This is a genomic window from Kineosporia rhizophila (assembly GCF_021277265.1).
GTDB classification, from domain to species: Bacteria; Actinomycetota; Actinomycetes; order Actinomycetales; family Kineosporiaceae; genus Kineosporia; species Kineosporia rhizophila.
Map to the genome: position 1 here is coordinate 228466 of NZ_JAJSOH010000008.1, position 57000 is coordinate 285465.

General features: G+C 71.7%; 51 protein-coding genes and 2 pseudogenes (2 of these 53 cut by a window edge). 24 read left to right on the top strand and 29 right to left on the bottom strand.

Annotation, left to right across the window (positions count from 1 at the left end; genetic code table 11):
- From LWF15_RS14860 to LWF15_RS14870, 3 genes are all read left to right on the top strand, one after another.
- On the top strand, positions 1-51 hold the 3' end of the coding sequence (locus LWF15_RS14860) for an ABC transporter permease (protein ID WP_232811390.1). It extends 1203 nt beyond the left edge of the window; the window shows 51 of its 1254 coding nt (coding positions 1204-1254); its start codon lies off the left edge, out of view; its stop codon occupies positions 49-51.
- 123 nt (positions 52-174) lie between these two features.
- Positions 175-546, top strand: coding sequence for a cytidine deaminase (locus LWF15_RS14865; protein WP_408623291.1), 372 nt, complete (start codon positions 175-177; stop codon positions 544-546).
- A gap of 187 nt (positions 547-733) precedes the next feature.
- Complete coding sequence (locus LWF15_RS14870) at positions 734-2023, top strand: thymidine phosphorylase (RefSeq protein WP_232811392.1); 1290 nt, start codon at positions 734-736, stop codon at positions 2021-2023.
- Positions 2024-2263: 240 nt separating this feature from the next.
- Here the strand turns inward: LWF15_RS14870 and LWF15_RS14875 are convergent, their stop codons facing one another.
- Together LWF15_RS14875 and LWF15_RS14880 are read right to left on the bottom strand one after the other, a co-directional pair.
- The gene (locus LWF15_RS14875; protein ID WP_232811393.1) at positions 2264-4630 is read right to left on the bottom strand and encodes a glycoside hydrolase family 65 protein; all 2367 of its coding nucleotides are present in this window, start codon (positions 4628-4630) and stop codon (positions 2264-2266) included.
- Positions 4627-5403: a beta-phosphoglucomutase family hydrolase gene (locus LWF15_RS14880; protein ID WP_232811394.1), complete on the bottom strand. Its 777-nt coding sequence runs from the start codon at positions 5401-5403 to the stop codon at positions 4627-4629. The genes LWF15_RS14875 and LWF15_RS14880 overlap by 4 nt, the downstream gene beginning before the upstream one ends.
- Before the next feature lie 152 nt (positions 5404-5555).
- On the opposite strand from LWF15_RS14880, the gene LWF15_RS14885 reads away from it, so the two are divergent.
- Positions 5556-6656, top strand: a complete 1101-nt coding sequence (locus LWF15_RS14885) for an ATP-dependent DNA ligase (protein ID WP_232811395.1) — start codon at positions 5556-5558, stop codon at positions 6654-6656.
- 53 nt (positions 6657-6709) lie between these two features.
- On the top strand, positions 6710-7795 hold the full coding sequence (gene ligD / locus LWF15_RS14890) for a non-homologous end-joining DNA ligase (RefSeq protein ID WP_232811396.1): 1086 nt from the start codon (positions 6710-6712) through the stop codon (positions 7793-7795).
- Position 7796: 1 nt separating this feature from the next.
- Here ligD and LWF15_RS14895 read toward each other — a convergent pair whose 3' ends face one another.
- On the bottom strand, positions 7797-8099 hold the full coding sequence (locus LWF15_RS14895; RefSeq protein ID WP_232811397.1) for a hypothetical protein: 303 nt from the start codon (positions 8097-8099) through the stop codon (positions 7797-7799).
- Positions 8100-8101: 2 nt separating this feature from the next.
- Complete coding sequence (locus tag LWF15_RS14900; protein WP_232811398.1) at positions 8102-9115, bottom strand: hypothetical protein; 1014 nt, start codon at positions 9113-9115, stop codon at positions 8102-8104.
- A gap of 134 nt (positions 9116-9249) precedes the next feature.
- Here LWF15_RS14900 and LWF15_RS14905 point away from each other — a divergent pair, with 134 nt between their 5' ends.
- Complete coding sequence (locus LWF15_RS14905; protein WP_232811399.1) at positions 9250-10356, top strand: adenosine deaminase; 1107 nt, start codon at positions 9250-9252, stop codon at positions 10354-10356.
- A gap of 51 nt (positions 10357-10407) precedes the next feature.
- Positions 10408-12471 (top strand): tetratricopeptide repeat protein, encoded by a 2064-nt coding sequence (locus LWF15_RS37525; RefSeq protein ID WP_232811400.1) that lies wholly within the window; start codon positions 10408-10410, stop codon positions 12469-12471.
- Here LWF15_RS37525 and LWF15_RS14915 read toward each other — a convergent pair.
- From LWF15_RS14915 to LWF15_RS14925, 3 genes are all read right to left on the bottom strand, one after another.
- Positions 12468-14183 (bottom strand): phospho-sugar mutase, encoded by a 1716-nt coding sequence (locus tag LWF15_RS14915; RefSeq protein WP_232811401.1) that lies wholly within the window; start codon positions 14181-14183, stop codon positions 12468-12470. The two genes, LWF15_RS37525 and LWF15_RS14915, sit on opposite strands and share 4 nt — an antisense overlap.
- A gap of 185 nt (positions 14184-14368) precedes the next feature.
- Positions 14369-15199: a purine-nucleoside phosphorylase gene (locus LWF15_RS14920; protein WP_232811402.1), complete on the bottom strand. Its 831-nt coding sequence runs from the start codon at positions 15197-15199 to the stop codon at positions 14369-14371.
- 5 nt (positions 15200-15204) lie between these two features.
- Positions 15205-15684 carry a gamma-glutamylcyclotransferase gene (locus LWF15_RS14925; protein ID WP_232811403.1) on the bottom strand — a complete coding sequence of 160 codons (480 nt, stop codon included), beginning with the start codon at positions 15682-15684 and terminating at the stop codon, positions 15205-15207.
- Positions 15685-15757: 73 nt separating this feature from the next.
- On the opposite strand from LWF15_RS14925, the gene LWF15_RS14930 reads away from it, so the two are divergent.
- Positions 15758-17116: an NAD(P)H-quinone dehydrogenase gene (locus LWF15_RS14930; RefSeq protein ID WP_285616249.1), complete on the top strand. Its 1359-nt coding sequence runs from the start codon at positions 15758-15760 to the stop codon at positions 17114-17116.
- A 51-nt stretch (positions 17117-17167) separates the two neighbouring features.
- Here the strand turns inward: LWF15_RS14930 and LWF15_RS14935 are convergent, their stop codons facing one another.
- The gene (locus tag LWF15_RS14935) at positions 17168-18952 is read right to left on the bottom strand and encodes an acetyl/propionyl/methylcrotonyl-CoA carboxylase subunit alpha (RefSeq protein ID WP_232811404.1); all 1785 of its coding nucleotides are present in this window, start codon (positions 18950-18952) and stop codon (positions 17168-17170) included.
- 154 nt (positions 18953-19106) lie between these two features.
- Between LWF15_RS14935 and trxA the strand changes: the two genes are divergently transcribed.
- Positions 19107-19481: a thioredoxin gene (gene trxA / locus LWF15_RS14940; RefSeq protein WP_408623271.1), complete on the top strand. Its 375-nt coding sequence runs from the start codon at positions 19107-19109 to the stop codon at positions 19479-19481.
- Between the two features lie 80 nt (positions 19482-19561).
- Here the strand turns inward: trxA and LWF15_RS14945 are convergent, their stop codons facing one another.
- From LWF15_RS14945 to LWF15_RS14960, 5 genes are all read right to left on the bottom strand, one after another.
- Positions 19562-21271 carry an endonuclease/exonuclease/phosphatase family protein gene (locus tag LWF15_RS14945; protein ID WP_232811406.1) on the bottom strand — a complete coding sequence of 570 codons (1710 nt, stop codon included), beginning with the start codon at positions 21269-21271 and terminating at the stop codon, positions 19562-19564.
- 61 nt (positions 21272-21332) lie between these two features.
- Positions 21333-23927, bottom strand: coding sequence for a putative bifunctional diguanylate cyclase/phosphodiesterase (locus tag LWF15_RS14950; protein ID WP_269810163.1), 2595 nt, complete (start codon positions 23925-23927; stop codon positions 21333-21335).
- Between the two features lie 107 nt (positions 23928-24034).
- Positions 24035-24703: a Maf family protein gene (locus LWF15_RS14955; protein ID WP_232811407.1), complete on the bottom strand. Its 669-nt coding sequence runs from the start codon at positions 24701-24703 to the stop codon at positions 24035-24037.
- Positions 24704-24758: 55 nt separating this feature from the next.
- Positions 24759-24989 (bottom strand): acyl-CoA carboxylase subunit epsilon, encoded by a 231-nt coding sequence (locus LWF15_RS38145; RefSeq protein WP_285616245.1) that lies wholly within the window; start codon positions 24987-24989, stop codon positions 24759-24761.
- 12 nt (positions 24990-25001) lie between these two features.
- The gene (locus LWF15_RS14960; protein ID WP_232811408.1) at positions 25002-26612 is read right to left on the bottom strand and encodes an acyl-CoA carboxylase subunit beta; all 1611 of its coding nucleotides are present in this window, start codon (positions 26610-26612) and stop codon (positions 25002-25004) included.
- Positions 26613-26718: 106 nt separating this feature from the next.
- On the opposite strand from LWF15_RS14960, the gene LWF15_RS14965 reads away from it, so the two are divergent.
- The 3 genes from LWF15_RS14965 to LWF15_RS37530 are packed head-to-tail and all read left to right on the top strand — an operon-like array spanning position 26719 to position 29154.
- Complete coding sequence (locus LWF15_RS14965) at positions 26719-27567, top strand: biotin--[acetyl-CoA-carboxylase] ligase (protein ID WP_232811409.1); 849 nt, start codon at positions 26719-26721, stop codon at positions 27565-27567.
- A 7-nt stretch (positions 27568-27574) separates the two neighbouring features.
- Complete coding sequence (locus tag LWF15_RS14970; protein ID WP_232811410.1) at positions 27575-28180, top strand: PH domain-containing protein; 606 nt, start codon at positions 27575-27577, stop codon at positions 28178-28180.
- Entirely contained in the window at positions 28177-29154 is a 978-nt protein-coding gene (locus LWF15_RS37530; RefSeq protein ID WP_232811411.1) for an adenylate/guanylate cyclase domain-containing protein, read from the top strand. Before LWF15_RS14970 ends, LWF15_RS37530 begins: the two co-directional genes overlap by 4 nt.
- Here the strand turns inward: LWF15_RS37530 and LWF15_RS14980 are convergent.
- A complete protein-coding gene (locus LWF15_RS14980; RefSeq protein ID WP_232811412.1) occupies positions 29141-29761 on the bottom strand; it encodes a GtrA family protein in 621 nt (206 codons plus the stop codon). The two genes, LWF15_RS37530 and LWF15_RS14980, sit on opposite strands and share 14 nt — an antisense overlap.
- Before the next feature lie 356 nt (positions 29762-30117).
- Between LWF15_RS14980 and LWF15_RS14985 the strand changes: the two genes are divergently transcribed.
- The 3 genes from LWF15_RS14985 to LWF15_RS36400 all read left to right on the top strand — a co-directional run bounded on the left by LWF15_RS14985 (position 30118) and on the right by LWF15_RS36400 (position 32519).
- Positions 30118-31341 (top strand): 5-(carboxyamino)imidazole ribonucleotide synthase, encoded by a 1224-nt coding sequence (locus LWF15_RS14985; RefSeq protein WP_232811413.1) that lies wholly within the window; start codon positions 30118-30120, stop codon positions 31339-31341.
- Positions 31342-31355: 14 nt separating this feature from the next.
- Positions 31356-31931 carry a 5-(carboxyamino)imidazole ribonucleotide mutase gene (purE, locus tag LWF15_RS14990; protein WP_232811414.1) on the top strand — a complete coding sequence of 192 codons (576 nt, stop codon included), beginning with the start codon at positions 31356-31358 and terminating at the stop codon, positions 31929-31931.
- A gap of 459 nt (positions 31932-32390) precedes the next feature.
- Entirely contained in the window at positions 32391-32519 is a 129-nt protein-coding gene (locus LWF15_RS36400; protein ID WP_269810165.1) for a hypothetical protein, read from the top strand.
- 372 nt (positions 32520-32891) lie between these two features.
- Here the strand turns inward: LWF15_RS36400 and LWF15_RS14995 are convergent, their stop codons facing one another.
- From LWF15_RS14995 to LWF15_RS15020, 6 genes are all read right to left on the bottom strand, one after another.
- A complete protein-coding gene (locus LWF15_RS14995) occupies positions 32892-33302 on the bottom strand; it encodes a RidA family protein (RefSeq protein ID WP_232811415.1) in 411 nt (136 codons plus the stop codon).
- Positions 33299-34708, bottom strand: a complete 1410-nt coding sequence (locus LWF15_RS15000) for an LCP family protein (protein ID WP_232811416.1) — start codon at positions 34706-34708, stop codon at positions 33299-33301. Before LWF15_RS15000 ends, LWF15_RS14995 begins: the two co-directional genes overlap by 4 nt.
- The gene (locus tag LWF15_RS15005; RefSeq protein WP_232811417.1) at positions 34705-35148 is read right to left on the bottom strand and encodes a CoA-binding protein; all 444 of its coding nucleotides are present in this window, start codon (positions 35146-35148) and stop codon (positions 34705-34707) included. Before LWF15_RS15005 ends, LWF15_RS15000 begins: the two co-directional genes overlap by 4 nt.
- A 192-nt stretch (positions 35149-35340) precedes the next feature.
- Positions 35341-36315, bottom strand: a complete 975-nt coding sequence (gene galE, locus LWF15_RS15010; protein ID WP_232811418.1) for a UDP-glucose 4-epimerase GalE — start codon at positions 36313-36315, stop codon at positions 35341-35343.
- An 85-nt stretch (positions 36316-36400) separates the two neighbouring features.
- Complete coding sequence (locus LWF15_RS15015) at positions 36401-37300, bottom strand: endonuclease/exonuclease/phosphatase family protein (RefSeq protein WP_232811419.1); 900 nt, start codon at positions 37298-37300, stop codon at positions 36401-36403.
- Positions 37297-38208, bottom strand: coding sequence for a phosphotransferase (locus LWF15_RS15020; protein WP_232811420.1), 912 nt, complete (start codon positions 38206-38208; stop codon positions 37297-37299). Before LWF15_RS15020 ends, LWF15_RS15015 begins: the two co-directional genes overlap by 4 nt.
- A 39-nt stretch (positions 38209-38247) precedes the next feature.
- Between LWF15_RS15020 and nudC the strand changes: the two genes are divergently transcribed.
- Positions 38248-39162, top strand: a complete 915-nt coding sequence (gene nudC / locus LWF15_RS15025) for an NAD(+) diphosphatase (RefSeq protein ID WP_232811421.1) — start codon at positions 38248-38250, stop codon at positions 39160-39162.
- A 68-nt stretch (positions 39163-39230) separates the two neighbouring features.
- Here the strand turns inward: nudC and LWF15_RS15030 are convergent, their stop codons facing one another.
- Positions 39231-39686: a nucleoside/nucleotide kinase family protein gene (locus LWF15_RS15030; RefSeq protein ID WP_232811422.1), complete on the bottom strand. Its 456-nt coding sequence runs from the start codon at positions 39684-39686 to the stop codon at positions 39231-39233.
- A 184-nt stretch (positions 39687-39870) separates the two neighbouring features.
- Positions 39871-40131, bottom strand: a complete 261-nt coding sequence (locus tag LWF15_RS15035; RefSeq protein ID WP_232811423.1) for a mycoredoxin — start codon at positions 40129-40131, stop codon at positions 39871-39873.
- Positions 40132-40230: 99 nt separating this feature from the next.
- On the opposite strand from LWF15_RS15035, the gene LWF15_RS15040 reads away from it, so the two are divergent.
- The 7 genes from LWF15_RS15040 (at position 40231) to LWF15_RS15070 (ending at position 48637) form a co-directional block, all read left to right on the top strand.
- Positions 40231-42366 (top strand): ATP-dependent DNA helicase UvrD2, encoded by a 2136-nt coding sequence (locus LWF15_RS15040; protein WP_232811424.1) that lies wholly within the window; start codon positions 40231-40233, stop codon positions 42364-42366.
- 82 nt (positions 42367-42448) lie between these two features.
- Positions 42449-45058, top strand: coding sequence for an FtsK/SpoIIIE domain-containing protein (locus LWF15_RS15045; RefSeq protein ID WP_232811425.1), 2610 nt, complete (start codon positions 42449-42451; stop codon positions 45056-45058).
- Positions 45058-45705: a hypothetical protein gene (locus tag LWF15_RS15050; protein WP_232811426.1), complete on the top strand. Its 648-nt coding sequence runs from the start codon at positions 45058-45060 to the stop codon at positions 45703-45705. The genes LWF15_RS15045 and LWF15_RS15050 overlap by 1 nt, the downstream gene beginning before the upstream one ends.
- A 299-nt stretch (positions 45706-46004) precedes the next feature.
- On the top strand, positions 46005-46277 hold the full coding sequence (locus LWF15_RS15055) for a hypothetical protein (protein WP_232811427.1): 273 nt from the start codon (positions 46005-46007) through the stop codon (positions 46275-46277).
- Positions 46278-46369: 92 nt separating this feature from the next.
- Positions 46370-46747, top strand: coding sequence for a WhiB family transcriptional regulator (locus LWF15_RS38150; RefSeq protein WP_408623280.1), 378 nt, complete (start codon positions 46370-46372; stop codon positions 46745-46747).
- Positions 46748-46867: 120 nt separating this feature from the next.
- Entirely contained in the window at positions 46868-47047 is a 180-nt protein-coding gene (locus tag LWF15_RS15065) for a hypothetical protein (protein ID WP_232811428.1), read from the top strand.
- 126 nt (positions 47048-47173) lie between these two features.
- Positions 47174-48637 carry an alkaline phosphatase family protein gene (locus tag LWF15_RS15070; RefSeq protein WP_232811429.1) on the top strand — a complete coding sequence of 488 codons (1464 nt, stop codon included), beginning with the start codon at positions 47174-47176 and terminating at the stop codon, positions 48635-48637.
- Between the two features lie 252 nt (positions 48638-48889).
- Here the strand turns inward: LWF15_RS15070 and LWF15_RS15075 are convergent, their stop codons facing one another.
- From LWF15_RS15075 to LWF15_RS15095, 5 genes and pseudogenes are all read right to left on the bottom strand, one after another.
- Positions 48890-49141, bottom strand: a complete 252-nt coding sequence (locus tag LWF15_RS15075) for a hypothetical protein (protein WP_232811430.1) — start codon at positions 49139-49141, stop codon at positions 48890-48892.
- A gap of 466 nt (positions 49142-49607) precedes the next feature.
- A complete protein-coding gene (locus LWF15_RS15080) occupies positions 49608-50939 on the bottom strand; it encodes an ABC1 kinase family protein (protein WP_232811431.1) in 1332 nt (443 codons plus the stop codon).
- A 770-nt stretch (positions 50940-51709) separates the two neighbouring features.
- Positions 51710-52141, bottom strand: coding sequence for a TOMM precursor leader peptide-binding protein (locus LWF15_RS15085; RefSeq protein ID WP_232811432.1), 432 nt, complete (start codon positions 52139-52141; stop codon positions 51710-51712).
- 912 nt (positions 52142-53053) lie between these two features.
- A pseudogene (locus LWF15_RS38155) lies at positions 53054-53752 on the bottom strand (ThiF family adenylyltransferase); the annotation flags it as partial.
- A gap of 107 nt (positions 53753-53859) precedes the next feature.
- Positions 53860-54015, bottom strand: coding sequence for a DUF5679 domain-containing protein (locus LWF15_RS15095; protein ID WP_214154278.1), 156 nt, complete (start codon positions 54013-54015; stop codon positions 53860-53862).
- A 559-nt stretch (positions 54016-54574) separates the two neighbouring features.
- On the opposite strand from LWF15_RS15095, the pseudogene LWF15_RS15100 reads away from it, so the two are divergent.
- Positions 54575-55132, top strand: a pseudogene (locus tag LWF15_RS15100) (M48 metallopeptidase family protein); the annotation flags it as partial.
- Positions 55133-55382: 250 nt separating this feature from the next.
- Here LWF15_RS15100 and LWF15_RS15105 read toward each other — a convergent pair.
- Positions 55383-55955 (bottom strand): NUDIX hydrolase, encoded by a 573-nt coding sequence (locus tag LWF15_RS15105; RefSeq protein ID WP_232811435.1) that lies wholly within the window; start codon positions 55953-55955, stop codon positions 55383-55385.
- Positions 55952-57000, bottom strand: partial view of a zinc-dependent metalloprotease gene (locus LWF15_RS15110; protein WP_232811436.1) — the 3' portion only. It continues 487 nt past the right edge of the window; the window shows 1049 of its 1536 coding nt (coding positions 488-1536); the start codon falls outside the window, past its right edge; its stop codon occupies positions 55952-55954. The genes LWF15_RS15105 and LWF15_RS15110 overlap by 4 nt, the downstream gene beginning before the upstream one ends.

The window sequence follows — 57000 nt, forward strand, 5'->3', positions numbered from 1 at the left end:
CTACGTCCGCCCAAGGCCTCAGGCGAGGTCTACCGGCCGGAAGGAAAGTAAGTCATGGCATCACCGGAGCAGCAGGCTGCCGCCGAGGCGGACCCGGACCTGTACCCCGGCCGGGTGGCGGGCGACGCTGGCCCCGAGCAGATCGACTGGGCAGCGCTGCGCGCGGCCGCCCGGATGGTCATGCAGAAGGCCTACGCGCCCTACTCCGGCTTCCCGGTAGGCGCAGCAGCGCTGACCGACGACGGCCGGATCGTGACCGGCTGCAACGTCGAGAACGCCTCCTACGGGGTGGGGCTGTGCGCCGAGTGCGGCCTGGTCTCGTCGCTGAACGCCAGTGGGGGAGGGCGCCTGATCGCCTTCACCTGCGTGGGGCCGGACGGCGAGAACCTGATGCCCTGCGGGCGCTGCCGTCAGCTGCTGTACGAATTCGGCGGTCCGGAGCTGCTGGTCGAGACCAGCCACGGCATCGTGCCCTTCACCCAGGTGCTGCCGGACGCCTTCGGCCCGGCCGACCTGTCGCGGGCGACGGGGCCGACCCACCGCTGAGACCCGGATGCCGCACCGGTTGTGCAGTTGAGTCAACCGGGGGCCCGGCGTGTCGTGTTTCCCGGGTGGGCGGGGGTGGCGGTGGCGGTCACTACAGCAAGAGACGCCGAACCGGATTCGCAGCCGGCAGAAGAGCCGAACGGGTCCGTAACCGCCGTCACCCGGGCACCTTCGTTAACCTCACGGCATGACCGAACCCTTCGCCGCAGTCGACGTCATCCGGGCCAAACGCGATCGTGACCGCCTGAGCGACGAGCAGATCGACTGGGTGGTCGACGCGTACACCCGGGGCGTGGTGGCCGACGAGCAGATGTCCGCGCTGCTGATGGCGATCCTGCTGAACGGCATGAGCAGCGCCGAGATCGCCCGCTGGACGGCCGCGATGATCGCCTCCGGTGAGCGCCTCGACTTCTCCGGCCTCTCCCGCCCGACCACCGACAAGCACTCCACCGGCGGGGTGGGCGACAAGATCACCCTGCCGCTGACCCCGCTCGTGGCCGCCTGCGGCGCTGCCGTGCCGCAGCTGTCCGGGCGCGGGCTCGGGCACACCGGGGGCACGCTGGACAAGCTGGAGTCGATCCCGGGCTGGCGGGCGAAGCTGAGCAACGCCGAGATGACCCGGCAGCTGGAAGAAGTCGGCGGGGTGATCTGCGCGGCCGGTGAGGGGCTGGCCCCGGCCGACCGCAAGATGTACGCGCTGCGCGACGTCACCGGCACGGTCGAGGCGGTGCCGCTGATCGCCTCCTCGATCATGAGCAAGAAGATCGCCGAGGGCACCGGGGCGCTGGTGCTCGACGTGAAGGTGGGCTCCGGGGCGTTCATGAAGACCGAGGAGCAGGCCCGGGTGCTGGCCCAGACCATGGTCCGGCTCGGGGCCGACGCCGGGGTGAACACGGTGGCCCTGCTCACCGACATGTCCACGCCGCTCGGCCTGACCGCGGGCAACGCCCTCGAGGTGCGCGAGTCGCTGGAGGTGCTGGCCGGTGGGGGCCCGCCCGACGTGGTCGAGCTGACGATCAGCCTGGCCCAGGAGATGCTGGAGACGGCCGGCGTGTCGGCCGATCCCGAGCGGGTACTGAAAGACGGCCGGGCGATGGATGCCTGGAACCAGATGATCGCGGCCCAGGGCGGCGACCCGTCCGCGGAGCTGCCCACGGCCAAGCACACGCATCAGGTGCTGGCCCCGGCCGACGGCGTGCTGGTGAGCCTGGACGCGATGGCGGTGGGCATGAGCGCCTGGCGTCTGGGAGCCGGTCGTTCGCGGAAGGAAGACCCCGTACAGGCCGGTGCGGGCGTCGAGATCCACGCCAAGCCCGGTGGTGAGGTGCGCGCCGGTGAGCCGCTTTTCACGCTGCACACCGACACGCCCGAGCGTTTCGAGCAGGCCGAGGCGGCGCTCGAGGGCGGCTACCAGATCGCCCCGCAGGGTTCCCGGCCGGACCACCGGCCGCTGATCATCGACCGCATCACGGTCTGAGAAGCCAGCCACCACAGGACGTCCGCCGAACCGCACAAGGGGCGGCGGGCGTCCGTAAACCGAACCGACAACGGACGTCTGCGGTCCCGCTCAAGGGGCGGGTGGGCGTCCTCAAACCGAACCAATAACGGACGTCTGTGGTCCCGCACGAGGGCGGGTGGACGTCCTCAAACAAACAACGGACGCCCACCAGCCCCCATGAGGGCTGGTGGACGTCCGTTGTTGGTTGCCTTCGAACGCCTATCGGCGCATCGGCTCCCGCCCGAACGGCTGGGACGGCCGCGGGTGGGTCGGCGTGGGCGGCACCGGCAGGGTCACCGGGTTGCCCAGCTTCAGGGTGTGAAGGTCACCGTGGTGCAGGATCTCGAGCTCGTCGGCGGGGTTGCGCTCGTGATCGCTGAGCAGGTAGGTGGCCTGCTTGCCGTCGGTCTCCACCCGCAGGCGCAGGCCCTTGTGGGTGATCGTGAAGGCGAGCCGGTCCAGACCGTCCGGAAGACGCGGCGCGAAGGCGAGAGTGCCCGTCGTGTCGCGCATTCCACCGAACCCGGCGACCAGTGACATCCAGGTCCCGGCCAGCGCGGCGATGTGCAGGCCGTTGGTGGTGTTGCTGTGCAGGTCGTGCAGGTCGGTGAGGGCGTTCTCGATGGTGTAGTCGTACGCCAGGCCCAGGTGCCCGACCTCGGCCGCCATCACCGACTGGGTGCACGCCGACAGCGACGAGTCGCGGACCGTGATCTTCTCGTAGTAGGCGAAGTTCGCGGCCTTCTGCTCCGGGGTGAACGCGTCGCCCCGCATCTGCATGGCCAGCACCAGGTCGGCCTGCTTGACCACCTGCATCCGGTACAGCTGGACGTAGGGCATGGTGAGCAGGAGCGGGTAGTCCTCCTCGGTGAGCGCCTCGAAGTCCATCACCGCGTGCTTGGTGAAGCCGTCGGCCTGCGGGTGCACGCCGAGCTTCTCGTCGAACGGGATGTACATCGAGTCGGCGCACTGCCGCCAGCCGCTGATCTCCTCGGAGTCGACCTCGAGCTTCTCGGCCTCGTCGGAGTACTCGGCCGCGGCGTTGGCCGCGGCCCGCAGGTTCCGCTGCGCCATCAGGTTCGTGTAGACGTTGTTGTCGGTGATCGCGCTGTACTCGTCCGGCCCGGTGACCCCGTCGATGCGGAACCAGCCGTCCCGGTCGAACTGGCCCAGAGAGCGCCACAGCCGGGCGGTCTCGACCAGCAGGGGCAGGCCGATCTCGCGGTCGAACTCGTCGTCCTCGGTGGCGCCGTGGTAGCGGATCACCGCGTCGGCGATGTCGGCGTTGATGTGGAACGCCGCGGTGCCGGCCGGCCAGTAGCCCGAGCACTCGTCCCCGTTGATCGTGCGCCACGGGAACGCCGCGCCCTTCAGGCCCAGCGTGGCGGCGCGGTCCTTGGCCTTCTGCAGCGTGCTGTGCCGCCAGCGCAGCGCGTCGGCGGCGGCCCGGGGAGCGGTGTGGATCAGCACCGGCAGGACGAAGGTCTCGGTGTCCCAGAAGCAGTGACCGTCGTAGCCGGGCCCGGTCAGGCCCTTGGCCGGGACCGGCCGCTGCTCCGCCCGGGCGCCCGCCTGGATGATGTGGAACAGCGCGAAACGCACCGCCTGCTGCAGCTCTTCGTCACCGTCGACCTCGACGTCGGCGCGCGCCCAGAACTCGTCCAGGTACTGCCGCTGCTCGGTGAGCAGGTCGTCCCAGCCGGTGTGGATGGCGCCGGTCAGACCGGCCGCCACCTGGTCCCGCAGGGCGGGCAGGGAACGCTGCGACGACCAGCCGTAGCTGACGAACTTGATCAGCCGCAGCTTCTGGCCGGGCTTCAGGGTGGCGGTGACCGTGAGCCGGCCCCAGTCGGGGCGCACGCCCCAGTTGGTGGAGACCTTGACGCCCTCGGGCACCTCGATCACGTGCTCGGCGGCCGCGGCCACCCGGCGGCCGCTGTGCCGGGTCTCGTGCACCAGGGTGATCCGGTTGCCGTTGCAGTCGTGCTCCAGCGCCTGCAGCGGGTTGTGCATGGCGGCGGCGACGCGCGGGTCGACCGAACCGCCCTCGGGCAGTTGCTCGTTGGCGACCAGTTCGGACTGCAGCACCACGCGGGCGGTCTCGTGCAGCGGCTCGACCTCGTAGGCGATCGCCATCACCGAGCGGTGGGTGAACGAGACCAGCCGGGTGGAGGTGACCCGTACCGCCTGGTCGGCGGGGGAGCGCCACTCCACCTCCCGGCGCAGCGTGCCGGCCCGCATGTCCAGCACCCGCTCGTGCTTGTCCAGGTGGCCGTAGCGCAGGTCGAAGGGCTCGTCGTCGACGAGCAGGCGGATCAGCTTGCCGTTGGTGACGTTGATGATCGTCTGACCGGACTCGGGGTAGCCGTAGCCGGCCTCTGCGTAGGGCAGCGGGCGGCGTTCGTAGACCGAGTTCAGGTACGTGCCGGGCAGGCCGTGCGGTTCGCCCTCGTCCAGGTTGCCCCGGATGCCGATGTGGCCGTTGGAGAGCGCGAAGACGGATTCGGTGGACCCCAGGTCGTCCAGGTGCAGCTCGGTCTCCCGGATGCACCACGGCTCGACGGTGAAAGCGGCTCGGCGGTTCATGCGCGGTTATCTATCAGTTGCGCCAGATCCGTCACCACAACGTCGGCCCCGTGCTCGGCCAGGGCGGCCGCGTGGCCCACCCGGTCGACCCCGACGACGATGCCGAACTGACCGGAACGCCCGGCTTCGACGCCGGCGATGGCGTCCTCGAAGACGGCGGCCTGGGCGGGCTCGAAGCCCAGCAGCCGGGCCCCGTGGATGAAGGTGTCGGGAGCCGGCTTGCCGTGCAGCCCGGCGGCGATCGCGGCCTGCGCGTCCACCCGGATCTCGACGAACTCGGCGATCCCGGTGACCTTCAGCACCTCGGCGGTGTTGGCGCTGGAGGAGACCACGGCCACGCGCAGCCCGGCGGCCCGCACGGCCTCCAGGTAGCGGAAGGTGCCGTCGAAGATCGTGACACCCTCCTTCGCGATCTTCTCGTGCACCAGGTTGTTCTTCCGGGTGCCGAGCCCGTTCACCGTCTCGGTGTCGGCGGAGTCCTCGGGGGTGCCCTCGGGCAGGACGATGTCGCGGGAGGCGAGGAAGCTTCGGGTGCCGTCCTGCCGGCGCTTGCCGTCGACGTACTTCACGTAGTCGGTGGCGATGTCGAACTCCCGGAAGGGCTCGCCCAGGCGGGCGGCGCGCTCGGCCAGGTAGGTGTCGAACATCTCCTTCCAGGCGGAGGCGTGCACCGAGGCGGTGTCGGTGAGCACTCCGTCCAGGTCGAAGAGACAGGCTTGGACGTGCTCGGGCAGGCCGACGTCAACCGGCCGCGCGATCTGCGGATCGGACATGTGCCCAAGCAGACCACAACGGACGCCCGCCCGCAGACGGGAGGAGCATCGTGTGCGGCGACGTTGCCCGATCGTTTCCCGCGCGGCGACCACCTGCGGCCCACCGGTCGCAATCGGCCCGTGGCGGCCCGGGCGGTGTCAGGATGGGCGGCATGGACCTGCCCGTGATGCCGCCGGTCAAGCCGATGCTGGCCAAGTCGGTGCCGAAGATCCCCGATGTCGGTCACGTCGAACCCAAGTGGGACGGCTTCCGGACGATCGTGTTCCGCGACGGCGACGAGGTGGAACTGGGCAGCCGCAACGAGAAGCCGATGACCCGGTACTTCCCGGAACTCGTCGAGGCGCTGCGGCAGAATCTGCCACCGCGCTGTGTGGTGGACGGGGAGATCGTCACCATCGTCGGTGACCGGCTGCAGTTCGAGGTGCTCCAGCAGCGCATCCACCCGGCGGCCAGCCGGATCCAGCTGCTGTCCGAGCAGACCCCGGCCTCGTTCATCGCCTTCGACCTGCTCGCCCTGGGCGACGAGAACCTGATGGAACAGCCGTTCTCGCAACGGCGGGCCCGTCTGGTCGAGGCCCTGTCGGCCGCGAAGGCGCCGGTCTACTGCACCCCGGCCACCTCCGACCTGGACACCGGCCAGGAGTGGTTCGGGATGTTCGAGGGGGCCGGTCTGGACGGGGTGGTGGCCAAGCCGCTGGACGGCCCCTACGAGCCGAACCAGCGCTCGATGTTCAAGATCAAGCACGCCCGCACGGCCGACTGCGTGGTGGCCGGGTTCCGCTGGCACAAGAGCGGCCCGATCGTCGGCTCGCTGCTGCTGGGGCTCTACCGGGAGGACGGGTCGCTGCAGCACGTGGGCGTGGCGGCGTCGTTCCCGATGGCCCGCCGGGCCGAGCTGGTGCAGGAGCTGGAGCCGTACCGGATGGCGGTGGAGGACCTCGGCACCCATCCGTGGGGCAAGTGGGCCGAGGCGCAGGCGCACGAGCACCAGCGGATGCCGGGCAACGTCTCGCGCTGGAACTCGACCAAGGACCTGTCGTTCGTGCCGCTGCGGCCGGACCTGGTGGTGGAGGTGGCGTACGACCAGATGGAGGGCGACCGGTTCCGGCACACCGCCCAGTTCCGGCGCTGGCGTACCGATCGCACGCCGGACAGCTGCGGTTACGAGCAGCTGGAGCGGCCGGTGAACTTCCGGCTGGAAGACGTGTTGTCGCCGGTCGGGTCGAAGGCGCCGAAGATCGTGGGCGATTAGTTCCGGGGGGCGGCACGGTCTCCAGTTCGAACCAGACCGACGAGAGGACGACGGTGGCGGCCAAGAACGCGGCGGTGCAGATCGAGGTCGGGGAACGTTCGGTGCGGTTGTCCAGTCCGGACCGGGTGCTCTGGCCGGAGGTGGGCCTGACCAAGAAGGACCTGGCCGAGTACGTGGTCGCCGTGGGCCCGGCGTTGCTGCGGGCGATCGGTGACCGGCCGGTCTCGCTGGAGCGCTTCCCCGAAGGTGTGGACGGAGAACGGTTCTACTCCAAGAACCCGCCCCGCGGGGTGCCGGACTACGCCCGCTCGGTGAAGGTGACCTACCCCAGCGGGCGCAGCCATCCGCAGCTGGTGGTGGACGAGGTGGCCACCGCGGTTTGGGCGGTGCAGATGAACACCCTCACCCTGCACCCCTGGCCGGTGCGCACAGCCAACACCGACAACCCCGACGAGCTGCGCCTCGACCTCGACCCGCAGCCCGGCCGCGACTACGCCGACGCCGTGCAGGCCGCCCTCCAGTTGCGTGACCTGCTGAAAGAACTGGGCCTGACCGGCTACGTGAAGAGCTCCGGCAACCGCGGCGTCCACGTGTTCACCCCGATCCGCCCCGAGCACGAGTTCCTCGACGTCCGGCACGCCGCCATCGGGATCGGCCGGGAGCTCGAACGCCGGGCGCCCGACCTGGTCACGATGGCCTGGTGGAAGGAGGAGCGCGGCGAGCGCATCTTCGTCGACTTCAACCAGTGCACCCGCGACCGCACGATGGCCGGCGCCTACAGCCCCCGTCCGCTGCCGCACGCCCCCGTCTCCACCCCGCTCAGCTGGGACGAACTGCCCGAGGTAGACCCGAAAACCCTTACCGTGCGCACGGTTCCTCAGTTGCTGGCTGACCGGGGCGACCCGTGGGAGGGTATGCACGAGAGCGCCGGAGACATTGCGCCGGCCCTGGAGCTGTGGCGGCAGGACGTGGAAGAGCGCGGCCTGGGCGAACTTCCCTTCCCGCCCGACTACCCCAAGATGCCTGGCGAGCCGAAACGCGCCCGCCCCAGCGTGTCTCGGGCTGACACGGAGGGCATCGCCGACCGGGACTGGTACGCTGACCCGAAGCGATGGGACGGGGACAAGCCGAAGGAGTGAGTCAGGTCAGGCTGTCGCGGGGGTCGGCGTCGCCGTAGAAGCGGCGCCACAGGACGGTCAGTTCTTGACGGAACTCCTCGTCGGTGTCGAAGTCCCAGTCGGTGTGGCGCTCGAATTCCTCGGGAGTGAGCCGGCCGGTGAGGCTTTTGGCGAAGCCTCGCCGGAAGCTTTCCCGGCGCTCAGGGATCCGGACCCGCGAGACTGCTTCGACGAACTCGGTCTCCCAGTCCCGGCCGAGCGCGTTGATGTTCATCATGGTCGCGGCGAAGTCCAGGAAAACTTCGACGTCCTCGTCGTTCGCCACGATCAGTCCTTCGGCCTCGGGTACATGGTCCTCAGACGGTAGACCCCGGCGGTGTCCTGCCAGAAGGCCGCGAACACCGTGCCGTCGGTGAAATCGACCATGGTGGGGGGAGCGCTGCCCGGCGGGTCGCCGGTGGGGTGGGCTCGCGTGCCGTTGCGTCGGACACCTCTGACGTGCTGGCGGTAGTCCGGGCCGTAGACCGACGCCAGAGGAATTTCGGCGCGGATGTGCCCCATGCCGGTGGCCTCGTCCTGTTGCCTTGCATCCCTGAACGCCTGGCTGGCCGTGATCGCGTCATAGGCCTTGACGAATGCCTCTTCCGAGGTGAACTTGGTGGCTTCTCTCCCGCACTTGTGTCGGCGGCCGCTTTCCCCGTCGGTGGTGCTCCCGGTCATCGGGTCGATCCCCCTCAATGCGCGATCGGTCAGTTGGTCTTCCGTCACCGCCGGGCCGTGGCGTTGTGGGCCGTGGCCGTCCCCTTCCAGTTGCTGGATGTCTCGGGCCGGGGCGGACGAAGCGTCGGCCGGACCGGATCGCCCCCTTGCAGCCTCGAGGTCGGCCTCCACCTCGTCCTGGATCTCCCCGCACTGCTGCCTCGTCTCCAGCAACGACGTGACCAGACCCTGTAGCCGCTCGGCCAGGTGCTCCGCGCCCACCTGTCGGGCCTGCTCCAAGGCGTCGTCGACGTCGGCGGCCGCGCCGTCCAGTGCCGTGACGGCCTCGTCGAGCCGCGCGGCGATCGTCTCCAGGTCGTCGCCCACCTCGGGGTAGGACCGGTCCTGACGTACCCGCTCGAGAACCGGTACCGCTGCGCGCAGGCCCGACACCAGCGTCTTCAGTTCGGTCTCGACCCCCTCGAGCACCTGCTGGGCCGCGCCGTAACCCCAGGCCAGGCCGTCCCAGCCGTGTTCCTGGGCGCCCTCCGCCAGGGCCTCGGCCAGCTCGCCCGCGTCGTGCGCATCCCGGCCGTACCGCACCACGTCCTTGATGACGTCGGTGAGGGCGCGGGCGGTCACCGTGCCTTTACTACTCGTAACAGTGCGAAGGTGACAAGGGGAGTGCCACCCCCGGAGGAGACGCCCAGTCACGATCCAGCGGCGGATGGCTGACGTAGCGCAGTCGTTCGGGTACTGGGCTATAAGCTCGACGGGTGACCGGTCCGACTGACTCCGAGATCCTCCAGCGCGCCCCGAAGGTCCTGCTGCACGACCATCTGGACGGTGGGCTCAGACCCTCCACGGTCGCCGGGATCGCCGCCGAGATCGGCCATGAACTGCCCGTCTCCGACCCGGCCGAGCTGGGCGAGTGGTTCCGGCGCAGTGCCGACTCCGGTTCCCTGGAGCGCTACCTCGAGACGTTCGTGCACACCGTCGCCGTGATGCAGCGCCGGCAGGACCTGGTGCGGGTGGCCCGGGAGGCCGCGCTCGACCTGGCCGCCGACGGTGTGGTCTACGCCGAGATCCGTTATGCACCCGAGCAGCACCTCGAGGGCGGGCTCGACCTCGACGAGGTGGTCACCGCCGTCGCCGAGGGTCTGGCCGAGGGCGAGAAGGAAGCCGCTGCCGCCGGTACCCCGATCCGCACCGGTCAGCTGGTCACCGCCATGCGGCACGCGGCCCGCAGCCGGGAGATCGCCGAGCTGGCCGAGCGGCACCGGGACAACGGGGTGGTCGGGTTCGACATCGCCGGGGCCGAGGCCGGCTTCCCGCCCTCGCGGCACCTGGACGCCTTCGACTACCTGCACGAGGCGAACATGCACGTCACCATCCACGCCGGGGAGGCCTTCGGGCTGCCCAGCATCTGGGAGGCGGTGCAGGTGTGCGGCGCCGACCGGCTCGGGCACGGCGTGCGGATCATGGACGACATCGAGGTGATCGGCGGCCGGGACGAGTACGGCCGCCCGGCCGCGAAGCTCGGCCGGCTGGCCGGCTGGGTGCGCGACAAGCGCATCCCGCTGGAACTCTGCCCGACCAGCAACGTGCAGACCGGCGCCGCCAGCAGCGTCGCCGAGCACCCGATCGGCCTGCTCAAGGACCTGCGGTTCCGGGTCACCGTGAACACCGACAACCGGCTGATGTCCGGCACGTCGATGACCCGTGAGATGACCGGTCTCGTGCAACAGGCGGGCTGGACGCTCGAAGACCTACGATGGGTCACGATTAATGCACTAAAGAGTGCTTTTATCCCGTTCGACGAACGGCTTGCGCTGATCGAGGGCGTCGTGAAGCCCGGGTACGCGCAGCTGGGCGCGTCCTGAGCAGTCCGAGCCCGGATGTGAGCCTGATCTGAGCCTGAGGGAGGAGTGAGGGTGGCGTACCGGCCGGCCCGCTTCCCGGGCTCCCGGCGCGTGCTCGCCGCGGACGCGGTGGCCCGCTACGACCTGCGCCGGACCATGATGGCCCGGCTGCTGGCCGCCAACCCCGCGTTGTCGCTGCTGGTGCTGGTCGGCGACGTGGAGATGGAAGAGCTCGACCTGGAGCCGCACGGCGGCGCCGATGCAGTGTCGGCCGCCTTCACCCGGCCCGAGCCCGAGGTGCACGGGCTGATCATCGTGGGCGGTCTGCGGGTCGACCGGGCGGTGCAGCACCCCCGCTCCACCACCGGCATGTCGCTGTACGTCCTGGGCGACCTGCAGGCGCGCAACGTGGCGATCAGCGGGCTGGAACTCGTGGTGCGCGGCGACGTGCAGGTCTCCGAGGTCTTCGCCGGGGCCGGCCCGTCCGGCGGGGCCCGTCTGGACGGTGACGTGGCGGCCAAGCTGCTGGTCTCCGACGCCTTCCCGATGCTGGTCGGGGGTGCGCTGAAGGCCCCGGTACTGGAGAACGGCCGCACCCGGATCGGGGTGGTCGACGGGCCCGGGGTGCGCGAGGCCCGGGGCGAGGTGCTGCCCTCGCTGGTCCTCGACTCCACGGTGCTGGAGAACGGCGACGAGTTCTCCTGGCCCCGGCTGCGGGCCGCGATCGGCGCCGGCCGGGCCAGCCTGACCGCCGACTACCTCACCGGCCGCACCAATCTGGAGTCGATGCGCGAGCTGCGCCGGCTCGAGGCCGAGATCGAGGTGGTGCTGGCCGAGCACCGCTACGCCCGCGGCGCCGAGCTGCTGCGCAAGGCCCGGGCCCTGGGCGCGCCGCGGCAGGAGACCGGGCTGAAGCTGGCCGACGCGATCTACCGGGTGCACCACGGCACCGGCAGCCGGGAGGCCCTGGCCGAGGCGCTGGAACTGCTCGACGAGGCGCTCGGCCCGCGGCCCGACCCGGCCGCGGTGATGGCCCACCCGCAGGCCCTGCTGCAGCGCGCGGCCATCCTGCTGCAACTGCGCGAGCACGACGACGAGGCGTTCGAGCAGGCCTGGCGCGACTGCTCGCTGGCCGCGGTGACGATGCCGGCGCCGGAGCGGGCCGGGATCGCCGGGCTGATGGGGCAGTGGCTGTTCACCCGGCACCGCTACGACGAGTGCGTGCCCTACCTGCGTCAGGCCCTGGCCGCCGACGGCGAGGACGGCGCCCAGCACGGCCGGCTGGCCCGGGCGCTGTGGATGCTCGACCGTGAGGCCGAGGCCCTGCCGCACGCCACCCGCTCGCTGGAACTGAATCCCGCCGACGACCGGATGTGGTTCGTCCGCGGCAAGTGCCAGCAGGTGCTGGGCGAGGTCGAGGAGGCCCGGCTGGACCTGAGCACCTACCTCGACCTGCACCCGGACGACGACCTGGCGGTCGAGGCGCTGATCGTGATCCACCTCGACGCGCAGGACACCGACGCGGCCGTGGAGAACGCCCTGCAGTTCATCGAGCAGCACCCCGAGATCGACGGCGCCCCGGCCCGTTTCGGCCGCCTGCTGCACCTGCGCGGGCACTACGACCTGGCCGTGCCGCTGCTGCGCCGGGCGATGCAGACGCATCCGGAAGACGCCACGATCGTGCGCGACCTGGCGGTGGCGCTGAACGAGAGCGGGCACGACCACACCGGTCTGGACACCGCGCTGCGCCGGGTCGAGATCGACCCGGACGGCGACCATCTGGCCTACCTGCGGGCCGAGGTGAACCTGGCGCTGTCCGACCCGAACGCGGCCGAGGACGACCTGGAGGACTACCTGCGGCGGTTCCCCGAGGCAGCCCGGGCGATGGCCTCGCTGGCCGGGATCCGCCTGCTCCAGCTGCGTCCGGCTGATGCCGAGAAGCTGCTGGAGAGTGCCCGCGAGCTGGCGCCGGACGACTACTACGTCGAGACCGTCATCGAGAAGGCCGGTTTCGCCGAGAAGATCGACCTGACCGGCCCCCCGCCCGCCGCCGTGGTGCTACCGGCAGAGGGCGAGAGGCCCGCCGTGACTCAGCTTTCGTTCCGGGACGCGGGCTACCGCCGCCACACGCCCTAGGAAACCTGGACGCCCAGGGCCTGCTGCACGTCGGCGGTGATCCGGGCCAGCCGCTCGGCCGCCGCCTCGCGGGCGGCCGCGACCGAGTCGCCCTCGGCCGGAACCACCACTTCCAGATAGCATTTCAGCTTGGGCTCGGTGCCGCTGGGGCGCACGATCACCCGGTCGCCGTCGGCGGTGCGGTAGCGCAGGCCGGGGGTGCCGGGCAGGCCGTCCACCCCTTCGGACAGGTCTTCGGCCGACTTCACCACGCTGCCGGCCAGGGTGGCGGGCGGGCGCTGGGTGATCCGCTCGAGCATCGTGGCGATCTCGGCCAGATCCTGCACCCGTACCGAGAACTGGTCGGTGGCGTGCAGGCCGTGGCGCCGGGCCAGGTCGTCCAGGGCGTCGAGCAGGCTGCGCCCCTGAGCCCGCAGCTCGGCCGCGTACTCGGCGATCAGCAGGGCGGCGCTGATGCCGTCCTTGTCGCGCACCGAGGCCGGGGCCACGCAGTAGCCCAGCGCCTCCTCGTAGGCGTAGGACAGCTCCGGCACCCGGGCCAGCCACTTGAAACCGGTCAGCGTCTCGCGGTGCTCGGCGCCGTGCGCCCGGGCGATCCGGGCCAGCAGCTGCGAGGACACGATCGAGCTGGCCACCACCGCGGACCCGGTGCCGCGGCGGCCGAGCAGGTACTTACCCAGCAGGGCGCCCACCTCGTCGCCGCGCAGCATCCGCCAGCCGGCCTGGTCCGGCACGGCCACGGCGCACCGGTCGGCGTCCGGGTCGTTGGCGATGACCAGGTGGGCCTTGCGCGCGCGGGCCGCAGCCAGCGCGAGGTCGAGGGCGCCCGGTTCCTCGGGGTTGGGGAAGCTCACGGTGGGGAAGGCGGCGTCCGGGGCAGCCTGCTCGGCAACCACGTGCAGGGCCGGGAAACCGGCCGCCGCGAAGGCCCGGACCGCGGTGTCTCCGCCGACGCCGTGCAGCGGGGTGAGAACGATGTCGATGTCCCGGGCCGCTCCCGGGGTGAGCACCGCGGCGACCGATTCCAGGTACTCGTCCACGATCTGCTCGCCGACCTGCTCCCAGCCGTCCAGGGCCATCGGCACGTCGATCGCCGGGGCCACGTGGGCGATCTGGTGGGCGATCAGGTCGTCGACCGGCGGGACGATCTGCGCGCCGCTGCCGGGGGAGGAGTCGGCCCGGCCACCCAGGTAGACCTTGTAACCGTTGTCCTGCGGCGGGTTGTGGCTGGCGGTGACCATGATGCCCGCGTCGGCGCCGAGCCGGCGCAGAGCGAAGGCCAGGACCGGGGTGGGCAACGGCCCCGGCAGCAGCTGGGCCACACAACCCGCGGCGGTGAGCACCGCGCAGGTGTCGCGGGCGAAGGTGTCGGAGTCGGTGCGGGCGTCGTACCCCACCACCACCCTCGGCGCCTCTGGCTTGACCACTTGGTGCAGGTACGCCGCGATCCCGGCCGCGGCCCGGATGACGACAGCCCGGTTCATCCGGTTCGGCCCGGCCCCCAGTGCGCCCCGCAGACCTGCGGTACCGAACTGGAGCGAGCCGGAGAAGCGCTGTGCGAGATCGTCGCGCGCTGTCCCGGAGACCGTGGAGTCGCCGGAGGTGACCAGCTCGATCAGCCGGTCCACCTCGAGCCGGGTACGGGGGTCGGGGTCCGCGTCCCGCCAGTGCGTCGCGCGGTCGACCAGACCGGCGAGCTCGGTTTCGTCCACACCGGAAACTTACCTGGTCGCCATCCCCTGGACGGGTACCGGACGGTTGTTGTGACCGGAACGGCTGATCTTTCCGGGTGAAAGGGGCGTGGCGGGCGCCACAACCGGCCGATTTCGACCCTACTGAACACGACTTGAGGACGCCGATGGCCGCCTCAGGTGGCCACCGACGTCCTCAAGGCGTCTCAGAGCCGGCGGACGACCTCGGCCAGCATCGAGCCGACCCGCTGGGCGGCGGCCCGCCCCTCGGCGAGCACCTCCTCGTGGCTCAGCGGCTGGCCGGAGATGCCCGCGGCCAGGTTGGTGACCAGCGAGATGCCGAGGATCTCCAGGCCCGCCTCGCGGGCCGCGATGGCCTCCAGGGCGGTGGACATGCCGACCAGGTCGGCGCCCAGCCGGCCGGCCATACGCACCTCGGCCGGGGTCTCGTAGTGCGGGCCCCGGAACTGCGCGTAGACGCCCTCGGGGAGGTCGGGCTGGACCTCCCGGCAGACCGCGCGCAGCCGGCTGGAGTACAGGTCGGTCAGGTCGACGAAGGTGGCGCCCTCGAGCGGGCTGGCCCCGGTCAGGTTGATGTGGTCGCTGATCAGCACCGGTGTTCCGGGAGGCCACTCGGGGTTCAGCCCGCCGCAGCCGTTGGTCAGCACCACCATCGAGCAGCCGGCCGCCGCCGCGGTGCGCACGCCGTGCGCCACCGCCCGTACGCCCTTGTTCTCGTAGTAGTGCGTGCGGCTGCCCAGGATCAGCGCGTGCTTGGGGGCCGCCGACGACCCCTCGGGCGCGGCGATCCGGACCGAGCGCAGCTGGCCGACGTGGCCGGGCACCCCGGAGACCGAGAATCCGGGGACCTCGGTGGCCGGGATCTCGGCCAGGGTCTCGCCCAGCAGGTCGGCGGCCGGGGCCCAGCCGGAGCCGAGCACCAGGGCCACGTCGTGCTTCTCGATGCCGGTGAGTTCGGCGAGCCGGGCGGCGGCGAGCTCGGCCGTCTCCTTGGGCGAGGTCTCGTGCGTGGTCATGGAGTTCACCGCTCGTTCGGGGGAAGGTGCTCAGGGGTGTCGCTGGACTGGCAGGGGCGCGCGCGCAGGTTGTGCACGTAGTCGTCGGGGGCGCCGCCGGCCTCGGCCGCGTCGGCCAGCATGCCCAGGTAGTGCGCGGCGGGCAGGCCGCCCTCGTACGCGTCGAGCACGTGCACCCAGGCGACCACGTCACCGTCGAGCGTGTGCACCCGGACATGGATCTTGCGGGACAGGCCGGTGGCCAGGCCCTCCCACTCGTCCAGGGCCTGCTCGTCGCCGGGGGTCACGTCGTAGACGCTGACGTAGACCTGGGCGGACGGATCCTCCACCAGGGTGGCCAGGGCCCCGTCGACGGCGTTCGGCACCTCGGCGAAGGTGAGGCGCCAGCCGGTGATCCATCCGAGCCCACGCAACGGCGAGTGCGGCGCCCGCAGCGCCATTCGCTCCGGGTCGAGGTTCGCGCCGTAGGCGGCGTAGAGATCCATGGAGGACAGGGTAGAGATTCCCGCCCGTCCCCATGCAAACGCCTGGCCTGCTGTCCTGGGGGACAATGACCGGGTGAGCGCGAAGAGCAGAATTGTCATCGTCGGCGGCGGGCCCGGCGGGTACGAGGCCGCGCTGGTGGCGGCGCAGCTCGGCGCCGACGTCACGGTGGTCGACCGGGACGGGCTGGGCGGGGCCGCGGTCCTGACCGACGTGGTGCCCAGCAAGACCCTGATCGCCACCGCCGACGTGCTGGCCACGGTCGGCGGCTCGCGGCAGCTCGGCATCCGCGGCCTGGGCCGGGTGCAGGCCGACCTCGCCGCGGTCAACCGCCGGGTCAAGGGCCTGGCCCGGGCCCAGTCGAAAGACATCCAGCGCCGCCTGGAGGCCGAGGGGGTGCGCATCGTCCAGGGGCAGGGGGTCCTCGACGGGCCCTCCCGGGTGAAGGTCGGCGATCTGGTGATCGAGGCCGACACGCTGCTGATCTCCACCGGTGCCAGCCCGCGCGAGCTGCCCGACGCCATGCCCGACGGCGAGCGGGTGCTCAACTGGAAGCAGCTGTACGACCTGGAGGAGCTGCCCGAGCGGCTGATCGTGGTCGGGTCCGGGGTCACCGGGGCCGAGTTCGCCAGCGCCTACCACGCCCTCGGCGCCGGGGTCGCCCTGGTCTCCAGCCGCGATCGGGTGCTGCCCGGAGAAGATGCGGACGCCGCCGAGGTGCTGGAGCACGTGTTCCGGCGCGGCGGTATGGAGGTGCTGTCCCGCTCGCGCGCGCAGAGCGTCAAGCGCACCGATGCCGGCGTGGTGGTCACGCTCTCCGACGGGCGCACGGTCGAGGGGTCGCACTGCCTGATGGCCGTCGGGGCCGTTCCGAACACCGCCGGTCTGGGGCTTGAGGAGGCCGGCGTCCGGCTGAGTCCTTCCGGGCACATCGAGGTGGACCGGGTCTCGCGCACGAGTGTCCGCGGTATCTACGCCGCCGGTGACTGCACCGGCGTGTTCCCGCTGGCCTCGGTGGCGGCGATGCAGGGCCGGAAGGCGATGCACCACGTGCTCGGTGACGCGGTCTCCCCGCTGGAGCTGCGCCTGGTCAGCTCGAACGTGTTCACCTCACCGGAGATCGCCACCGTCGGCGTCACCCAGACCCAGGTCGACGGAGGGCTGGAGGCGGTGGCGGTGAAGCTGCCGCTGGCCACCAACCCCCGGGCCAAGATGCAGGGCATCCACGACGGTTTCGTGAAGCTGTTCGCCTCGCCGTCGGGGCGGGTGCTCGGTGGCACGGTGGTCGCGCCGCGCGCGTCCGAGCTGATCCACCCCATCGCGCTGGCGGTCTCGGCCCGGCTGACGGTCGACGAGGTGGCCGCGGTGTTCACGGTCTACCCGTCGATCTCCGGCTCGGTGGCCGAGGCGGCCCGGCAACTGCACACGAGCTGAACGGCAACCGGAGGACGTCGGTGGGCACCGGCGTCCTCCGGTCGCGTTCGGTCAGTCCTTCAGTTCGCAGATGGGTGCGCCGGAGGTGACCGTCTTGCCGATCTCGGCGCTCAGACCGGTGACGGTGCCGGCCTTGTGCGCGGTCAGCGGCTGCTCCATCTTCATCGCCTCGAGCACCACGACCAGGTCGCCGGCCTCGACCCGCTGACCCTCCTCGACCGCGATCTTGACGATGGTGCCCTGCATCGGCGACGTCAGCGCGTCACCGCTGACCGCCGCGGCGGCCTTGCCCTTCGAGCGGCGCGGGGCCGCCTTCTTGGCCTTCGGCGCGGCCCCCACCGAACCCAGCCCGGCCGGGAGCACCACCTCCAGCCGCTTGCCGCCGACCTCGACCACGATCCGCTCGCGGGGTTCTTCCTCGCCGCTCTCGGCCGCGGTGCCGGACCAGGGCTCGATCGTGTTGTCGAACTCGGTCTCGATCCAGCGGGTGTGCACGGTGAACGGGTCGCTGGTGAAGGCCGGGTCGCTGACCACCGCCCGGTGGAAGGGCAGCACGGTGGGCATGCCCTCGACGACGAACTCGGCCAGCGCCCGGCGGGAGCGCTCCAGCGCCTGCTGCCGGGTGGCGCCGGTGACCACCAGCTTGGCCAGCATCGAGTCGAAGCCGCCGCCGATCACCGACCCGGACACCACACCGGAGTCGAGCCGCACGCCCGGGCCGGACGGGGTCTCGTAGCGGGTGACCGTACCCGGCTGGGGCAGGAAGTTACGGCCCGCGTCCTCGCCGTTGATCCGGAACTCGATCGAGTGCCCGCGGACCTGCGGGTCGTCGTAGCCCAGCGGCTCCCCGGCGGCGATCCGCAGCTGCTCACGCACCAGGTCCAGGCCGGTGACCTCTTCGGAGACCGGGTGCTCGACCTGCAGGCGGGTGTTCACCTCCAGGAACGAGATGGTGCCGTCCGGGCCGACCAGGAACTCGCAGGTGCCCGCGCCGACGTAACCGGCCTCGGTGAGGATCGCCTTGGACGCGCGGTACAGCTCGGCGGTCTGCTCGGGGGTCAGGAAGGGCGCCGGGGCCTCTTCGACCAGCTTCTGGTTGCGCCGCTGCAGCGAGCAGTCGCGGGTGGAGACCACCACCACGCTGCCGTGCTCGTCGGCCAGGCACTGGGTCTCCACGTGGCGCGGGCGGTCGAGGAACCGCTCGACGAAGCACTCGCCGCGGCCGAAGGCGGCCACCGCCTCACGGGTGGCGGACTCGAAGAGCTCGGGGATCTCCTCGATCGTGCGGGCCACCTTCAGGCCGCGCCCGCCGCCGCCGTACGCGGCCTTGATCGCGACCGGCAGGCCGTGCTCCTCGGCGAAGGCGACGATCTCGCTCGCGTCGGCCACCGGGTCCTTGGTGCCGGGGACCAGGGGCGCGCCGGCCCGCTGGGCGATGTGCCGGGCCTTGACCTTGTCGCCGAGGGCGTCGATGGCCGCCGGCGGCGGGCCGATCCAGGTCAGCCCGGCGGCCAGGACGGCCGTGGCGAAGTCGGCGTTCTCGGCCAGGAAGCCGTAACCGGGGTGCACCGCGTCGGCGCCGGAACGGGCCGCCACGGCCAGCAGCTTGTCCACCACCAGGTAGGACTCGGCAGCGGTGGTCCCCTCCAGGGAGTAGGCCTCGTCCGCGACGGTGACGTGCACCGCGTCGCGGTCGGGCTCGGCGTAGACGGCCACCGAGGCGATGCCGGCGTCGCGGCAGGCGCGGGCGATACGCACCGCGATCTCGCCCCGGTTGGCGATGAGAACCTTGCTGATCGAACGGGTGGCACCCGGTTCGGGGGACGGCGTGGTCATCTCGCTCCTCTCCTCTGCCCGGAGAGTATCCCCGGCCTCTGCGGCCCGGGCGGTCGCGGACGTGACCCGGGCCACGTCGCGCCGGACGGGCGGTCCGCGGGCCCGGCCCGGTCGGCCCGGGAATTCAGCCGGAGCGAATTTCGCTGGAGGGGTCGTGGCTACTATGACTATGACCCAGGATAATCACGACGAAACGGTCAAGGACGGCATCGTCCTGATCGACTTCTGGGCGGAGTGGTGCGGTCCGTGCAAGCGCTTCGGCCCGGTGTTCGAGAAGGTGTCCGAGGCCAACGAGGACGCGACGTTCGCCAAGGTCGACACCGAGGACCAGCAGGTTCTGGCCGCGAAGTACGGGGTCCGCTCGATCCCGACCCTGGTGATCTACCGCGACGGCATCCCGCTCTTCAGCCAGCCCGGGGCGCTTCCCGAGGCGACTCTCACGAGCCTGCTGAAGGAGGTCCGCGAGCTGGACATGGACCAGGCCCGCGAGCAGTACGAGGCGCAGAAGAAGGAAGCCGGCCGGGCCTGACCGGCCGCCCCCTCCAGGGGCGGAAAGTGGCGGTTGAACGAGCCCGCCGCACTTGAATCCGTCGGCGCCGACGGGCCCGATCAGCCCGTCGGCACCTCCAGTGCGACCACCAGCGCCCGGTGCGGTGAGCCGCTGATGTCGACCGTGGCGGTCGAGGCGACGCCGATGCCCTCGTCGACCAGCAGGTGGTCGGCGGGCGTGACCGGCAGCGGCGACCAGGCCGGCCAGGTCGGGCGCAGGCCCTTGCCGACCACGTCGGCGGCGTCTTCCCAGCCCGCCTTCTCGAGCGCCCGGAAAGCGGGCTGCCAGGGCGCCGCGTTGAGGTCGCCGACCAGGAACGAGCCGGTCTCGGCCCCGGCCACCTTCTGCTCGGCCAGCCGGCGTAGGTCGGCCCGCCAGTCGGGGCCGGGCATCAGCACTCCGCCCGGCATCTGCGCGACGGTGAGGCCGATCCGCGCGGTGCCGGCCTCCAGCACCCCCGAGGCCGCGGGCTTGCTGAAGCCCTCGAGCTCGGTCAGGTCCGAGACCGCCAGCCGGCTCCAGATCCCGATGCCGTTGCTGCCCTCACTGCCCACCTGGACGATGCCCTGGGCCGGGGCCTGCCGGTCGAGCCCGGCCTCGGTGAGGTCGTGGGCCAGGGTGGTGTTGAGCCCGGTGACCACCACCACGTCGGCCGCGTAGTCCCGGGCCGCGTCGGCGATCGCGTTCGCGTCGGCCGCGCCGTGCGAGCCCTCCACGGTGAGAACCCGGACGGTGGCCAGGTTGCCCGCGGGGGCGTCGCGCGAGGAGGCGTAGCCGGCCACCATCGCCCAGGGCAGCAGGGCGGCCACCGCAGCGATGCCGGTGGGGATCCAGTGCTTGCCGCTGAGGCCGATCGCGAGCACCGGCAGGGCGAAGATGGCGACCAGCGGGGCGAGCGCCGAGGGGGCGGTGAGCAACGGAGAGGCCGAGTCGACGAACATCGTGGCCGACCACAGCCCCAGCAGCAGAGCAACGCCGGTCAGCCCGATCGCGATACGGCGGTGCCGGCGCGGGTCGACCGGCCGGCGCGGCTCGGGTTCTTCGTGCTCTTCGAACTGGTCGTCGAACTCGTCCTCGAAGCCGTCGTGCTCCTCGTCGAAGTGTTCGTCGAAGTGTTCGTCGAGGGGTTCGTCCGGAGAGGGGCGCAGACGGGCGCCACGGTCGCGGCGCGACGTGGTGCTCCCAGGCCGGGGTAGAGCATTTTCACGAGCCTGAGGACGTCGTCCGGTCTCGGTCGGTGCGTCGGTGCGGTCGATCGGGTGGTTGCCGGTGCGGTCGGGGAGGTCTTCGCGGCGCATCTGGACGCCGTTGAACGGGGTCGGGCGCGCGGGGAAGCGCTCGCTCAGGGGGCCGCGTTCGGGCTTCTCCGGCTGGCGCGCGGTCTGCGGTTCCGGATCGTCCCAGGGCCGGGGGGCCTGTCGTTGCGCTCCTCGCCCGGGGGCCGGGTTCTGCTGATGAGGGCCCGGAATGCGTTGACCGACACTGGGCCTCGGCTGCTCCGGGGCTGCGCCCGGGCGCGCGGGACCCTCGGGTCCCGCCGGCTGGTCGAACCACGAGCCGCTGCCGCCGGCACCCGGACGACCGGCCCCGGGACGACCGCTGGGGGGCATCGCGGGCTGGGCCGGGCGGGTGGGTTGCTCGCCGGTGCGGGCGCGCTCGGCCGCCTCACGCTCGGCCCGCAGTTCACGGCGGGTCTTGCGGGGCTGCTGCGGTGCGGCGCCGTTCTCCGGAGCGCGGCTGGATCCGCGTTCAGGGGAGCGGCCGTCCATGGCGTTACAAGTTATCGCAGTCGGCCGGGCTGCCGTACTTCCCCGACTCGCTCAGGGCCGATCAGTGCGGGCGTCGGCGTTCGTCGGACACCGTGCGTAGTCGTTCCAGGAACTCGGGGGCGGTCATCGCGGCGCCGTAGGCCAGGCCCTGCCCCACGTCGCACCCCAGGTCGGCCAGCCGGTGCGCGGTCGCGGCCTCCTCGATGCCCTCGGCCACCACCCGGGCGTCCAGGCCGTGGGCCATCGCGATGGTGTGCTGCACGATCATCTCGGTGTTGGGGCGGGCCAGGTCGGCCACGAAGACCCGGTCCAGCTTGACCTCGTCCACCGGCAGTTGGCTGAGGTACGACAGCGAGGAGTACCCGGTGCCGAAGTCGTCGATCGACACCGACACCCCGTCGGCCCGCCAGCGGCCGAGCAGCCCGGCCGCCGCCGCGGGATCGGTCAGCAGCGACTGCTCGGTGATCTCCACCCGCAGCGCGGCCGGGGGCAGCGACTGCCGGTTCAGGGCCGCCCAGACCCGGCCGGGCAGGTCCTCGTCGCGCAGGTCGCCGGCGTCCAGGTTGACGCTCACCGGCACCTGGTAGCCCGCCTGCCACCACGACGAGCAGGCCTCCAGGGCCCGGTCGAGGATCAGCGCGGCCATCGGCCGGTTCAGGCCGGTGCGCTCGGCCAGGGGCAGGAAGGCGGCCGGCAGCAGCACCCCGTCCTGCGGGTGGCGCCAGCGCACCAGCGCCTCGGCCCCGACGATCTGCCCGGTGCGCAGGTCGACCTGGGGCTGCACGTGCACCTCGATGTCGCCCCGGACCAGGGCCTGGCGCAGTTCGCCGGTGCGGCGCAGCCGCTCGCTGCCGTCGTCGCCCGCCGGGTCGTAGTGAGCCAGGCCGCTGCGCGTGCGCTGGGCGTGGTGCAGCGCCACGTCGGCCCGCCGCAGCAGGTCACCGCCGGTGCTGCCGGTGCCCTCCGGGCTGGTCGCGATGCCGATGCTGGCCGCCACGTGCAGCCGTGAGCCGCCCACGTCGAACGGCTCGCGCAGCGCCGCCCGCAACGCCAGCGCGGCCGACTGCGCCTGCACCCGGTCGGCCCCGGGCAGCAGCGCGGCGAACTCGTCGCTGCCCAGCCGGGCCAGCATCTGCTCGGGGCGCAGGGCCGACCGCAGCCGGGCCCCGACGGCGGCCAGCAGCCGGTCGCCGGTGGCGTGCCCCAGCGCCTCGTTCACGTCCTTGAAGTTGTCCAGGTCGACCAGCAGCAGGCCGGTGCCCGGGCGGTCGGCGCGGGCCGGCCCGTCGCCCGGGGCGGCCAGGGCCTCGGACAGGGCCCAGCGGTTGGCCAGCCCGGTGAGCTCGTCGGTGCTGGGCCGCGGCGGGCAGGCCAGGGCGCGCTCGCGATCGGCCCGCAGCGCCTCGCGGGTCCGGAACACGGCCGCCACCAGGCAGACCAGGGCGATCCCGGCTCCGACCCGAGGGGCCTGGGGCAGGGCCAGCGACACCGCCACCAGCACCGCGCACCCGGCCACGACCAGGGCCGCCGGCCCGTCGCCGCGGGGGCCGGGCAGCAGGCGGGGCAACCCGGCCCAGCGCCTCGTCCGGCCGCTCCGGAACCCGCTCGGGCCCGCCCCGGCGCCCCAGCCGACGATGGCGTGCCCGAGCAGCACCAGCAGCCCGGTCCAGGCCGGGGCCGAGGTGGCCGGGTCCAGCGCGCTGAGCAGGGCCGGGCTGCCGCTGGCCCGGAAACTGAGCAGGTCGGCCACGGTGACGGCGATCAACCCGACGGCCAGCCAGTGCAGCTGCGAGCGCAGCGGACGGCTGGTGGCCGCCATCGTGGTCACCGCCAGCACGAACACCACCACGTCGACCAGCAGGGGCACCCAGGGCACCGGAGCCGTCGGCCCGGTCAGCGCCGCCGAGGTGCGGTAGGTCAGGGCCAGCTCCACGGCCAGCACCCCGAGCGCCAGCGCGCCGGTGACCACCACGGCCGCGTCCAGGCCGTCGCTGCGGGCCCAGCGGGGCGACCCGCCACGCAGCAGCATCACCACGCCGGCCACCTGGCCGATCCGGCCGATCGTGATCGCGGCGACCACCAGACCCGCGTGGGCCGGGTCGGTGGCGGCCCACCCGGCGACGGCCAGGGCCATCGCCGCGTAGCTGCCGGCCATCACCCGCCAGGCCCGCGCCACGATCGGCGAGACCAGCTCCCGCCGGGCCGAGCGGAGCAGGCACAGGGCGGTGCACAGCATCACGAACGGGGCGGCGACGGCCAGCGTGTGCCGGGGGTCGGGCGGGGTGATCGGCATGACCGCCAGGGCCGCGCCGAGGATCACGACCACCTGCAGCAGCGAGAGGGCCAGGCCCCAGCGGTGCGACGGCTCCGGGGCCGGGTCGGACGCCGGCCCGGTCACGGTACCGGCCGGAAACCCTTCCCTTTCGGGCATGTCGTCGCGCTCGGTGACATCGCTGTCAGTCGGGCGCAGGCGCTCCGGTTCGGGGCCGGCCGGACGCGGTACCGATGCGGTGCCGGTGCGTCCCGGGGCCGGCGCGGCCACCGTGCGGATCTCGGTGGTCACGCTCTGACCTGGCGATTCGGGGGCAATCACGATCGGATCGGACATTTTCGCCACGGTGACCGAACGGCTGTCGTCCGGTCGCGTCATGCCCATGCGAACAGTGTTGGCCGTCACAGCAACCCCGGCAACCGAAACGCATCAATGCCATCAAGCGGTGTCAGTTAAAATTATCGGCCACGCTGCGTGACATCCAGCCGGATTCACCGGTCGCGCGGGGTCCAAAGGCTTGGCCAGGCCACACCCAGCTCCTTGGCGAGGTCACGCAGCAGAGGCAGCGAGACGCCGACCACACCGTGGAAATCGCCCTCGATCCCGGAGACGAACGGTCCGCCCAGGCCGTCCACGGTGAACGCGCCGGCCACGGCGAGCGGTTCGCCGGTGGCCACGTAGGCCTCGATCTCGGCGTCGGTGACCTTGGCGAAGTGGACCGTGGTGACCGAGACCGCGCCCAGCGTGCCGCCGGTGCCGCCCTCGTCCTCGTCGCGCAGGTCGATCAGCCAGTGGCCGGTGCACAGCCGCCCGCTGCGACCGCGCATCTCCTTCCAGCGCCGGACCGCCTCGTCGGCGTCGGCGGGCTTGCCCAGGGCGGCGCCGTCCAGGTCGAGCACGGAGTCGCAGCCCAGCACCAGGCCGGGCGCCGGGCCGTCCTCGTCGAAGTACTCACGCTGGGCGGCACCGGCCACGTTCTCGGCCTTCTCCTTGGCCAGGAGCAGGGCCACGTCCTCGGGGTCGGTCACCCCGGTACGGGCCAGGACGGCCGGCTCGTCGACCGAGGAGACGCGGACCGACGGTTCGATCCCGGCCGAGCGCAGCGTGGCCAGCCGGGCCGGGGAGGCCGAGGCCAGGGTCAGGGGGGTATGAGTGCTCACGGCCGACAGTGAAGCAGCCCGGTGCGGCCGCGCCACATCGGCCACCCGTCTGCGATCAGCGGGTCCGGCCCGATGCCCGCCAGGCTCCCGGCCCGGGGGAGACCGGCCGGCGCAGTAGAGAGCCCCGATCCGCCCAGGCCGAACCCGACCGCTTCCCAGGCGCACCCTCGTCCTCAGTTGCTGAACCGACCGCACTGATCACGGCGAGCAGCGCCGCGATCTCCTCGGCCGACGCATCTCCCCGGACCAGGTGCAACGCAGGCCGGCCCCCCTCGTCCTCAGGCATTCCGGACCCCTCTCACAGCGGGATGTTGCCGTGCTTCTTGGGCAGCGCCTGCTCGCGCTTGTTCCGCAGGGCCCGCAGCGCCCGCACCACGTGCTCGCGGGTGCGCGAGGGCTGGATCACCGCGTCGACGTACCCCCGCTCGGCCGCGATGTACGGGTTGGCCAGCGTGTCCTCGTACTCGGTGACGAACGACTGGCGGGCCGTCTCGACGTCCCCGCCCTCGCTCATCACCTTCTTGATCTCGTTGCGGTACAGGATGTTCACCGCGCCCTGGGCTCCCATCACCGCGATCTGCGCCGTGGGCCAGGCCAGGTTGATGTCCGCGCCCAGGTGCTTGGAGCCCATCACGTCGTACGCCCCGCCGTACGCCTTACGGGTGATCACCGTGACCAGGGGGACCGTGGCCTCGGCGTAGGCGTAGATCAGCTTGGCGCCGCGCCGGATGATGCCGTTCCACTCCTGGTCGGTGCCCGGCAGGAAGCCCGGAACGTCGACCAGCGTGAGCACCGGGATGTTGAACGCGTCGCAGGTACGCACGAACCGCGCCGCCTTCTCCGAGGCGTTGATGTCCAGGCAGCCGGCGAACTGCATCGGCTGGTTGGCCACCACCCCCACCGGGTGACCCTCGACCCGTCCGAAACCGACCAGGATGTTCGGCGCGAACAGGGCGTGCACCTCGAGGAACTCGCCCTCGTCGAGGACGTGCTCGATCACCGTGTGCATGTCGTACGGCTGGTTCGCCGAGTCGGGGATGAACGCGTCCAGCGCGTCGTCCGGGACGAAGTCCTCCTCCGGGCCACCGAGAACGGGCGCGTCGGAGAGGTTGTTGTCGGGGAGGTAAGAGACCAGCGTGCGCACGTACTCCAGGGCGTCGGCCTCGTCCGAGCCCAGGTAGTGCGCGTTGCCCGACAGGGTGTTGTGGGTGCGCGCGCCGCCCAGTTCCTCGAAGGTGACCTCTTCACCGGTGACGGTGCGGATCACGTCCGGGCCGGTGATGAACATGTGCGAGGTCTGGTCGACCATCACCACGAAGTCGGTGAGCGCCGGGCCGTAGACGTGACCGCCGGCAGCCGCCCCCATGATGAGCGAGATCTGCGGGATGACCCCGGACGCCTTCACGTGGCGGGCGAAGATCTCGGCGTACAGGCCGAGCGAGACCACACCCTCCTGGATGCGCGCGCCGCCGCCCTCGTTGATCCCGATCAGGGGGACACCGGTCTTCACGGCCAGATCCTGGACCTTGACGATCTTCTCGCCGTAGACCTCGCCCAGCGCACCGCCGTAGATCGTGGCGTCCTGGCTGAACACGCACACCTGACGGCCGTCGATCGTTCCGTACCCCGTGATCACGCCGTCGCCGTAAGGACGCTTCTTCTCCATGCCGAAGGCGGTCGAGCGGTGCCGCGCCAGCTCGTCCAGCTCGACGAACGAGCCCGGGTCGAGCAGGGCCTCCAGCCGCTCCCGGGCGGTCTGCTTGCCCTTGGCGTGCTGCTTCTCCACCGCCCGGGCGGAACCGGCGTGCACGGCCTCGTCCACCCGGCGGTGGAAGTCGGCCAGCTTGCCCGCGGTGGTGTGCACGTCGATGTCCTCGGGCACCTCGGGACCGGACGCTGCTTCCGACATCACGTGACTCCTAGGTCGCTGGACTGGGAGCGAGAGTAGCCCGCAGGGGGCCTGTTCAACTGGGCCCGGATCGGGACGCAGGTCACAACGGTCCTATCCTTTCCGCATGCCGACCGGTGCCTGGGAAGACCTCGAACGCCCGCCCCTGCGGCAGGCGGCGCTGCGCGCGGCGCTGACCTCCGGGCCGCAGGCGTGGCGCTCGGTCGACGTGGTCACTGAGACCGGTTCCACCAACGCCGACCTCCTCGAGCGGGCCCGGGCGGGCGAGCCGGCCGGAGCCGTGCTGGTCGCCGACAGTCAGAACCAGGGACGAGGGCGGCTGGGCCGGGTCTGGTCGGTGCCCCCCAGGTCTGCGCTCACCTTCTCGGTGCTGGTGCGGCCCACCGCGCCGGTGGAGACCTGGAGCTGGCTGAACCTGGTCAGCGGGATCGCGGTCACCGACGCCCTGATCCGCGTCTGCGGGCTCCCGGCCACCCTGAAGTGGCCGAACGACGTGCTGCTGCCCGCCGGGGTCGCCAACGGCTACGCGGGCGACCGGCTGAAGGTGGCGGGCATCCTGTCCGAGGTCGTCGGCGACGCGGTGGTGATCGGGATCGGGCTCAACGTCAGCCAGAGCACCGACGAACTGCCCGTGCCCACCGCCACCTCGCTGGGGCTGGCCGGCTCGGCCACCACCGACCGGGACACCGTGCTGCGGGCCGTGCTGCGCGCCCTGGCCGGCCGGCTGGCCGAGTTCGAGCAGGAGGGCGTGGCCGGCCTGGCCGCCACCTACCGGGAACGCTGCTCCACGATCGGTCTGGACGTGCGGGCCGACCTGCCCGGCGGCATCTCCCGCACCGGCCTGGCCGACGGGGTGGACGACAACGGCCGGCTGCTGCTGCGGCTGGCCGACGGTTCGTCCCAGGCGTTGTCCGCAGGCGACGTGGTGCACATCCGCAACCCGGAAACGGCATGATCAGGGCATGGGCTTCCCACCGCAACTGCTGGCCGACGACGAGGAACTCGTCCTCGTCCTCCGGCGACACGTCAAGGTCATCGCCTGGCCGATCCTGCTGCTGGTCCTGATCCTCGCGCTGATCGGCGCGAGCTTCCTGCTCGATCAGACCCTGGTCACCCTGGTCGCCGCCGGCGTGGGCCTGGTGGCGGCGCTGCGCTGGGTGCTCTGGCCGGTCCTGGTCTGGTGGAACGAGATCTACGTGCTCACCACCAAGCGGCTGATCCTGCGGCGCGGCGTGTTCAACCGCTCCGGGCACGACATGCCGCTGTCCCGGCTGAACGAGGTGTCGTTCGAGCACAGCCTGTTCGAGCGGATGCTCGGCTGCGGCACGCTGAAGGTGGAGAACGCCAGCGACGGCGGCCCGCTGCTGCTCACCGACATCCCCAAGGTCGAGCTGGTGCAGCGCTCGCTCTACGAGCTGGCCGACGACCTGCGCGGGGTGCGGGGCGGCCCGCTCGACGAGTCGGTCGCGCGCAACCTGGACGAGGCGTTCGGCGACGAGTACCAGTACCGGGGCACCCGGGACGCAGCCGCGTCCGACACCCCGGAAGACCCCCGGCGCCGCCGGTGAGCGACCGCGAGGAGTTCACCTCCGCCCTGCTGGGTGGCCCCTGGACGCTGCGCCGCCGGGAGGTCGCCAAGCGGGTCGGCGTCTCGCTGCTGTCGGCCCGCAAGCTCTGGCGGGCCCTGGGCTTCCCCGGCGTGGACGACGACGAGGTGGCGTTCAACGAGACCGACGGCCGTGCGCTGGAGCGGGCGGTCGGCCTGGTCCGGCACGACCTGATCGACGAGGAGACGGCGATCGCCTGCGCCCGCGCCCTGGGCCAGACCACCGACCGGCTGGTGTCGTGGCAGATCGACGCGCTGCTGGAGTACCTGGCCAGCCGCAGCCCGAGCGGTCAGCCGGACAACCCGCTGAAGCTGATCGAGCAGCTCACTCCCGAGCTGGAGGAGCTGCTGGTCTACTCGTTCCGCCGGCAGCTGGTCGCGGCGATCAGCCGGATCGACGCCTCTTCGGGGCGCCCGGCCGACGCGGTCACAGTGTGCTTCGCCGACCTGGTCGCCTACACCCGGCTCTCCCGCCGGCTGCCCCGCCGTGAGCTGTCCCGGCTGGTCCAGCGCTTCGAGGGGCTGGCGTCGGACGTGGTCACCGCGGGCGGTGGGCGGGTGATCAAGACGGTGGGCGACGAGGTGCTGTTCATCGCCCAGGACGCCAAGCGGGCCGCGCTGATCGCGCTGTCGATCTCGGCCCGGATGGCCGACGACGACCTGGTGCCCGACGTGCGGGTGGGCATGGTGCACGGCCCGGTGCTGCGCAGCCTGGGCGACGTGTACGGCACCACGGTGAACCTGGCCAGCCGGCTCACGTCGCTGGCCGAGCCGGGCACGGTGGTCACCGACCCGGGCACGGCCAAGACCCTGGAGGACCACCCGGGCATCGAGCTGGTCGCCCAGCGTCCCCGCCTGGTGCGCGGTTTCGGTCAGGTGCAGCCGTTGCTGGTGGCGCCGATGGGCATCAGCCAGCAGCTGATCAAGGTCGATTGAGGACGTCGGTGCCGGGCAGCGCGGTCGGGCGCAGGTCGGTCTCGCCGCCCCGGTGGGCAGCCCGGTCGTGCTCCTCGGCGAGGTCCTCGGCGATCGCCTCCGGCGTTCCCGGGGGTGTCAGGTCGTCGGCCGGGTGCTGGTGGTCGTGGGTGAACACGAACGTGCGGTAGGCCCAGAACCGGAACAGCGTGCCGAGCGCCAGGCCGATCACGTTGCCCGAGATGTTGTCGGCCAGCGGCGAGTCGAGGTCGAGGATGTAGCGGGAGAAGCCCAGGCAGGCCAGGGCGATCGCCAGGCCGGCCCCGTTCATCACGCCGAACAGCACGAACTCGCGGCGCACGGAGGCGCGGCGGCGGTGCCGGAAGGTCCAGTAGCGGTTGCCCAGCCAGGAGACCACGGTGGCGACCAGGACCGAGATGGTCTTGGCGGTGAGCGGCTTGTGGTCCAGGCCGACCGCTTCGCCGACGGCGCTGTGCAGGAGCAGGTTGAAAACGCCGGTGTCGACCACGAAGGCCACGCCACCGACCGCGCCGAACTTCATGACCTCTCGGTAGAGGAGATCGACCGAGCGGCGCAGCCGGGTGAAGAGGGCGGTATCGGCGGACATTGGCCTAACAGTGCCACGGGTACCTGAGGATCGCCCAACGCAACCGGCAGGGCCGACGCGGCTGGAGGCAGGGTCTGACCGGCGGTGATCAGGCCCCTCCGGGCAGCACTCGTTCCTGTGGGCGACCCTCTCCCCATATGTCTGGCCTGCGCCCAAAGCCCACCCTCCCCCAACGCCTCCGGCTCCGGGCGGTACCCCCACCGGGGAGACACGTCCCGATTTCCGGAAGGTTGAGCCGGGTGCAGCGCGCAGGCGGAACCGGCTCAGCTCGCCCGCCTGCCCGGTCGACGCCGGTACTGACCTCGCCAATCGTTACGCTGACCGCCGTGGTCTCCACTTCACCTGATTCTTCCGGCGTGCCGGCACCAGACGGCGCCGCAGCCCCCTTCGGCACTGTCCGTCTTACCCCGCTCACTGCGGCCGACCCCATCCCCGGCGGGTTTCCCACCGTCGGTGTGATCGGCGGCGGTCAGCTGGCCCGGATGATGCAGCCCCCGGCCGTCGCCATGGGCGTCCGGCTGCGCGTGCTGGCCGAGTCGGAGACCAGCAGCGCGGCCCTGGCCATTCACGAGGCTCCGGTCGGCGACCACCGCGACCTGGCCACCGTCGCCGACTTCGCGGCGCAGTGCGACGTGCTCACGTTCGAGCACGAGCACGTCCCCGGCGCGATCCTCGAAAAGCTGGTGGCCGACGGCGTCCCCGTGCGCCCCGGCCCCGCGGCGCTCGCTTTTGCGCAGGACAAGCTGGCCATGCGCCGGAAGCTGACCGAGCTCGGCCTGCCCAGCCCCCGCTGGGCCCAGGTGCACACGTGGGAAGAGCTGGCGGCGTTCGGCGAGACCGTGCCCAGCGTGGTGCTGAAGACCCCGCGTGGGGGATACGACGGCAAGGGCGTCCTGGTGCTGTCCGAGAAGACGGCCGAGACAGCGAAGCAGTGGCTCGAAGCGGCCGGCCCGGACGGGCTCCTGGCCGAGGAGAAGGTGGCCTTCACCCGCGAGCTCGCGGCGCTGATCGCGCGCAGCCCCTCCGGTCAGGCCGCCGCCTGGCCGGTGGTGGAGAGCACGCAGAAGGACGGCATCTGCCACGAGGTGATCGCCCCGGCGCCGAACCTGACCGAGGAGCAGGCCGCCGAGGCCACCAGCGTGGGCCTGCGGATCGCCGGCGAGCTCGGCGTGGTCGGGGTGCTGGCGGTCGAGATGTTCCAGACCGAGGACGGCCGGGTCCTGGTCAACGAGCTGGCCATGCGCCCGCACAACTCCGGCCACTGGACCATCGACGGCGCCGTGACCAGCCAGTTCGAGCAGCACCTGCGCGCGGTGCTGGACCTGCCGCTGGGTGAGGTCCGGGCCCGCTCCCGGTGGACCGTGATGGTCAACGTGCTCGGCGGCGAGTACGCCGACCTCTACCGCAGCTACCTGCACGTGATGGCCCACGACCCCGGCGTGAAGGTGCACATGTACGCCAAGGAGGTCCGGCTCGGCCGCAAGGTCGGGCACGTCACCGTCTGCGGCGACGACCTGGACGACTGCCTGGCCCGCGCCCGGCACGCAGCCGCCTTCATCCGCGGCGACATCGACGAGTGAGCGAGGAATCGGTAATGAGCAGCAAGCCCCTGGTCGGCCTGGTGATGGGCTCGGACTCGGACTGGCCGACCATGGAGGCCGCGGCCCTGGCGCTGGAGGAGTTCAGCGTGCCGTACGAGGCCGACGTGGTCTCGGCCCACCGGATGCCGCAGGAGATGATCTCGTACGGAGCCGCAGCGCATGAGCGCGGGCTGCGCGTGATCATCGCAGGCGCGGGCGGCGCCGCCCACCTGCCCGGCATGCTGGCCAGCGTCACCCCCCTGCCGGTGATCGGCGTGCCCGTTCCGCTGAAGTACCTGGACGGGATGGACTCGCTGCTGTCCATCGTGCAGATGCCCGCGGGGGTGCCGGTGGCCACGGTGTCGATCGGCGGCGCCCGCAACGCCGGCCTCCTCGCCGTGCGCATCCTCTCGGCCGGGGAAGGCGAATTCGCGGCGGGCCTGCGCAGCGCACTGGTCGACTTCGCCGGCAGCCTGCGCGACGTGGCCACTGCAAAGGGCGAAAAGCTCAGGGCCAGAACAAAGGACGCCGGTGTCACCCCGGCCGCCGAAGCGGCGGCCCGTCCCGCCACGGGTTTCACAGCCGGCTGAGACCGGGCCCAGCCGGTCCCGACCGGCTGGGCCAAGCCCGGCACGCCCAGCCCGGTCACGCCAAGCCGGTTCACGTGGAGCCCGGTTCACGCGGAGCCCGGTTCACGGGAGCCCGGGGCACGCGGAGCCCGGTTCACGCGAAGCCCGGTCACGCCAAGCCGGGGCACGCCAAGCTGGTCACGCGAAGCCCGGGGCACGCGAAGCCCGGGGCACACGAAGCCCGGGGCACACGAAGCCCGGTCACGCGAAGCTGGGGCACGTCAAGCTGGTCACGCCAAGCTGTTCACGCGAAGCCCGGGCACACGAAGCCCGGTCACGCGAAGCCGGGGCACGCCAAGCCCTCACGCCAAGCCGGGGCACGCCAAGCCCTCACGCCAAGCTGGGGCACGCCAACCCCGGTCACGCCAAGTCCGGCACGCTCTGCGGACGCGTGTCGCCAGATTCGCCGTCCAAAAACCGGTGGAGGAACCGCTGGGCGAGGACCAGCCGGCCAACGCCCAGAACTCCCATCAGGCGCCCGGCCAGGCCGGCGCTCCCTACCTGGCCCCGGGCCCGTTCAGCACCCGGCGAGCATGGAGCTCGGTGTGATCGCCGGTGCCGGGACCGCTGTCGGTGCGCACCCGGAGCATGAAGTACTCATCGTCCAGTTCGTGCGGCTCCAACGAGGTGGTACGCCCGCCCGGGATCTCGAGGCGGGGGGTGTGTCTGGGGTGGGTGCGCCCGAAGCCCGGCACGTCGGAGGTGGGTGCGTCCGAGTCCCACTCGTTCCCGGCATCATCGGTGAGCCTGCCCAGAGCGCGGCGCCCGGCCCATCCGGAAACCCTGGCCCTTGTAAGCCTCAGCTGATCCCGGCATCCAGCTGGTCTGGGAGAACGGCCGATCGGAAGCTCGGTGCGCACCCCAGGTCCGGCCAGCCCTTGGGCTTGGCCGCGGACCTGGGGAGGGCTTCGTGGATCCGGCTCAGTCGAGAACGGCGGCGACGGCTTCCACCTCGACCAGCTGGTCGGTGTAGCCGAGCACGGTGACGCCCACCAGGGTGCTGGGCGGATCGTGCGGGCTGAACTCGTCGCGGACCACCTGCCAGGCCGTCACCAGGTCGGCCTGGGAGGTGGAGGCGACCAGGACCCGGGTGCTGATCACGTCTTCCAGGTCGGCGCCGGCGTCGGCCAGTGCAGTGCGCAGGTTGGCCATGCACTGCGCGGCCTGGGCCGCGTAGTCGCCCGGGCCGACTGTGGAGCCGTCTTCGGCCAGGGGGCAGGCGCCGGCCAGGAAGATCAGGCGGGCATCGGCCGGGGCGGTGGCGGCGTAGGCGTACTCGGCCACGTCGGACAGCGTGCCCGACCGGATCAGACTGACTGCACGTGCGGTCATTTCGCCTGTTTCTTCTGCTCCTCGGCCATGGCCCGCAGCACCTCGGTGTCGTCGTTCTTCAGCGCCTCGAACATCTGCAGCGCCTTCTCGGTGTCCCACTTCACCGCCGACATCCCGCCCACGCGGAAGTCCGGGTTGCCGATCGGCACCGTCATGGACAGGCCGTCGCTGCCCGAGACCGCGCGCATGGCGAGCACGAACTTGGTCAGCGCGATCGGCCCGGTGGACTCGTCGACGGTGAGCGCGCCGCCGCCGGCCTTGGCGGCCGGGATCGCGCGCCAGGGCTGGATCAGGGTGCCGGGCGAGAGGGTCTTCTTGGCGATGGCGGCCAGGGTCTCGCGCTGGCGCTCGACCCGGCCCAGGTCGCCACGGGGGTCGCTGTAGCGGGCGCGGGCGTAGCCGAGGGCGGTCTTGCCGTCCATGTCCTGGCAGCCCTTCTTCAGGTTGATGTGCGCCTTCGCATCCTTCATCGCGCGCTTGGGGCACAGCTCGACCCCGCCGATCGCGTTGACGATGTCGGCGAAGCCGCCCAGACCGGTCTCGACGTAGTCGTCGACCTTCACGCCGCCGACCTCTTCGAGGGTCTTGATCAGCAGGGTGGGGCCACCGATGGCGTAGGCCGCGTTGATCTTGTTGCTGTCGTGGCCCGGGATCGGCACGTAGGAGTCGCGCGGCACGCTGATCAGCACGGTGGGGCCGTCGCCGTCCGGCACGTGCAGCAGCATGATCGTGTCGGTGCGCTGCCCGGCCGCCGAGCCGGTGCCCAGGTCTTTCTTCTCCTCGTCGCTCAGGTTCTCGCGGGAGTCGCTGCCGACCACCAGATAGGTGCGCCCCGACGTCTCCTCCAGCTTGGAGCCCTCGTGCGCCGGGCCCACCGCGTCGACCCGGTTCAGACTGCTCCAGGCGGTGAAGCCGAGGATGATCGGATAGGCGATGAGCAGGCCGACGAGCACCAGCACGACCAGCTTGACCCGCGGCCGGGGCAACTGGCGCCCGCTCGGCCGCACCGACGGCGGCCGCCCCGGACCACCGGGACCACCGGGCCCGGGCCTACCCGGGCCCCCAGGACCGGCCGGGCCCCGCCCGGAAGGACGGCCGTCGGTGCCCCGCCCGCCCGACCCCGCGCCGTACTGCCCGTAGCCGCTCACGCCGTAGGGCTCGTCGCGCTCGTCGACGTGCTGCCCGTACTGCGCGTTCGGATCAGCTCCGCCGTGCTGCCGGTACATGTCGCCGACCTGGTCCTCTTCTTCCGGCCAGGCGGACTGGGACGACTGAGAAGACTGGGACGACTGCGGACGGCCGCTACGCGCGGGCCGCCCGGCGGCCTCCTCGGGCGACCAGAACTGGACCGCATCGTCTTCGTTGTTGTTACCGCCACGGCCCCGGCGGGGATCGTCGTTGCTCATGCCACGCCCAGCCGGGGTGCCTCGATCGCGGGGCACGTGTCCATCACGACCTGCAGACCGGCCGCCCGGGCGCGGGCCGCCGCGGCCTCGTCGACCACGCCGAGCTGGAGCCAGACCGCCTTGGCACCGATCGCGATCGCCTCGTCGACCACCTCACCGACCCAGCGGCTGTGGACGAACAGGTCGACCACGTCGATCGGGCCCTCGGCGGCGGTGGCCTCGGCCAGGGTGCGGTAGCCCTTGGCGCCGTGCACCGTGTCGGCGTTGTGGTGCACCGGCACGATGCGCATGCCGAGGTTCTGCACGTACCTCGCCACGCTGTGGGCGGGGCGGCTGGTGTTGCTCGACAGCCCGACCACGGCCCAGGTGGCGGGGGTGGTGAGCAGGCGCTGCACCACCCCGGGATCGTTGCGGTGTGCCCTCGGCGTACCGGTTTCCATGGACACAGTCTGCCCTGCGGCACCGACAATTTGCCGTCGGGCGGGAAGGAACCGGAAAAGCGGACGGTGCGTGAAAAGTTCGCTACCCAGCGGAACCTGGGGTGTAGGGGTACATGCTGACGGTGGCAGCGGGGGCGGACCGGGCGGGGGCGGACCGGCCGGCAAAGGCCGGGCCCGCCCCGCGACCAGGTGCTACTTGACCGCGGCCTGCCAGGCGGCCCAGGCCGAGGAGACCATGTCCTCCAGGCTGTGCCGGGTGTCCCATTCCAGGTCGCGCCGGGCCAGCTGGCCGTCGGCCACGATCTTCGCCGGGTCGCCCGGACGCCGGTCGAGAATCTCCGGCTCGAAGGCGATTCCGGTGACCTTGGCGACCGCGGTCATGATCTCGAGCACCGAGGCGCCGCTGCCGCTGCCCAGGTTGTAGACCCGCTCGATCGGCTGGCCGGCCTCCATCCGGGCGGCCGCCGCGACGTGGGCCAGGGCGATGTCCTGCACGTGCACGTAGTCGCGCACGCAGGACCCGTCGGGGGTGGGGTAGTCGTTGCCCCGCACCTTCGGGATGCCGCCGTCGGTGAGGGTTTTCATCACCAGCGGGAACAGGTTGTGCGGGCTCACGTCGTAGATGTCCGGGTGCCCGGAACCGACCACGTTGAAGTAGCGCAGCGAGGTGTGGGTGAGGTCGGAGACCCGGCCCACGTTCCGCAGCAGCCACTCACCGATGAGCTTGCTCTCCCCGTAGGGGGATTCGGGCGTGGTGGCGGTGCTCTCGGTGACCAGGTCGACGTCCGGCGTGCCGTACACCCCGGCGCTGGAGGAGAACACGATGTTCTTGACGCCGACCTCGGCCATCACCTCGAGCAGGTGCTGGGTGCCCTGCACGTTCTGGGTGTAGGTGTGCAGCGGGCGCTTCACCGACTCGCCCGCGTACTTGAAGCCCGCGCAGTGGATCACGCCGGTGATCGGCGAGCCGTCGGTCTCGGTCAGGGCCGCCCGCAGCACCTCGGCGTCCAGGATCGAGCCCTGGTGGAACCGCGTGCCGGAGCCGACGAAACCCCGGATACCGGTCGAGAGGTCGTCCAGGACGGCCACGGACCGCCCGGACTCCTCGAGGCAGCGGGCGATGTGCGCGCCGATGTACCCGGCGCCACCGGTCACAAGCCATGTCATATCGGCAACCCTACTCACCGGATCGGCGGGCAAGATCGCGGGAGGTCCCGGGGTACCCGGCCAAACCGGCCCTGATCGGGCGAAACTAGCGCGTGCGGAGGTCGAGAGCCACCCGAACGGCACGATGGTCGCCCACCGGAAGGTCGGGTACGAGCTCGCCGCTGGCACTCACCCCCGGAGGCAGACCGGCGCCGAGCACATGGTCGAGCTGCACTCCGGGCCGAAGCGCGGGGAAGGTGGGACCGCTGACCAGGGGGTGCCATCCGGTGGCCCGGCGGGCCGGCATCGGGGGCATGTTCAGGTCTCCCATCACGATCACCGGCCGACCGGGAGCCGGCAGTTGCAGCCCTTCCAGCCAGCGCCGGATCTGCCGCAGTTGACGCACGTTCACCCCGGGCACGAACGACAGGTGGGTGCAGACCACCGTGACCCCCGTGGCCAACTGGGCGGCCAGGGCCACCCGAGGCTCGTCACGCAGCCACATCATGCGCGCAGGACGGCCCGGCACGACCAATGGGAAGCGCCCGCGCGAAGGGGGCAGCCGCAATTCGTGCCAACGCTCGACCTCGATGCGCGACACCAGACACACCCCGTAGGCGGGTCCGGCTGACGAGTCAGATCTACGGACGTCGGTGGCCTGGCTTCCAGAAACGTCTCCACCTACGTGAGGGGAGACTTCCCGACCCGGAGGCGCACCGACGTCTGTAAGCACGTTTTCGGTGACCCCCGTCCACCCGGGCTCGCCGGGCGTGCCGAGCACCGTGGCAGCAAAGCGTGCGTACGGAGCGTTCATCGCCTGGGCGATCTGGGCCGCCTGGTTGGCCCCGCCCGAACGCGGCTGCCCGGAGTCGACCTCCTGACCTGCGAGCACGTCCACGTCGAGCGTGCGCACGGCCTCGGCCAGCGCCTGCGGCCCGGCCATCACGCCCCGGGAACTGCGCCCGGAGAACAGGTTCAGCGAGCCCAGACGCAAGCGCGCTCTCACCAGGACTCGTCACCGACCCCGGCCTCCAGGTCGGCCAGCATCTGCACCGCGTCGTCGACGATCGCCGAGTCGTCGGTGTGCACCCCGTGCAGCAGCCAGCGGGCGATCGCGAACTCGCCGGACAGCCGGGCCCGCCGGCGCAGGTCGGCGTCGGCCGCCTCGCCCCGCGCCTTCAGGTAGGCCTCGAACACCGGGGCCATCGCCGGCTCGGTCGCCCCGATCGACACCCAGGCCAGGTCGTCCGCGGGATCCGCGACCCGGGTCTCGGACCACTCCATCACCCCGGTCACCGCCTCACCCTCGGCCAGCACGTTGTCGCCGGCCAGGTCGCCGTGCACTACACAGGGCACGAAGCGCCAGGCCCCGACCTCCTCCACCGCGTGTTCCCAGCGGGTCAGCAACCGCACCGGGGTGAGCCCGGTGGCGGCCACCCGGTCCAGCTCGGCCAGCCGCCGGAACCGGTACTCCTCGGCCGTGTACACCGGCAGCCCGGCCTCCTCCACCAGCCGGGTGGGCAGGTTGTGGATGGCCGCGATCGCCTCTCCGTAGGAGGCCGCCAGCGTGGGGCGGTGCAGCAGCTCGAGCGGGCGGATCGGCCGGCCCGGCAGCTTGCGGTGAACCAGGGCCCGGCCCCCGTTGCGCAGCGGGGCCACCCCCTCGGCCTCGGGCAGGCCGAAGGGCAGCCACGAGCGCAGCCGGCCGACCAGCTCGGACTCGGCGTCCAGCCGCATGCCGGCCACGTTGTTCCGGGGGGCGCGCACCACCCAGTGCCGGCTCAGATTGTCCTCGATGAGGGCGGTGTCGACGTCGTCGGCGGTCGCGTCGAGGGTCTGGGTGCGCATCGGCTCCAGGCCGTTGACGGCGGCGGAGGCGAGCGCGGCCAGGGCGAGCGGTGATCGAGCAGGCACCAGGTAACCGTAACCGCAGAACCCGATTAGGGTGCCGCTATGCCACTGGAGCGTCTTGCCCTGTCCCGTTCGACGCTCGACCGGGCGGCCGCCCGCCGCTCCGATCCGCAGCTGATCGAGACCCTGCTCGCCGACCCCCGCACCCTGGTCGCGTTGTTCCACGAGGGCGAGACCGCGGTCTCCGCGCAGCCCACCCTGCAGCTCTGGGCCGCGAACTCGGTCAGTGGGCTGAAAACCGAGTCCCCGTACTTCTTTCTGGGGGTAGACGGCGAGGGCCGGGGGTATCTCGCGCTGTCGATCGCCGAGCGGCCGCCTACCCCCGAGGGAGTGCGCTGGGCCTCGCTGCGCGAGATGGGCGCCCTGCTCGACGACACGGGCGCGGGCATCTTCACCACCGCGGTCGCGCTGATCGCCTGGCACCGTTTCCACACCCACTGCGCGAACTGCGGCGCCGGCACCGATGTGGTTCAGGGCGGCTGGGTGCGGCTGTGCCCGGTGTGCAACCGCGAGCACTACCCCCGCACGGATCCGGCGGTGATCATGACCGTGGTCGGTGCCGACGACCGGGTGCTGCTGGGCCGGCAGGCCGCCTGGCCGGAGCATCGCTACTCGACCCTGGCGGGCTTCGTCGAGCCGGGCGAGTCGCTGGAGGACGCGGTGCGCCGGGAAGTAGCAGAAGAGTCGGGTGTGGTGGTGGGTGCGGTGCAGTACCGGGGCAGCCAGCCCTGGCCGTTCCCGTCGTCGCTGATGCTGGGCTTCCGGGGCGAGGCGCTGTCCACCGAGATCCGGGTGGACGAGGTGGAGATCGACGACGCCCGCTGGTGGAGCCGGGAAGAGCTGCAGGCCGACATCAAGGCCGGGAACCTGGTCCTGCCGCCCGCCGTCTCGATCGCCCGGCGGCTGATCGAGGACTGGTTCGGCGGCCCGATCCCCGACGACCCGGCCGGCTGGTGAAAGAGCTTCTTGAGGACGCTCGTGGGCCTCGGTGCCCGAAGGTCACCTCGGGTGGGTGGGGACGAACGTCAGGGTGTTCTCAGGGCGGGCCGGTCCGGATGGTCGAAGCGGACCACCAGATCGGCGTGCCCGGCCGGGTCGTCCTGGTCGAGATAACGCGACCAGGCACCCGAGACGCGCCCGGCCTCCTCGGCCGGCAACCGGCGTCCTAAGGCACCGGACGACACGTCCAGGTGAACCAGCAGGTCGAAGCCCTCACGGACGTCCTTACGGGTGAGAAAACGACCGTCCACCACGGCGACCGTGCCCGGGGGAGCCGGCTGCGGGGCAACCTTCACCGACCGGTCGGTGTCGGGATCACGCAGCTTGGGCAGCCAGGTGTGCCGCCCCTGCGGCAGCAAGGCGTCCAGCACCTCGCGGCGCAGCGCCGGGAAGTCGTACCAAAGGTCGTACACCGCGTCCGGGTCGTCGTGGCCGTACTCCAGGCGCACCGAACGACCCCGCAGGAAGTCCCGGGCGCTCACCCGGGCCACCGGCACGGCCTGCTCGGCCAGCGCCGCGGCGATCTGGTCGGCCAGCGCGCGGGTGTCCTGTTCGACCGGGCCGTCGACGCCCAGCCGCAGCCGCGGGCGCTCGGTACCGGACTCGCCCAGCAGCGCGATCAGCTGCTGGGCGACCCGGGTGGCCAGTTCTCGCGGAGTCAGCGGTTCAGACCGCGGCGCCGAGCCGGGACTTGACCTCGGCCAGCGACGGGTTGGTGGCGGCGGTGCCGTCCGGGAAGACCACGGTGGGCACGGTCTGGTTGCCGTTGTTCACCGACATCACGTAGTCGGCGGCGTCCGGGACCTCCTCGATGTTCACCTCGGTGAACCCGATGCCCTCGCGCTGCAGCTGGCTCTTGAGCCGCTTGCAGTAGCCGCACCAGGTGGTGCTGAACATGGTGATCGTGCCGGGGGCCGGGGCGTCCATCGAGACCATCCTTCAGGTCGGTCGAACTCGTCGAGCGTTCAACATCGTGCCATCGGGCTGTGTTCCCGGCCGGTGCGGGGCACCTGAGAGGATGCCCCGATGACCACCCCTGCCCTTGGTGCCGACGGCATGCTGGCCGGGCTGGACCCGGAGCAGCGCGAGGTCGCCCTGGCCGTGCGCGGCCCGGTCTGTGTGCTGGCCGGGGCCGGCACCGGCAAGACCCGGGCGATCACCCATCGCATCGCCTACGGCGTGCACGCCGGCGTCTACATACCCCAGCACGTCCTGGCCGTCACCTTCACCGCCCGTGCGGCGGGAGAGATGCGCACCCGCCTACGGCAGCTCGGCGTAGGGGGAGTGCAGGCGCGTACCTTCCACGCCGCCGCCCTGCGCCAGCTCGGCTACTTCTTCCCCCGGGTGATCGGCGGGCGGCCGCCGGAACTCCTGGAGCACAAGGCGCGGATGGTGGCCGACGCGGCGGCCCGGCTGCGCCTGACGGTCGACCGCACGTCTGTACGTGACCTGGCCGCCGAGATCGAGTGGTCCAAGGTCTCGCTGCTCACCCCGGAGAGCTACATCAAGGCGGCGCGTGCGGCCGGCCGGGGCGAACCGGGCGGCTTCCCCATCGAGGCGGTGTCCAGGCTGATCTCGGTCTACGAGGACACCAAGACCGACCGCGGAGTGATCGACTTCGAGGACGTCCTGCTGCTGATGTCCGGCATCATCGAGAGCCACCCCAACGTGGCCAACGAGGTACGCGCGCAGTACCGGCACTTCGTGGTGGACGAGTACCAGGACGTCTCCGCCCTCCAGCAGCGCCTGCTCAACCAGTGGCTGGGCGACCGCAAGGAGCTGTGCGTGGTCGGCGACCCGAGCCAGACCATCTACTCCTTCACCGGGGCCAGCCCCGAGCACCTGATGAAGTTCCCGCAGCTCTACCCCGACGCCACCGTCGTCCGGCTGGTCCGCGACTACCGCTCCACCCCGCAGATCGTGTCGCTGGCCAACCGACTGCTGGCCCGCCGGGTGAAGACCTCGGGCCCGGCCCCGCTGGAACTGCGCTCCCAGCGTCCCTCCGGTCCCGCGCCCCGGCTGACCGTTCACGACGACGACAGCGCCGAGGCCGCGGCGATCGCCAAGCAGGTCTCCGGGCTCCTGGAAGACGGGGTGCGCGCCCGGGAGATCGCCGTGCTCTTCCGCACGAACTCACAGTCCGAGCAGATGGAACAGGCGCTGGCCGACGCCGGGCTGCCGTACCAGTTGCGCGGCGGGGAGCGGTTCTTCGCGCGCAAAGAGGTGCGCGAGGCGGTCATGCTCATCCGGGGGGCCGCCCGCGGCGGCCTCGGTGAGGGAACCCTGCCAGAGGCGACCAGAGACGTCCTTTCGCACTGCGGTTGGACGCCGAAGGCGCCCGCCGGGGTGCAGGCGGGCGGGGTACGCGAGCGCTGGGAGTCGCTGCAGGCGCTGGCCGCGCTCGCCGACGACCTGGCCGCCACCCGCCCCCAGGCCACCCTGTCCGACCTGGTCGCCGAACTGGACGAGCGGGCCTCGGCGCAGCACGCGCCCTCGGTCGAGGGGGTCACGCTGGCCTCGCTGCACGCGGCCAAGGGCCTGGAGTGGGACGCGGTCTTCCTGATCGGCCTGTCCGAAGGGCTGATGCCGATCTCGTTCGCCGAGAACTGGGACGCGGTGGAAGAGGAACGTCGGCTGTTCTACGTCGGCATCACCCGCGCCCGTGAGCACCTGCACCTGTCCTGGGCCCGTTCGCGCAACCCCGGGGGCCGGGCCTCCCGCAACCCTTCGCGCTTCCTCGACGGCCTCTTCGTCGACAGCGGGCAGAGCGTTGCCGCGGAGCGTCGCGTGCCCAAGGTGCGCGAGTCCCGTCCTCCAACGCAACGTCCGCCGGCGCTCTGCAAGATCTGCAACCGGGCGCTGACCAGCGCGGTGGAACGCAAGGTGGGGCGTTGCTCGTCCTGCCCGGCGGGGTACGACGACGAGGTGCTGCAACGGCTGCGCGACTGGCGTACCGCCGCGGCCGAGGCCGCCCGTATGCCGCCCTACGTCATCTTCACCGACGCCACGCTGATGGCCATCGCCGAAGCCAACCCGAGCGAACCCGGACAGCTGGCCGTCGTACCGGGAGTGGGGGCGTCCAAACTCCAGCGGTTCGGCGACGACGTGCTGGCCGTGCTGGCCGGCCGGCCTCTGCCGGGAATGGACCTGGAATCCCCATAGAGGCCCGTCTCCATAGGATGGTGGCGTCCTGACCACCTATCGTGGTCGGTGACGCATCGGTCGCTTTTCGGAGGATCTCTCGGTGGTCAGCGCGAAGGCCCTGTTCGAGCGTTCGGTGAAGACGCACCTCGAGGCCTGGGGTCTGCTCGAGGCGGTCCGTGAGCGCCTCGACCGGCTGGAGGCCGACTCCACCCACAGCGCCGAGTCGGCCCAGCAGCAGACCGCGCTCGCGGCCCGGCTGGAACGCGCCGCCGCCGAGGCCGCCCCGCAGTGGCTGGGCGCTCCCTGGCAGGTGGTCGGGGAACAGCGCTTCCCGCTGGAGCGCGCGGCCCGGCCCGGTGAGCCGACGATGATCCGGGTGGCCGACGCGCAACCCCTGCCCGGAGTGGGGTTCCCGGTCGTGGTGCCGTTCGTCGGGGTCGGGCACATCGCACTCGAGGCCGACGCCCGCGACCCCGCCGTGGCCGGTCTCCTGCGCAGTATCATCACGCGGCTCGTGGCCGCCTTCCCGGCCGGTCAGCTGCGCATCCTGGCGGTCGACGGCGGCGCGCTGGGGGCGCCGTTGGCCCCCTTCCATGCGCTCATCCAGGCCGGCGTGATGAACCGCCCGGTGAGCGAGGCCGAGCAGTTGCGCGAGTTGCTGGCCGAGGCCGAGCAGCAGGTGCACGCCGTGCAGGCCGGCACCGAGACGTCTCCCGACGTGCTGGTGATCGTGGCCGCCGCGCTGCCCGCCAACTGCACCCGCAACGACCTGGCCCGGATCGCTGCGCTGGCCCACGCCGGGCCGGCCGCCCGGGTGCACCTGCTGCTGGCCGGCTATCCCAGCCAGACCCGCTCGGCCTGGGAACCCGGCCTCGAGCGGACCACGCTGATCACCGCCGATCCGGCGGCCCGCGGCCACTTCCGGGTGGGCGACCCGCCGGGCGAGACCTTCGGGGCCGACGGCCGCGCCCTCAACGCCCCGGTCACGCTCGACCCGGCGCCCCCGCCGGACCTGATCGAGGAACTCTGCCGCCGGATCGCCACGAAGACCGAGGCGGACAGTGCCCTGACGTTCGCCTCCCTGCTGCCCGAGCGGTTGTGGCAGGGCTCCTCGGTGAACGGGCTGACCACCACGGTCGGCCGGGTCGGCCGGGGCAGCGCCGACGTCTCGCTCGACGACTCCACCCCGCACTGGCTGGTGGCCGGGCGCACCGGCTCCGGCAAGACGGTGTTCCTGCTCGACGTGCTGTACGGCCTGGCCGCCCGCTACTCGCCCGACGAACTGGCGCTCTACCTGCTCGACTTCAAGGAGGGCGTGTCGTTCGCGGAGTTCATCCCGACCGACAACGACCCGACCTGGGTGCCGCACGCCCGCACCGTGGGTGAGGAGTCCGACCGGGAGTACGGGGTGGCCGTCCTGGCCGAGCTGGTGCGCGAGATGAGCCGCCGCGCCTCGGAGATGAAGAAGGCCGGGGTCACCAGCCTGAGCGCGCTGCGCAGCGCCCGGGCCGACGTGGCGATGCCGCGCATCCTCGCCGTGATCGACGAGTTCCACGTGCTGTTCCAGGGCAACGACGACACCGCCAAGCAGGCTGTGCGGCTGCTCGAGGAGGTGGCCCGCAAGGGCCGTTCCTACGGCATCCACCTGATCATGGCGAGTCAGTCGATCTCCGGCATCGAGGCGCTGTTCACCAAGGGCACCTCGATCTTCGGGCAGTTCGGGATGCGGGTGGCGCTCTCCGGCGGGGGCGGCATCCTGGGCCTGAACAACGACGCGGCCTCCGCGCTGCCGACCGGTCAGGTCGTCCTGAACCACGCGGCCGGGGTGGCCAGCGCCAACCGCCGGGCCCGGTTCCCCTTCGCCGACCCGGCCAGCCTCTACACGCTGCGGCACCGGATGTACGAGATGCGCACCCCCGGGTCCAAGCCGCCCACGGTGTTCAAGGGGTACGCGGAGTACTCGGTGGACGGCGCCCGGATTCCCTCGCGCGGGGGCCGGCGCAAGGTGGTCGCGGTCGGCCGGCAGGTCGACGTGGGGCTGAACGTGGCCGGTTTCGCGCTCGACTCCTCGCCGGGCCGGCACCTGGGCGTGCTCGGCACCTCGCTGGTCGGGGCCGACGTGCTCACCTCGGCCGCCACCAGCCTGGCCCGCCAGCACCAGCCCGGCAGCGCCACCTTCCACCTGGTCAGCCTGGTCGGCACGGCCGAGGACGAGGTCTGGGCGCTGAGGCAGCGGCTGCACGCCCAGGGCCACGAGGTCACCATGCTCACCCTCACCCAGTACAAGGAACTGGTGCAGAAGCTGGCGGCCCGCGGCTCCGGCGACCGCGACCATCCGGAGTACCTGTTCGTCTACGGCGCCGACGCGGCCTCTTCCACGCTGAAGCAGAAGGAGGGCCGGGGCCGCGCCCCGCTCGAGGACTTCCGCACGATCCTGCGCGAGGGGCCGGGCTGGGGTGTGCACGTGTTCGGCTGGTGGCGCGGGGTCCGCCGGCTCAGCGACGACCTGGGCCTGTCCGGGAAGGACGACGTGGCCGGGATCGTCGCGCTGAACGTGAAGGGCAACGAGGTGGGCTCGCTGATCGGCCGGGTGCACCTGCAGTGGCAGCCCCGGCACAACCGGGCCCTGTTCATCGACCGGCACGAGGACAAGGACGATCTGATCGTGCCGTTCGTGTCACCCGGGCGCTACAGCGAGGAGTACGCCTGATGGAGTCTCTGCCGGGGCCGGTGCCCTCCCGGGGCTGGGCCGACTACGCCGAGTACGCCCGTCGGCTGGACGAGGTGCGGGCTCAGGAGAACGCGCGCACGGCGGGTATCCGTGAGGGCGCCGCCGAGATGTCCGAGCACGCCGACGACCTGCACGCCAAGCTGGACACCCAGCGCCGGGGGCTGACCGCGTTCGCCCAGAAGGCCGGGTTCAAGTTCCCGGCCGGTCCGGCACCGCGTCCGGAAGGGCACGTCGAACCCCAGACCGAGCTCTCCCGGGTGGCCCAGCTGTACGACGCGGCCGAGCGGGACGGTACCGACGCGATCAACCGGGCCCTGGAGCCGAACCTGCTGCCGCGCACCGGCGCCGGCCTACGCGGCCTGCTGGTCTACGGAGTCACGGCTCTGGTGATCATGGTGGTGCAGTTCGTCGGATTCGCCACCACCGGCAACAACCCGGACTTCCTGCGCTACGGCGTGATCGTGCCGCTGCTCGGGTTCGTGGCGGCCTCGCTGGTGCTGCGGCAGGGCAACAAGGCGCGCGATCCGGACGTGCCGGTGGCCGCGCTGCCCACCCGGATGGGCCTGCTGCTGTGTTTCGGTGCGTTGCCGGTGCTGTTCGGAATCCTTGTGCTCCTGGATCGCTGAGTCCCGCCGTTTCCGGCGGCTGAACGACCGCTCAGTCAAACGCGGGCTTCGGCGTTCTGCCCTGGGCAGCACGATGCACTCGCAAACTTTTTTCATTTACCCAAAGATCTTGTGGGACAACGGGAACGCCTGTTCCGCTGGACCGTTCGGGTGGGCGGCACGCAGTATTCGCCGTTAAATACGTTGTCCCTCGGGCGCGGGGGCGTCTACTCTCAACACGTTGTCGCCGCACTGGCGACCAGAGCCCAGCGGCTCGGCCTGAAGAAGGCCGGCCCGAGATGAATGGAGGTGGCGGAGACGTGAACACGATGACTATCGAGATGCGTAGCACGACCGTCACCACCGCCTCGGGCAACCCGTTCATGGGCTCCCCCCTGGGCGTCGGCCGGTATCGCGTCGGGGTCACCCTCCAGCCTTCCTTGGGTGGAGTGTGCCTGCTGGCCGCCACTGGCTGGGATCGCGCCAGGAGTGGCTTTGCCGCCGCCGAGGCCGGTCGTCCGACGACTGTGCGCCCGAACTCCGACTTCTCCAAGCCCCGTTACGGGTCTCTGGCCAGCGATGGCTCCGGATAGGCACCAAGCCCTTTCCGGCCTCGCCAAAAGCCGTGGACCCCGATTCGGGTCCACGGCTTTTTCGTTGTCTGGCAAGGATTTTCAGGTCAGTGATGAGAGATCTTCCCGTTCCTGTACCGACGAGAAATGAAACAGCTCCCGGCTCGACCCGGGAGAACAACCCGAGGGGGATGAAACCCGTGCAGCTCACCGCCTTGCTCGACGCCTTGGTGGAAGAGGTCGACCCGACCTCCACCGAGATGCCATGCCGGGTGTTCGACGCGGAGCTCTGGTTCGCCGAGTCTCCGACGGATGTGGAGCACGCCAAGGCACTGTGCCACGACTGCCCGGTGCGTCAGGAATGCCTGGCCGGGGCCCTGGAACGGCATGAGCCGTGGGGGGTCTGGGGTGGGGAACTCTTCGTCGCCGGCGTGATCGTCGCGCGCAAGCGTCCCCGGGGCCGGCCGCGGAAGGTCGTGGTGGCTGCCTGATCTGCTCCGGCGGATCAGGCGGTCACCCGCCACCACCGCGTGACACCCCTCCGGCACCTGGCCACCGAACTGTCGAAATCACCAACCAATGCTTGATTTTCGTTCTTGAGGGGAAATGCCGTGCACGCCAACCTGTACAACTTCGAACTGATCAAAATGCAACACGCCGAGGCCCAGCGCCTCGCGGCCGACGAACGATGGGCCTCCGTGGTGCGACGGGCGAACCGCCGGACCCGCCGAGGACTGTGGACCAAGGTGACCCCGGCACGGGCAACCGCCCGTCAGGCGGTCACGGGCTGAGATTCTTTGTCCAAAGATGTATCTGGGACGCAACGTCATGGCTCTGACTAGCGTTTCGGACTGAGTGGGGGCTGACCATCGGAGGGGGTGGTCAGCCCCCACTTCGGCTGTCCTAGGGTCGCCGTCATGAGCGACACCGTTCCGGCCGCCATCGCGGCCGCCCTGACTTCGCCCGAGTTGGCCGCCGTCGTCGATCTCGTCGCCTATCCGGTCGAGGACGCCGACGGGCAGCGGGCGGTGATGGTGCACGGGCAGCACGGCGTGGTCCGGCTGCGCGCGGGGGAGCGGCACGATGTGGTCACCGGCGTCGATCCGGTGGCCCACACCGATCCGCTGGCCTTCCTTCCCTACGAATCGGAGTGTGCAGAACCCTCACCGGAGAACCGGCGCAACGCCTATCCCGAACCTGCCCGCCGGCTGCTTTCGTTCTTCGCCGATGCCGACCGCAGCCCGGACGTGGTGGTCGTGCATACGCCCTCGCACTACTTCCCCGAGACCGGCGGGCACCGGGGAGAGCATGGTTCGCTGGACGTCATCCAGTCCCGAGCGCCTTTTCTGCTCTCCGGCGCCGGGGTGAGCGGTCGGGGTCTGATTCCGGAGTATGTACGGGTTGTCGACGTGGCCCCCACGTTGCTCGAGCTGGCCGGGGTTCCGGTGCCGAACGGTCTCGACGGAACGGCCTACCCCACGGGCGAGTCGCGGGGACGTTTCGTGGTCGGGCTGCTGTGGGACGGGGCGCACTGCTCGGATCTGCTGGCCTTGGCTTCCGCCGGTGAGCTCCCGGCCGTGGCCTCACTGCTGGGTGACGGGTTGGCGCTGACCGGCGGAGCCGTGGCCGAATTCCCCAGCGTGACGTTGTGCAACCACACCTCAGCGCTGACCGGGGTCGGGCCTGGACGCCACGGAATCCTGGGCAACGTGTTCTACGACCGGGCGAGGGGCGAGCGGATCAACGCCAACGACGAAAGCACCTGGCATCGAAGCGCCGAGTGGCTCCGGCCCGACGTGTCTACGGTGTTCGAGATGCTGACTGCCGCCCGGCCTGAGGCACGCAGTGTCTGCATCAATGAGGCGGTGGATCGCGGGGCCACGGTCTCGACCATGCAGCTGTTGCGGGAGGTCGCGCACGACGGTCCGGTCTCGGCCCTCTTACCCCCGGCTGAGCAGAGCCCGTATCTGGGCGAGTCGCGCCATCTGGCCGACCACTACTTCCGCTGGGCTACCCAGGTCGACGACTCCGGCCTGAACCAGGTGCTGCAGGAATGGGCCGATCCCGCGGCTGCGCCGGCCCTGACCTGGTGGGCCACGGTGGTCACCGACGCGGGGCATCATGCCGGTGGGCCTCGCTCACCGATCGCCCGGGACAGCCTGCGCGATGCGGACCGGCGGCTCGGCGTGTTCCTGACCCACCTCGACTCGCTGGGCCTACGTGAACAGGTCACCTTCCTGCTCACCGCCGACCACGGCTTCGAGAAGGCGGACGAGGCGGCCACCGGTTCGTGGAAGAGCGCTCTGGCCGATGTCTGTGAGCGAGCGGGAGTCACCTACCGCAACGAAGGGCCCGGCTTCGTCTACCTGAACGTGAGGTGAACGGTCGATCCGGTCCTGCTTTTGTGGTTATCCGTGAAAATGCCAGGTGAATGACCTGATCAGGTTCAGTGGAAAACCGGTTGTGTATTAGGCACGCCTAAATCTGCGGTCGCTGCAGTAAGGCGGGGCCGTTGCGGTGAGCGGCCGCGCCGCTCCTACCTCGGGGTGGGAGCGGCGACCTCGGCCCGGCGGGAGTGCTGTGAGGGTTGGTGGTGCGGCCGGGTGCTGTTGGGTGCTGCCGGTAAGCGCTGGTCAGCGCCGGGAGGGACGTACGTCCTGTCCGGCTTCGATCTCCAGAATCCGCTCCCGGGCGCAGCTTTCGCAGTCCCAGAGGGCAATTCCGTTGATCAGTGACCAGGCGCCGACAACCCGGTGCAGGCCCTCGGGGGCCGTGGCCAGGCAGGTGCGGCAGTGGGTGTGGGGGTCGGTCTGCGTGGGGATGGCAGACAGGCCGGTGGATTCGGCGGGGGAGGGGCGAGTCTCTGAACGCAGTGAGCCACTCATGGGTTTCAGGGTACGCATTCCGAGTAACGCGCGGATGTCGCTTCACCGTTCCGGCGGATATCTGGACGACATCTGGACGTAGCCCGCGGGGGTGCTCGGCGCGGAATTTCGTCTCGAAAGGCGGGATCAGAGTCTCAATTAACGGACGTCGGTAGCGCCTGGGTTTCCTGGGTCGCCTTGACGGCGGCAACCGTGTGTGACTGTGCCCAGAATGGAGGACTTGCTGGTCGCAGGCCGTGTGTGCAGTACGCAGGAGGCGGCCCGACCACCCTGGCGTGTCGGCTCCGGGCCTCACGCAGGGTCAGCCGGCGCGGGCCGTGACCCTCTCCAGGCCCGGCCCGCACCGGCAGGCGCCCTCACTCGCACTTACAAAGACGCGTGCTCACGAGGATCGGTTGCCGGAGCCGGATGTGGTGCGCATCACTGCAGCACCCGTACAGCGGAAGGGGCCGCCGGTTCCGGAGAGTCAGCCCCGCTCGACAGCGGGCGCCTCGAACTCGGGCAGCCACTCGGCCAGCACCTCCGGCACCGGCACGTCGCCGTCGATCTGGCAGAGCACGGCGATGCCGCCCAGCCAGACCCGGTGGATCAGCAGGTACTCCGGCGGCAGGTTGAGCTTCAGCCCCATCGTCCAGTCCGGCCGCCGCACGTCGTTGACGTAGGCGAACAGCGAGCGCATCCAGGCCCGCTCGAAGCGCCAGGTGGGGTGGCGGATCGGCTCGATGAACGGGGCCAGGTAGGTGAGCAGGGCCTCGCCGTCGATCGTGATCGAGGACTTGATGAAGCCGAGCTCGCGCAGCCCGTCCACGACCTCCTGCGAGCGGCCGGCCAGGGCCAGGGTGAGCAGCCGGCCCATCTCCGGCGGCATGCCGTCGGGCAGGCGCTTGACCGCGCCGAAGTCGAGGACGCCGAACCGGCCGTCGTCCAGCAGCCGGTAGTTGCCCGGGTGCGGGTCGGCGTGCAGCAGCCCGGCCCGGGCCGGGCCGGCCAGCAGGAACTCCATGTAGCGGCGGGCCCCGAGGTCACGCTCCTCCTGGGTGCCGGAGGCGATCAGCTGGGAGAGCGGCACCCCGTCGAGCCACTCGCTCACGATCACGTGCTCGCTGCTGACCAGGACGTCGGGGATGGCGAAGACCGGGTCACCGCGGAAAGCCTTGGCGAACCGGGCCTGGGTCTTGGCCTCGAGCGTGTAGTCGAGTTCCTCGACCATGCGGGCCTTCAGCTCGTCGAGGATCGGCTTCACGTCCAGGCCGGGGATCCACCCGGCGGCCACCCGGCCCACCCGGGTGACCTGGTTCAGGTCGGCGATCAGGGCGGCCCCGGCCCCCGGGTACTGGATCTTCACGGCGCACGGCCGGCCGTCCCGCCAGACCGCGCGGTGCACCTGGCCGATCGAGGCGGCCGCGGCGGGCTGGTCGTCGAACTCGCGGAACTTGCTGGTGCGCCAGCGCGGCCCGAGTTGCTCGGCCAGCACCCGGTGCACGGTGGCGGCGGGCAGCGGGGGAGCCGAGTCCTGCAGCTTGGTCAGGGTGGCGCGGTAGGGCCCGGCCACCTCTTCGGGCAGCGCGGCCTCGAAGATGCTCAGCGCCTGGCCGAACTTCATCGCACCGCCCTTGAGCTCGCCGAGCACCCGGAAGAGCTGCTCGGCGGTGCGCGCCTGCATCTCGGCGGCGACCAGCTCGGCGGGCTTCCCGCCCAGGCGCTTGCCGAGCCCCAGGGCGGTGCGTCCGGCAGCGCTCAGCGGGAGGGAGGCCAGCTTCGCCGTCCGGGTGACCGCGCGACGCGGCAGATCTGTCACGGCCACATTCTCCCTGCTGCCCCTCACCTGCGCGCGCTCGCACGACGCCCGAGTCGCTCCGGATGCCTCCGCCCGCGGTGACGAAGCTTCGGGAGGTGGCTCGACCGTGCTGACTTCAACCCCCGGCCCCGCAGCTGTGGGCGTCGGGACGCTTGGCAGGAGGGCGGACCGGTGGCCGGCGAGCGGAGGGGATCAGACAGGGCCCAGCTATCTGGTACATCACCTCGGTGTCGTCGACCAGGGCTGGAAACCGTGGGCGAACATGGCCGGCACTCAGCCAGGCGACCATGTCGGGCCGGACAGCGGTGCTGTCGCCGCGGGCTCGGGCCTGAACTTCAGGAAGCTGGGCCTGGTACCTCCAGATCCCCATACTTCTGGGCGGCCGCCTCGACCACTTTCCCGCTGACCTGGACCAGGTCAGGCCGGCGGCCACTGCCTCGGCGAAGTGGTGGGTGTCGGCACTGAGGTCGGCCGGGCGAGAATCGGTTCAAGCGCCTGATCTACGTCTAGGCCTGCCCGCCGCTGGCGAGCACGCTGTCCAGTACGCCGTCGGTGGTGACGCCCTCCAGTTCGGCCTCGGGGCGCAGCGGCATCCGGTGCCGGTGCGTGGCCGGGGCCAGCGCCTGCCTCCCCGGCCCGCCCGCCCGGCTGGCCGGCCCGCCTGCCCGGCTGGCCGGCCCGCCTGCCCGGCCTGGCCTGCTCGGCCTGGCCTGGCCTGCCCTGGCCTGCTCGGCCTGGCCTGCCCGGCCTGCCTGTCTGGCCTGCCGTGCCTACCCGGGCCGCGTTGGCGACGGGGTCGGCCAGGCGCACCCGCAGGCCGGATGCATCCGCCAAGGACGTCGCGCGACCAGGCCGTCCGGAAGCTCAACCTCCAGCGTGGCACCCACTGCGGCGGGCTGACTCAGGCCGTCCAGCTCGGCCAGCACCTGCAGCGCGGCCAGGCCCGCGGCCAGGCTCGCGCTGGCCGTTTCCTCGTGTTCTGCGAACGGGTGCTCCGGCAACTGGGAAAGCACCCGTGGCCAGTCGGGGTCGCGGTCCCGCCGGTGCAGGTCGAGGCAGCGCAGGCAGGGAGTGCGACCGGGCCGGACCAGCGGGCCGACCACCACTCCGTCCTCACCGACGACGACGGCCAAGTGCGGGATGTCGGCGCTCATCAGGTAGTCGGCGCGGGCTGCGTCGGCGATGCCGTGGCTGACCAGCACCACCAGATCCGCTTCGACGAGTTCGGGGTCGAAGGTGCCGTCGGGCCGGTGCGCTGGGGCCGGCCGCCGCGCGGTGGAGGGCCGACGCTTCGGTTCCGGGGGTGGCGGGGGCCGGCGGTGGGGGGATTCACGGCGTGGGGATTCTGGGTGTGGGGATTCTCGGTATGGGGATTCTTGGCTTGGGGGCGGATCGCTTTGGGGCTCGGCGGTGCTCTGCCCCGGTGGTTCGACGGGTTGGGGTGCCGTGTGCAGCCGCCTCGGTTCGTGGGGTTGAGGGGCAGGGTGCGGCCAGGTTGGTTCCTCGGAGTAGACGACTGCGGCTGACGAGGACGGCTGGGGTCGTGAACGGGCTGGTCCGGCCCGGTAGGAGCGGGCGTCTGCAGCGCCGGTTGAGCGGGACTGCAGGCCGAGTGGGCTGTGGAGATGGGGAGAGACGCCGGCCTGGCCTCTCAGGTGGAGAGGCGTGTCAGCCGGGTTGGCCCAGGGGAGGGGGGTGTCGACCGGGCTGCTCAGGTACGGAGGTGGCCCGGTGGGGTTGGTCGGGTGGGCGGGCCGTTCGGTCGGATGGCCCGGCTGAGGATGCGTGCCGGCCGGGTTGGGTGGGCGTGGAATTGGCCCGGCGGTATTGCTCGGGTTGTTCGGGCGGGGAGGCACACCGTCGGCACCGCTCAGGCCAGGAAGTGGGCTGGCTGAGCTCGTCGGGGGGTGGGGTGGGCCGGCCGGGCGGCGTTCGTGGGTGGGGCTGGGTGGGTTGGGCGAGGGGCCTGCTGGCTCGGCCGGGTGTGGGGGCGCGGGCTTGGCGGCCCAGGGCGCTGCGGTTGCTCTTGCCCCCATCGGGCTGCCCGGTGGTGAGGTGTGGGCGCGGAGTTGGGGGTGGCCACCGGCCCGGCGGACGATGTCCTGGGCGACGGACTGGCGGGTGCGCCCGAGGTCGGGCCGGCCTGCGCCTGCGGGGGCCAGGTCGGCGGCGGTGACGCGGCCGGCGTCGCGGACCAGGACGGTGCCCACGCCGGCGGCGGCCAGGGTGGCGCAGAGGGTGCTGCCGAGTCGACCGGCGCCGTGGACGAGCACGACGCGGGCTGCGCGGGCGGCCAGAACGGGCCAGCCGTCTGCCGAGCGGGGGTGGACCACGGACCAGACGGCTGCGTCGGGGGCCAGGCGGGCGGCGGCCTGGCCGAGCCGGCCCGGCTCAGGGGTGGCGGGGCCGGATACGGCCAGGACTCCTGCTTCGGCCAGCACCCCGACCAGGGCCCGGCCGCGGCCGGGATCGCCGTACGCGGTCAGGCCTCCGGGGACGGCGGCGTCGATGCCGTGGCGCAGGGCCTCCAGCAGGGGGATGTCCTGCAGGGTGAGGCCGGTGATCACGGTGCCGCGGCGCCGGGACAGCCCGATCTGCAGCGTGCCCGGATCGCGCCAGACCCGCCGGAGCCCGGGCTTGAGACGTAGACGCACGAGACGTTCCCCCTTCGACCCGGCAAGCGTGTCAGGAGGGGCGATCGCGTGCGTCCGACCGTCCACAGGACGGGCGGAGGCTGTGGATAACTCTGTTGGTGGTGGCGATGGTGGGCGGCCAGGACCTGATCGCCGTCCCGGCCCGCGCCACCGGTGCACCTTCGGCAGCCCGCGGTCGTGCTGATCGTGCTGGATCGTGCCTGCGGGCCTGCCGAGTGCGTCGCGCCGACCGGTTCAGCGGCCGGGCGACTGCCTGAAGGTGCTGGTCAGGCCTTGCCGAGGATGCGGTTCAGGTTCGTCCCGCAGACGGGGCAGGTGCCCTTGGCCATCCGGCGGCCGTTGGTCTCCACGACCTTGCCCTCGGCCTGACGCTTCTCCTTGCACTTCACGCAGTAGAACTCGCCGCTGTAGGTGTCCGACATCTTCGCTCCTGGTTACGGCTTGTGTGTGTGGATCTGGCTGCATCGACCGCTCGTGAAGAGGCGGTGCCCTGACTGGGCGTGACGCCTTCGGCGGCGACTCACCGGCCCGGTCGGGTCGTCACATTAGCTCAGCACGCGGGTTGTGCCTGCTTAGACGGCTAATCGGCGCGCCGGGAGGACCGTCGACCGGGGTAATATGTCGGTTTTATAACGACGTGTCCGGTACTGGCAGTAAGAACTGCCACATGCTCGAGGCGCATGAAAAGGGGCTCCGGGCCGATCACCGTGCGCCTTCCCCAGCGCGCGAAGATCGTTACCCGGAGCCCTGGCGCATCACGCTAGAAGGTGCTTGGCCCGACGTCAATCGGTTCTGGCATACAGGGCTGCACCGGTCGTGCCCCCTCCTGTGGACAAAGCTGTGGAAAAACGACCCGGCGCTCAGATCCGCACCTGCCCACCGCCCGGACATCGCGCGCAAGGGCAAGTCGTAGCTGCGGTTGTGCAATCACTTGGCTGCGGAAGGCAGCTTCCTGGGGCATTCGCCGGGTACGGTGCCCAGGTGGCCATTAGCACGCCGGAACCGGCAGACGACTCGCGGGTCGAGGTACGCCGGAGCGGCCGGCGCCGCAGCACGGTTACGGCCTACCGCGAGGCCGGCCGCACGGTGGTGCTCATCCCCGCCCGTTTCACCCCCAGCCAGGAGCGGGAATGGGTGCAACGGATGCTCGAGCGGCTGGAGGCCCAGGAACGTCGACGGCGCCCGGGTGACGAGGAACTGATGACCCGGGCGGAGACGCTGAACGAGCGCCACCTCCGCGGCCTGGCCACTCCGGCGAGCGTGACCTGGGTGCAGAACCAGAACACCCGCTGGGGGTCGTGCACCCCGGCCGACCGTTCGATCCGGCTGAGCACCCGCCTGCTCGGCATGCCGTCGTGGGTGCTCGACTACGTGCTGCTGCACGAGCTGGCCCACCTGATCGAGCCGGGGCACGGGCCGGACTTCTGGTCGCTGCTGGACACCTATCCCCGCACCGAGCGGGCCCGGGGCTTCCTCGAGGGCTTCTCCGCCGCGCGCGACCTACCTGCCGACGAGGACCAGCCCGGCTTCTCGCCGGACGGGGACAACCCGGCCGACCACGCGGCTCACGCAGACCAGGACGACGAGGCGGACGAGACGGTCCGGCCGGCCCGCGAGACCGACGTGGACGACGAGGACCTGGACGACACCGTCGGCTTCCTGCCGGTGCCGGCAGCCACCGGCAAGCCTTCGGGCAAACCGGTGGCGGGACTGCCGGCCACCAAGCCCGGCAGTCCGCGCAAGGCCCCGCAGATCACGTCCTGAAGGCCACCGGCCGGTCGACCGGGCCTCAGCGCTGCGCGGCCAGCACCTGCACGGCGCGCCGGACGAGCTCCGGCACTCCGGAGGCCAGGTTGTCGGGTAGTGCGTCGGCGGGCCACCACTGCACCTGGGGCGACTCGCTGCTCGGGGTGGGCGCCAGGACGTCGGCGAGCATCAGGTACTGCAGGTCGAGGTGCCAGTCGACGATGCCGGGCGCGCACGGCGCGGGGTGCCGCGAGAGCAGGACCGGCGCCCCCAGGACCCGGCCGGACAGGCCGGTCTCCTCCCGCACCTCGCGGGCCGCGGCCTGGTCACCACTGGTGTCGTCCGGCTCGAAGTGACCGCCGGGCTGCACCCACTTCTGCATCCGGTGGTGGAACACCAGGCAGGTCTGCGTGCCGTCCGGACTCAGCACCGCGGCCGAGGCCGTCAGGTGCGCCGGGGTCTGCTCACGGCGCAGCAGCCCGTCACCGGTGCTGGCCAGCAGCGCCAGCCAGGCGGTCTGCTCGAAGCGCTCGTCCGGGCCGTCCGGGCGGGCGTTGCGCAGGGCGGCGCCGACATCTTCCAGAAGCCGGCCGCCGCCCTGGGGCAGGTTGCTCACTTGTCGCCGTCGCCCTTTTCCTCGTCCAACCCGCCGTCGAGCATCCGGGCCAGCTCCGCGTCCATGTCGTCGCCCTGCGACTCGACCTGCGCGAAGCCCACCGGGTCGGCGAACGCGGCCTCGTCGGGAGCGATGTCGGGGTGCGCCCACAGCGCGTCGCGGCCCGCCGCCCCGCGGGCGGCGGTCAGCGCCGACCACACCGCAGCGGCCTCCCGCAGCCGGCGGGGACGCAGCTCCAGGCCGACCAGCGAGGCGAACGTGTGCTCGGCCGGCCCGCCCGCGGCGCGACGCCGGCGGATGGTCTCCTGCAGGGCGGAGGCGTGCGGCAGCGAGTGCCGGGCGGCCTCGTCGACCACCGTGTCCACCCAGCCCTCGACCAGGGCCAGGGCGGTCTCCAGCCGGTCGAGCGCGGCCTGCTGCTGCGGGGTGCGCTCGGGCTCGAAGATGTCCGAGGCCAGGGCCTGCTGCATGGCCTCCGGGTCGCTCGGGTCGATGTCCCGGATCGCCGACTCGATCCGGTCGGTGTCGATCACGATGCCGCGGGCGTACTCCTCCACCGCGGCGAGCAGGTGCGAGCGCAGCCACGGCACCCCGGCCACCAGCCGGGCGTGGGCGGCCTCGCGCAGGGCCAGGTAGAGGCGGACCTCGTCCTCCTCCAGCCCCAGGCCGTTGCCGAACTCGCTCAGGTTGACCGGGATCAGGGCCACCTTGCCGGCCGGCAGCAGGGGCAGGCCGACGTCGCCGCCGCCGATCACCTCGCGCGAGAGCCCGCCGATCGCGTGACCAAGCTGCGCCCCGAAGAACGTGCCACCCATCTTGCGCATCATCGGCAGGGCGCCGCCCAGCAGGGCCCGCATCTCCGGGGGAGCCTGCTCGGTCAGTGCCTTGGCCATCGCCTCGCCGACGCTCAGCGCCACCGGCTCGACCACGACCTTCCAGACCCCGAGCGTGTTCTCGATCCACTCGGCCCGGCTCCAGGCCTCGGTGCGCCCGGTCGCGGCGGGCAGGTCGCAGACCCGGTCCAGCCACAGGTCGGCGGTGCGCA

Bases quoted from the DNA above. Each gene is read 5' to 3' on its own strand.
- LWF15_RS14865 (WP_408623291.1), top strand. From the start codon at position 175: ATGGTCATGCAGAAGGCCTACGCGCCCTACTCCGGCTTCCCGGTAGGC.
- LWF15_RS14870 (WP_232811392.1), top strand. From the start codon at position 734: ATGACCGAACCCTTCGCCGCAGTCGACGTCATCCGGGCCAAACGCGAT.
- LWF15_RS14875 (WP_232811393.1), bottom strand. From the start codon at position 4,630: ATGAACCGCCGAGCCGCTTTCACCGTCGAGCCGTGGTGCATCCGGGAG.
- LWF15_RS14880 (WP_232811394.1), bottom strand. From the start codon at position 5,403: ATGTCCGATCCGCAGATCGCGCGGCCGGTTGACGTCGGCCTGCCCGAG.
- LWF15_RS14885 (WP_232811395.1), top strand. From the start codon at position 5,556: ATGGACCTGCCCGTGATGCCGCCGGTCAAGCCGATGCTGGCCAAGTCG.
- LWF15_RS14920 (WP_232811402.1), bottom strand. From the start codon at position 15,199: ATGACCACGCACGAGACCTCGCCCAAGGAGACGGCCGAGCTCGCCGCC.
- LWF15_RS14925 (WP_232811403.1), bottom strand. From the start codon at position 15,684: ATGGATCTCTACGCCGCCTACGGCGCGAACCTCGACCCGGAGCGAATG.
- LWF15_RS14935 (WP_232811404.1), bottom strand. From the start codon at position 18,952: ATGACCACGCCGTCCCCCGAACCGGGTGCCACCCGTTCGATCAGCAAG.
- LWF15_RS14945 (WP_232811406.1), bottom strand. From the start codon at position 21,271: ATGGACGGCCGCTCCCCTGAACGCGGATCCAGCCGCGCTCCGGAGAAC.
- LWF15_RS14950 (WP_269810163.1), bottom strand. From the start codon at position 23,927: ATGGGCATGACGCGACCGGACGACAGCCGTTCGGTCACCGTGGCGAAA.
- LWF15_RS38145 (WP_285616245.1), bottom strand. From the start codon at position 24,989: ATGCCTGAGGACGAGGGGGGCCGGCCTGCGTTGCACCTGGTCCGGGGA.
- LWF15_RS14960 (WP_232811408.1), bottom strand. From the start codon at position 26,612: ATGTCGGAAGCAGCGTCCGGTCCCGAGGTGCCCGAGGACATCGACGTG.
- LWF15_RS14965 (WP_232811409.1), top strand. From the start codon at position 26,719: ATGCCGACCGGTGCCTGGGAAGACCTCGAACGCCCGCCCCTGCGGCAG.
- LWF15_RS14970 (WP_232811410.1), top strand. From the start codon at position 27,575: ATGGGCTTCCCACCGCAACTGCTGGCCGACGACGAGGAACTCGTCCTC.
- LWF15_RS14980 (WP_232811412.1), bottom strand. From the start codon at position 29,761: ATGTCCGCCGATACCGCCCTCTTCACCCGGCTGCGCCGCTCGGTCGAT.
- purE (WP_232811414.1), top strand. From the start codon at position 31,356: ATGAGCAGCAAGCCCCTGGTCGGCCTGGTGATGGGCTCGGACTCGGAC.
- LWF15_RS14995 (WP_232811415.1), bottom strand. From the start codon at position 33,302: ATGACCGCACGTGCAGTCAGTCTGATCCGGTCGGGCACGCTGTCCGAC.
- LWF15_RS15000 (WP_232811416.1), bottom strand. From the start codon at position 34,708: ATGAGCAACGACGATCCCCGCCGGGGCCGTGGCGGTAACAACAACGAA.
- LWF15_RS15005 (WP_232811417.1), bottom strand. From the start codon at position 35,148: ATGGAAACCGGTACGCCGAGGGCACACCGCAACGATCCCGGGGTGGTG.
- galE (WP_232811418.1), bottom strand. From the start codon at position 36,315: ATGACATGGCTTGTGACCGGTGGCGCCGGGTACATCGGCGCGCACATC.
- nudC (WP_232811421.1), top strand. From the start codon at position 38,248: ATGCCACTGGAGCGTCTTGCCCTGTCCCGTTCGACGCTCGACCGGGCG.
- LWF15_RS15035 (WP_232811423.1), bottom strand. From the start codon at position 40,131: ATGGACGCCCCGGCCCCCGGCACGATCACCATGTTCAGCACCACCTGG.
- LWF15_RS15040 (WP_232811424.1), top strand. From the start codon at position 40,231: ATGACCACCCCTGCCCTTGGTGCCGACGGCATGCTGGCCGGGCTGGAC.
- LWF15_RS15050 (WP_232811426.1), top strand. From the start codon at position 45,058: ATGGAGTCTCTGCCGGGGCCGGTGCCCTCCCGGGGCTGGGCCGACTAC.
- LWF15_RS38150 (WP_408623280.1), top strand. From the start codon at position 46,370: ATGAGAGATCTTCCCGTTCCTGTACCGACGAGAAATGAAACAGCTCCC.
- LWF15_RS15070 (WP_232811429.1), top strand. From the start codon at position 47,174: ATGAGCGACACCGTTCCGGCCGCCATCGCGGCCGCCCTGACTTCGCCC.
- LWF15_RS15075 (WP_232811430.1), bottom strand. From the start codon at position 49,141: ATGAGTGGCTCACTGCGTTCAGAGACTCGCCCCTCCCCCGCCGAATCC.
- LWF15_RS15095 (WP_214154278.1), bottom strand. From the start codon at position 54,015: ATGTCGGACACCTACAGCGGCGAGTTCTACTGCGTGAAGTGCAAGGAG.